Origin of the sequence: Kosakonia arachidis (assembly GCF_900116535.1) — a bacterium.
Lineage (GTDB): Bacteria > Pseudomonadota > Gammaproteobacteria > Enterobacterales > Enterobacteriaceae > Kosakonia > Kosakonia arachidis.
The window spans coordinates 115344-173014 of the sequence record NZ_FPAU01000003.1 but is presented as its reverse complement, the minus strand read 5'-3'; the positions used below and the strand labels follow the sequence as shown (position 1 = coordinate 173014).

Genomic DNA, 57671 nt, shown 5'->3' with positions numbered 1-57671 from the left:
CTTCGCCGACACCGCGCGCCGTATTGCAGCCCGACAGCAAAGCGCTGCTGATAAGCATAAGTGAAAGGATTTTGGTAAGGCGTTTCATCATTTCTGCCTCGAGATGTTCAACGGCGTAGCATGGTGCTACGCCGAAACTGCAGACATTACTTCACGCGAGATACATATTCGCCAGAGCGGGTATCCACTTTGATAACTTCACCGATCTGCACGAATAGCGGGACTTTAACCACTGCACCAGTGCTCAGGGTAGCCGGTTTGCCGCCAGTACCTGCGGTGTCGCCTTTCAGACCAGGATCGGTTTCAACGATTTCCAGCTCAACAAAGTTCGGCGGAGTGACGGAGATAGGCTGGCCGTTCCACAGAGTTACGATGCACTCAGCCTGATCCAGCAACCATTTTGCGTTATCGCCAATCGCTTTGGCATCAGCGGAAAGCTGTTCGAAAGTTTCATTGTTCATGAAGTGCCAGAACTCACCGTCGTTGTACAGGTAAGTCAGGTTCATATCGACAACGTCTGCACCTTCGGCAGAGTCAGTAGATTTGAAGGTTTTTTCTACGCGAGTACCGGTCAGCAGGCGACGCAGCTTAACGCGCGCAAATGCCTGGCCTTTACCTGGTTTAACGAATTCGCTGGCTTCAACCGCATAAGGTTCGCCGTCCAACATGATTTTAAGACCAGCACGAAAATCGTTGCTATAGTAAGTCGCCATAAGGCCCTCTGAAAATTGTTAACTGGTAGCTTAGCCACAAAATGGCGCATATTGTAACCCTAAATACCCCGTCCAGAGAAGATTGGTTAATGCAACTTGCCGATGTAATAACCGATCCGGACGAACTATTACGTCTTTTAAAGATAGACACGGATGAAAATTTAACTTCAGGTCGTGAAGCAAAACGCCTGTTTCCCCTACGCGTCCCGAGATCCTTTGCCGCGCGCATGCAGCCTGGCAATCCCAACGATCCGTTATTGCGCCAGGTGATCACCACACCGCAGGAATTTATCGCAGCGCCGGGTTTCACCACCGATCCGCTGGAAGAACAGAGTAGCGTGGTGCCTGGATTACTGCATAAATACAGTAATCGTGCCCTGCTGCTGGTGAAAGGCGGCTGCGCTGTGAACTGCCGCTACTGCTTTCGTCGCCACTTCCCCTACGCGGAAAATCAGGGCAACAAGCGTAACTGGCAAGGCGCACTGGACTATATTGCCGCGCATCCGGAGCTGGATGAAATTATCTTTTCCGGCGGCGATCCGCTGATGGCGAAAGATCATGAGCTGGACTGGCTGCTGGAACAGCTGGAAGCCATTCCACACATTAAACGCCTGCGTATCCACAGCCGCTTGCCGATTGTGATCCCGGCGCGCATCACTGATACGCTAGTCGCACGTTTCGCACGTTCATCTCTGCAAATTTTGCTGGTCAATCATATTAACCACGCCCAGGAGATCGGCGATGACTTCCGCGCGGCGATGGCCGCACTGCGGCAGGCGGGCGTCACTTTACTGAATCAAAGCGTGCTACTACGTGGCGTGAATGATAATGCGCAAACATTGGCGGAGTTGAGTAATGCGTTATTTGATGTGGGAGTGATGCCCTACTATCTGCATGTGCTGGATAAAGTTCAGGGCGCTGCGCACTTTATGGTGAGTGATGACGAAGCGCGTTTGATTATGCGCGAGCTTCTGACGCTGGTTTCCGGCTATATGGTGCCGAAACTTGCCCGCGAGATTGGCGGCGAACCCAGTAAGACGCCGCTGGATCTGCAATTACGCCAGCGCTAAGCCGTAAATAATGACGAGCCTTTGCAGGCTCGTCATTGCCGTTTAAAACGTCTCCCAACCGTCCTGTCCCGCAGTGGCAACAGCCTGTTTTGGTTGATGTATTTTCCCGATCGACTTTTTCACTTTCTCCAGTTGCTGCCCTGGCAAGCGGAACACATCAACCAGTTGTTGCAGTTTACTTGCTTGCTCTTCAAGGCTACCGGCGGCGGCGGAAGATTCCTGTACCAGCGCGGCGTTCTGCTGCGTGGTGGTATCCATTTCCGACATCGCCTGGGCAATCTGCGAAATGCCACGGTTTTGCTCATCGGACGCAGCGGCGATCTCCTGCATTAAATCTTTAACCTGCTGCACGGAGTGCACAATGCCGCTCATCGTTTCTCCCGCCAGATCGACCTGCCGGGAACCTTCCTCGATATAGTTCACCGACTCATGGATCAGGGTTTCAATCTCTTTAGCCGCCTGGGCGCTACGCTGCGCCAGATTCCGCACCTCGCCTGCTACCACAGCAAAACCACGTCCTTGCTCACCGGCTCTGGCTGCTTCAACAGCTGCGTTAAGCGCCAGAATGTTGGTTTGAAATGCAATACCATTAATCACAGAGGTGATTTCGGAAATGCGTTTCGAGCTTTCGATAATATCCTTCATGCGATTCACTGCAACACTTACAACCGTGCCGCCTTTTACCGCCGTATCTGACGCTGTCGTGGCTAACTGGCTGGCCTGATGCGCGTTCTGCGCGTTCTGTTTCACCGTCGAACTCAACTCTTCCATGCTTGCGGCCGTTTCCACTACAGCGGCCGATTGCTGTTCGGTACGAGCAGAAAGTTCATTATTGCCGAGGGCAATCTCATTAGCGGCGGTGTTCACCGAACTGGAGGCGCTGCGTACCATGGACAGTGATTCCGCGACCCGTCCCATCAGCAGGTTGAATGCCCCAACGGCCTGGCCAATCTCGTCCAGACGCCCCGTGGGTAATGCATGTCTGAGATCCAGTTTTTCGCTGATGCTGACCATCCCGTCTTTCATATCATTCAGACGACGCTTGATATTCAACACGGTGAATAAACCAAACAGTCCCAGAACAAGCGTCGACGCCAACGTGGCAATCAGAGATAGCGTCATTGCGCGAGAAATCAACGAACTATTATTACTGTTAGCCGTCGTCACCAACGAGGCGTTATAGGCAATTTGAGCGTCAAAATCATTGACCAATTGCGTGATAATACTCGAAACCAATCCCCCTGAATGCATGGCTTTAATGATACCATCACGATCGTTAGCATTTGATATTTTAAAATATTGATCCATCACTGTGCGGAATTTTTCTAAATCCGCTAACGTTTTATTCGATAAATCAAGATCATGTTGATCAGAAATAAGCTCCTTCAGGTAATGTTGATGCATGGCATATAATTCATCATATATTTTTAACGCTTTTTGTTGTACTTCATTCATACCCGCAGCGTCTTGCGTCAAACCATGTAGATAAAGCTGACTACGGATGCCGGTAACCTGCAGCATCTCTTTGTTCATGACGTCGAGGCTCGGCAAGATATTTGCCTGAAAATAATCCTGCGCGTTACCAATTTTCGATAGTGAAAAAACAGCGATTAAGTTTGTTCCAATTAAACTCAGGATTAATAACGAAAATGCAAGCAATAGCTTCTTTGTAATATTCATCGTCTCTCCGACCCTCTTCACACCTGCCAAAAGCACTCTAATTTTAAAATCCTTTTATTTTTGCGTCCTGCCAACACTATCGACAATAAAACCGCATACTTTAGTGATCGCGGTATCTTCTCCGCAAAGAAAATAGAAAATGTTTTTAACATTAAGAAAACTTAACATTCAGGATGGGTTGAAAAAGAGTTACGAAAAAGGGTCAGAGTAAGTGGGGTAAATAACGAATGAAGCGATTAATAGACTCCCACCAGAATGAGCGGGAGTCCCTGGAAACAACTTAGTTAGGGCATTTATAGACCTGCGCGTTCATTTCGCTGGCAGTTGGGACAAAACTGGATAAGAAACCCTGTGTCGGGCTGGAAACGTTATAAAGAACGTTGCCGCCCATCGCAGCCGCCTGGTTGCGCAATGCATTCGCCGCCGCGCGCATTGACCCCCCCTCGTCGCCATGCTGGCCAGAGAGCCAGTTGCTCTGCGAGCCGGTGGCGGTGCCAAGATACTGGCACTGTGCGCCCGGTTTATCTTCCACAAAGCGTACCCCTTGCCCTGCGGCGCTTAGTTCACTGCTGCTGCTGCAACCCGCTAACAGCAGCACACCGCCCATAATCCCAGCCAAACGTTTTACGTACATGTTATTCCCCATAATCAATGAGCTGGACGCATGCCGCCCGTCTGTAAACCTTATACTAAAAAGATGACTAAAAGAAAAACATCCTCAGCATAAGCCGCACAAATCGCGGAAAATAGTGCCAGCAAAAGCGATCGCAGATGGTAATACTGAAGAAATAACAACGCTGACAGGCTTTCTGCCTGACAACACTTCAACGCAGCTGCGCTGGTTGTGGTTTCCCTTTCGCGTACGGTGTTGCGCCTTTTGCTCATCGCCAGCGCTTATCGTCTTAAACAGAACCTGGAGGTGAATACAGCGTGTTGAGAGATGATACCTCAACCGATAATTAGCAATGGAAATAATATGTCAGATAACTAAAAAAAGAATAGCAAGCTCATCGTCTGAATCTGAAAACCATAACATGTTAACAACCTCGTACTGATAATAACATGATCACCCTCCCTGCCTGTTAAAATGATCACCAAAACCATTTAAAATACATTAGATATATAACCTGAAAGCACCGCAATAATTTATTAAACAGAATCACTAATAGAGCATTTATTAAAAAACATATTGCAATAACTATAATACATTGCAACAACAACTTTTAATTGATTTATTGATAAAGCGTAACCAACCCCATAATAAGCATCGTCATGTGAGGTACCACCATGATCTCTATGATTAATTACGAAATCCATTTCAGGTCCGTCGCTGGTATTATCAGGAATCAATAAGTTAAAACTAAAACGCTGACTCGCGTCAGCAGTAGATTATTGGCTTTTTAATTGGGTGCTAAGGGAAAACCTTAACGCACAATGATATTTTGAAAGCAACACGATAAATAGGGTCAAAATTCGTCAAACAATACATTAAATTAATATATCCCGCCGTTATTTAGAATAATATCTGACTTCGCATCAGGCATTCAAGCCATTAAGAAATGCCTTAGACAGGATTTTTACTTAGCACGGATTAGATATTGTTATCAATAAAGAATTTGCCGATAGAGTTTCATGCGCATTCATGGGAAAAGCAGGAAACAAAAAAGGAGCGGACAACGCCCGCTCCTTTTCGTTGAACTCGCGACAGGTCGCCCTGTTCGCGTGTCAGGCAGCAATTACATCATGCCGCCCATACCGCCCATGCCACCCATACCGCCAGCGGCACCTAAATCAGGCGCATCGCCTTTCGGCAGATCGGTTACCATGCACTCAGTAGTGATCATCAGGCCGGCAACGGACGCCGCGTACTGCAGAGCAGAACGGGTCACTTTGGTCGGATCCAGGATACCCATGTCGATCATGTTGCCGTACTCTTCGGTGGCTGCGTTGTAACCGTAGTTGCCGTCGCCAGCTTTAACGGTGTTCGCCACAACAGAAGGCTCTTCGCCGCAGTTCAGCACGATCTGACGCAGCGGTGATTCCATTGCGCGCAGCGCAACTTTAATACCGACGTTCTGATCTTCGTTCTGGCCTTTCAGCTCAGCAATTTTGCTTGCTACGCGGATCAGCGCAACGCCGCCGCCAGCAACCACGCCTTCTTCAACGGCAGCACGGGTCGCGTGCAACGCATCTTCAACGCGTGCTTTTTTCTCTTTCATTTCAACTTCAGTTGCTGCGCCCACTTTGATAACGGCAACGCCGCCAGCCAGTTTAGCTACACGCTCCTGCAGTTTTTCACGGTCGTAATCGGAAGTTGCTTCTTCGATCTGCTGACGAATCTGGGTTACACGACCCTGGATTGCAGCTTCTTCACCCACGCCATCAATAATGGTGGTGGTGTCTTTGTTGATCACAACACGTTTAGCCTGGCCCAGATCTTCCAGGGTGGCTTTTTCCAGTTCCATACCGATTTCTTCAGAAATCACGGTACCACCGGTCAGGGTTGCGATGTCCTGCAGCATAGCTTTACGACGATCGCCGAAGCCCGGTGCTTTAACAGCTGCAACTTTCACGATGCCGCGCATGGTGTTAACCACCAGCGTTGCCAGCGCTTCGCCCTCAACATCTTCAGCGATGATCACCAGCGGTTTGCCTGCTTTCGCAACGGCTTCCAGAACCGGCAGCATTTCGCGGATGTTGGAGACTTTTTTATCAGCCAGCAGAATGAACGGGCTTTCCAGTTCTACTGCGCCAGTTTCCGGCTTGTTAATGAAGTAAGGAGACAGGTAACCACGATCGAACTGCATACCTTCTACCACATCCAGTTCGTCCTGCAGGCCGGTACCGTCTTCAACGGTGATGACACCTTCTTTACCGACTTTATCCATCGCTTCCGCAATCAGTTTACCCACGGTTTCGTCGGAGTTTGCGGAGATAGTACCTACCTGAGCGATAGCTTTAGAGTCAGAACACGGTACGGACAGTGTTTTCAGCTCTTCAACCGCAGCAGCAACAGCTTTATCGATACCACGTTTCAGATCCATCGGGTTCATGCCCGCAGCAACGGCTTTCAGACCTTCAGTGATGATAGCCTGCGCCAGAACAGTTGCAGTGGTGGTACCGTCGCCCGCAGCGTCGTTCGCTTTGGAGGCGACTTCTTTCACCATCTGCGCCCCCATGTTTTCGAACTTGTCTTCCAGTTCGATTTCACGTGCTACGGAAACACCATCTTTGGTGATGGTCGGTGCACCGAAAGATTTATCCAGAACCACATTACGGCCTTTCGGACCGAGGGTAACTTTCACTGCATCTGCCAGAACATTCACGCCGCGCAGCATTTTTACACGGGCGTCGTTACCGAATTTTACGTCTTTAGCTGCCATTTTCTCTTTCCTTAAATTCGTTCAGGTTCGCGCGCGTTGTTACGCTTCAACAATTGCCAGGATGTCACTTTCGGACATGATCAGCACTTCTTCGTTGTCGATTTTTTCAGCTTTCACACCGTAACCATCGTTGAAAATCACGATATCGCCCACTTTCACGTCCAGTGGTTGAACGGTACCGTTTTCCAGGATGCGGCCCTTACCGACAGCGATGATTTCGCCACGAGTTGATTTACCTGCTGCAGAACCAGTCAGAACGATGCCGCCAGCAGATTTGGATTCAACTTCTTTACGTTTGACGATCACACGATCATGTAACGGACGAATACTCATTGATAGCTCTCCTTTGAGAAAGTCTTTATCAGTTATGGATAGCGCCGGGCCGCAAACGGTTCTCCGGCTGGTGACCAGAGAGATGGGGTTAGCTGTTTCTCCCTTCAAGGGGGAACAACAAAAAAATTTATGAAATCGCACTTAATCCCCTAAACCGGGAAGATTCCACTCTTGCTGGCAGGCGCTGACGCAGCCATAAGTAAAACCGATTGTGATAACATCTGCGCAACTGATAACCAACAGACAACGACAATGAGTGAATTAAAACAGGAGTTGGGGCTGGCGCAGGGCATTGGGTTGTTATCAACATCTTTGCTCGGCACCGGCGTATTCGCCGTACCCGCGCTGGCGGCGCTGGCCGCAGGCGACAGCAGCCTGTGGGCATGGCCGGTGCTCATTTTACTGGTGTTCCCGGTGGCGATTGTATTTGCCTTACTTGGCCGTCATTTCCCCAGCGCGGGCGGCGTCGCCCACTTTGTCGGTCTGGCGTTCGGCCCGCGACTTGAGCGTGTCACCGGCTGGTTATTTCTCTCGGTGATCCCGGTTGGGCTACCAGCAGCCCTGCATATTGCTGCGGGCTTCTGGCAAGGCATGTTTGGCTGGCAAGGGTCGCTATTACTTATGGCTGAGCTTGGCACGCTGATGCTGATTTGGTTTATTGGCACGCGCGGCGCAGGTTCCAGTGCTAATCTGCAGTCGCTTATCGCCGGGCTGATTGTGGCATTAATCGTCGCTATCTGGTGGCGTGGCGGCATTACCTTCCGCGACATTCCTTTCCCGCCGCTGCCGCAGGTGTCGATTTCCGCGATGTCGGCATCCCTGGCGGTAATGTTCTGGTGTTTTGTTGGTCTGGAGGCTTTCGCCCATCTGGCTTCGGAATTCAAAAACCCGGAACGGGATTTCCCGCGCGCACTGATGATTGGCCTGCTGCTGGCGGGTTCGGTCTACTGGGCCTGTACCGTGGTAGTGCTGCACTTTGATGTCTGGCACACGCTCAGCGCAGCGGCATCGCTCCCGGCGATCGTCGTTGAACTGTTCGGTAAACAGGCGCTGTGGATAGCTTGCATTATTGGCTATCTGGCCTGCTTCGCCAGTCTGAACATTTATATCCAGAGCTTCGCCCGGCTGGTGTGGTCGCAGGCGGCATACAAGCCCGAGAGCGCGCTGGCAAAACTCTCTAAACGCCAGTTGCCAGTGAATGCGCTCAACGCCGTGCTGTTCTGCTGCATGGTGTGCACCATAGCCATCTACGCGTTCAGCATTAATCTGGATACACTGATTATCTACGCCAACGGGATTTTCATCATGATCTACCTGCTGTGCATGCTGGCAGGTTGCCGCTTACTGAAGGGGCGTTATAAAGCGCTGGCGATGGTCGGCAGCGTACTATGCCTGTTACTGCTGGTAATCCCTGGCTGGAAGAGTTTGTATGCGGTGATCATGCTGGCCGCACTGTGGCTACTGCTGCCGAAGCGCCGCACCACAACGATCCGCTCCGTACAGCCGTAAAAAAGCCCGGCGGTCCGGGCATCAACATTAGTGGTCGTCTTTATTATCCAGCCGATTACGCTGATCGTCTTTGCGTTGATACTCGCCTTCAAATGTCTGGCCCGCGTCGCCTCCCGTCGAAAAGCCGCCGCCCGGCATCCGCGAAAAGCGCAGATGCGGCATAAGCTTCAGCGTCAGGTGTTTTTGCACCGGAGGCAGCAGCAGCAGCAGGCCGAGGAAGTCGGTAAAGAACCCCGGCAGCACCAGCAACAGACCCGAAATGATCAGCGATACGCTTTTAATCATCTCCGCCGCCGGGCTTTCACCCGCCGCCATTTTTTGCTGCATCAACATGAAATTCTTAAAGCCCTGGTTACGCACCAGCGACATACCAATCACTGAGGTAAAGAGCACCAGAATGAGCGTCATCAGGACGCCAAAAACATGAGCAACCTGAATAAAGATCGATATCTCAATGTAGACGTATAAGAAAAAAGCAATAAACGGTATCCAGCGCACTGGCTTCTCCTGTGAAAAAAACAGACGCCCTGTGGCGTCTGTCAGTAAGGGTTTGCGAATCGCATAGTCCTGAGATGGCGGCAGATTGAAAAAATTCAATTTCCACCACGATGTAAAGTTTTGTCTGTTACGAAGCGGTGACACATTTCACATATTATTAATAATGATGCATGCACAAGGATAATAAGTGATCGAGATTACGGCATTTACTTATCTCCAGCATATAATCTCGGGTATCCGGCCGATTAAGGGCATAATCGTCGGTCGAAAAAGACACATATCCACATAAATACTATGTGTTTGGTGTATTCATTCGTAGCTTGCAAAAGAAGGTTCACATGTTAAACAACATTCGTATCGAAGAAGATTTGTTGGGTACCAGGGAAGTGCCAGCGGATGCCTATTATGGTGTGCATACTCTGAGAGCGATTGAAAATTTTTATATCAGCAACAGCAAAATCAGCGACATCCCTGAATTTGTCCGTGGCATGGTAATGGTAAAAAAAGCGGCTGCCCTGGCGAATAAAGAGCTGCAAACCATTCCTAAAAATATCGCGAACGCTATCGTTGCCGCATGTGATGAGGTCCTGAACAATGGCAAATGCATGGATCAATTCCCAATAGACGTTTATCAGGGTGGCGCGGGTACGTCCGTCAACATGAACACCAACGAAGTGTTGGCCAACATTGGGCTTGAACTGATGGGCCATCAGAAAGGCGACTACCAGTTCCTCAACCCAAACGATCATGTCAACAAATGCCAGTCCACAAATGATGCCTACCCTACCGGGTTCCGCATCGCGGTGTATGCCTCCATCGTTAAGCTGATTGATGCCATCAAACAGCTCGGTGAAGGTTTTGAGAACAAAGCAGTGGAGTTCAAGGATATCCTGAAAATGGGCCGCACCCAGTTGCAGGATGCGGTGCCGATGACGCTCGGTCAGGAATTCCACGCCTTCAATGTGCTGCTGAATGAAGAGACCAAAAACCTGCTGCGCACCGCTGAACTGCTGCTGGAGGTGAACCTCGGCGCGACCGCAATCGGTACTCGCCTCAATACGCCAGATGGCTACCAGCACCTGGCGGTGCAGAAACTGGCGGAAGTGAGCAATTTGCCGGTCGTTCCGGCGGAAGATCTGATTGAAGCCACCTCGGACTGCGGCGCGTACGTGATGGTACATAGCTCGCTGAAACGTCTGGCGGTGAAACTCTCCAAAATTTGTAATGACCTGCGACTGCTCTCCTCCGGGCCGCGCGCCGGGCTGAATGAAATCAACCTGCCAGAGTTGCAGGCGGGTTCGTCGATCATGCCAGCCAAAGTCAACCCGGTGGTGCCGGAAGTGGTGAATCAGGTGTGCTTTAAAGTGATCGGCAACGATACCACCGTCACTATGGCCTCCGAAGCGGGCCAGTTGCAGTTGAACGTGATGGAGCCGGTGATTGGACAGGCAATGTTTGAGTCGATCCATATTCTCACCAACGCCTGCTACAACCTGCTGGAAAAATGCGTCAACGGCATCACGGCGAACAAAGCAGTGTGTGAAGGCTACGTCTATAACTCCATCGGCATCGTGACCTACCTAAACCCGTTTATCGGCCATCACAACGGCGATATCGTCGGCAAGGTTTGCGCCGAAACAGGGAAAAGCGTACGGGAAGTGGTGCTGGAGCGAGGACTACTGACGGAAGCGGAACTGGATGATATTTTCTCCGCCCAGAACCTGATGCACCCGGCTTATAAAGCGAAGCGCTACACCGATGAAAGTGAACAGTAATTCCGGTGGATAGACCAACAAAAGGCACGTCACTCGCGACGTGCCTTTTTTCTTATGGATAGTAACTAAAATATAACGATTCTATATCACTTAGTTAAACAAGGAAGCCAACTATGTTTGCAACAGAGCTTGTCCTCGTCTTATTAGCCATCTACCTGGGCGCCCGGCTTGGCAGTATCGGCATTGGGTTTGCAGGTGGCCTTGGCGTTCTTATCCTGACCCTGTTCTTTCAAATCCCGCCTGGCGCCATTCCCTTCGACGTCATCGAAATTATCATGGCCGTTATTGCCGCTATCGCCGCGATGCAGGTGGCGGGCGGCATGGATTATCTGGTGAGCCTGGCTGAACGCATGCTGCGTAGCCATCCGAAGTACATCACCTTTCTTGCGCCGCTGGTCACCTGGTTTATGACTATTCTTGCCGGAACCGGGCACACGGCATTCTCCACACTGCCGGTGATTACCGAAGTGGCGAAAGAGCAAGGCATTCGCCCGTCGCGTCCGTTGTCAATTGCCGTGGTCGCCTCACAAATCGCTATCACTGCCTCGCCGATTTCTGCCGCCGTGGTCTTTTTTGCCGGTATCCTTGAACCGCTGGGCGTCAGTTACCTGACACTGCTGGCGATCTGTATTCCTGTCACGCTGATTGCCGTGATGATCACCGCCGTGGTGTGTAATTTCCTCGGTTGTGAGCTAAAAGACGACCCGGTGTACCAGGAGCGTCTGGCGAAAGGTGAAGTGAGTCTGCGTGGCAGAAAGGTATTTGAACTGAAACCCCACGCTAAACGCTCGGTATTGCTGTTCCTGATTGGCATTGTGGCGGTGATGCTGTACGCGACTGCAATCAGCCCAACCGTAGGGCTGATTGCCCACCCGGTACTACCGCGTAACGAAGCGATTGTGGTGTTTATGCTGACCATCGCGACACTGATTTCTCTGACTTGCAAAATCGAGACCAGCGAAGTGCTGAACGCCAGTACCTTTAAATCGGGTATGAGCGCCTGTATCTGCGTGCTGGGCGTCGCCTGGCTGGGTGATACGTTTGTGAAGCACCATATTGAAGATATCCAGGTGGTTGCTGGCGACTTATTGCATAACTACCCGTGGCTGCTGGCAGTGGTACTGTTTTTCGCCGCGACACTGCTCTACTCACAGGCGGCAACCACCAAAGCGCTAATGCCTGCCGCGCTGCTACTGGGCGTTTCGCCGCTGACCGCCATTGCATCATTTGCGGCGGTCTCCGCGCTGTTTGTGCTGCCCACGTACCCCACGCTACTGGCGGCGGTAGAGATGGACGATACCGGCTCAACGCGTATCGGCAAGTTCGTGTTTAACCACCCGTTCCTCATTCCGGGCGTGATCGCCATTACGCTGTGCGTCATTCTCGGCTTCATCTTTGGCGGTATCCTGTTGTAAAAGTCCTTAAAATCGGGTCGCCCGGCGGCCCGATCCTTTTCCTTAGCGTGGTATAGTCGGTACTCTCTCTGCTACGAGGTTGACGATGAACACGCCTGATGCCGTTGTTGTACTCTGTACTGCCCCGGATGAAGCCACTGCCCAGGATCTGGCTGCCAAAGTGCTGGCCGATAAACTTGCCGCCTGTGTCACTATCCTGCCGGGTGCAACATCAATGTATTACTGGGAAGGTAAACTGGAGCAGGAGTACGAAGTCCAGCTACTGCTGAAAACTGACGTCGCGCATCTGGAGGATCTTTTCGCCTGCATTAAATCGAACCACCCGTACCAGACCCCTGAACTACTGGCTTTGCCCGTTACCCACGGAGATTACGATTACCTCTCATGGCTCAACGCATCCTTACACTGATCCTGCTGTTGTGCAGCACGTCCGTCTTTGCCGGATTATTCGACGCGCCTGGTCGTTCCAGTTTTGTCCCAGCCGATCAAGCGTTTGTTTTTGATTTTCAGCAACATCAGCATGACCTTACACTCAACTGGCAGGTGAAAGAGGGTTACTACCTTTACCGCCAACAGATTCACGTCACTCCGAATCAGGCCCGTATTGGCACACCGGCGTTGCCAGGCGGGGAGATGCATGAAGATGAGTTCTACGGCAAAAGTGAAATCTACCGCCAGCAACTCACGCTACCGATTGACGTTACGCAGGCGACAAAAGGCGCGACGCTGACAGTGACTTATCAGGGCTGTGCGGACGCGGGGTTCTGCTATCCGCCAGAAACCAAAGTCGTACCGCTGATGGAAGTTGCCGCCGCGCAATCCACCATGCCAGCCTCCGCCGGAAAGTCAGTTACAGCAAACAACACGCCTGTGGCCTCGCTGCCTTTTTCCGCGTTCTGGGCGCTGCTTATCGGTATTGGCATCGCGTTTACCCCTTGCGTACTGCCGATGTATCCGCTGATTTCCGGCATTGTTCTGGGCGGTAAACAGCGCCTGTCCACCACGCGCGCACTGCTGCTGGCGTTTATCTACGTACAGGGAATGGCGCTGACGTACACCGCACTGGGGCTGGTTGTTGCCGCTGCCGGGCTATCATTTCAGGCGGCATTACAGCATCCTTACGTGCTGATTGGGCTCTCTGTGCTCTTTAGCCTGCTGGCGCTGTCGATGTTCGGCCTGTTTACCCTGCAACTGCCGTCCGCACTGCAAACCCGCTTAACGCTGTGGAGTAACCGCCAGCAGGGAGGCTCGCCTGGCGGCGTGTTTGCCATGGGCGCAATCGCGGGGCTGATTTGCTCACCCTGCACCACCGCGCCACTGAGCGCTATTCTGCTCTATATCGCCCAGAGTGGTAATCTGTGGCTCGGCGGCGGCACACTTTATCTTTATGCGCTGGGAATGGGTTTACCCCTGATCCTGGTAACGGTGTTCGGTAACCGGTTGCTGCCAAAAAGCGGGCCGTGGATGGAGCAGGTCAAAATCGCCTTTGGTTTCGTCATCCTCGCCCTGCCCGCCTTCCTGCTGGAGCGCGTTCTTGGCGATACATGGGGATTGCGGCTGTGGTCGCTGCTGGGTCTGGCGTTTTTTGCCTGGGCGTTCATTACCAGCCTCCATGTGACACGCCCGGTAATACGTGTCGTGCAAATTGCTCTGCTCGGCGCTGCGCTGGTATGTGCTCGTCCCTTGCAGGACTGGGTATTTGACGCGCCCACCGTACAGGCGCACTCACCGCTGGCATTTACCCCGATCCAGACCGTTAATGATCTGAACAAGGCGCTGGCGCAGGCAAAAGGTCGGCCGGTAATGCTGGATCTTTATGCGGATTGGTGCGTAGCCTGTAAAGAGTTCGAGAGATACACCTTCAGTGACCCACAAGTGCAGGCGGCACTGAGAGGGAGCGTGTTATTACAGGCCAACGTGACGGCAAACAACGCGCAGGATGCCGCGCTGCTGCGCCAGTTGAATGTACTGGGTCTGCCGACAATCCTCTTTTTCGACGCGCAAGGCGTCGAGCAGCCCGCTGACCGGGTGACCGGTTTTATGGATGCAACAACCTTTGCCACGCATTTGCGTAATCGCACCCCATAAACAACACTGTTTGGGGCAGCTCGCTTCAGATAACGGAGGACAACAACGTGCAACGTGAAGACGTTTTGAGCCAGACATTGCAATTACTTGAGCTAAAAGGGATTGCTGAAACCACTCTTGAAATGGTTGCCGATCGTATCGACTATCCTTTTGATGAGTTGCGCCGTTTCTGGCCGGATAAAGAAGCCCTGCTCTATGACGCGCTGCGTTATCTGAGCCAGCAGGTTGATGCCTGGCGCAGACAGATGCTGCTGGATGAGACGCTGACTCATGAGCAGAAGCTGCTGGCACGCTACGCCGCGTTAACTGAATGCGTCAGCAACAACCGCTATCCCGGCTGTTTGTTTATCGCCGCGTGTACTTTCTTTCCCGATCCCGGACACCCAATCCATCAACTGGCGGCTCAGCAAAAGCGTGATGCCTACGACTATACACATCAGGTGCTGACGCAGTTGGAAGTTGACGATCCGACAATGGTGGCTAAGCAAATGGAGTTGGTACTGGAGGGTTGTCTGAGCCGGATGCTGGTTAATCGCAGCCAGGCAGATGTCGATACAGCGCAGCGGCTGGCGGAAGATATTCTGCGTTTCGCCTGTTGCCGCCAGGGCGGCGCGTTAACCTGATTTCGCTGCACAATTGCCCTTTTTGCCGCAAACTTGAGCAACCGGATAGCATTTTTAGAAATAAGGTTGACGCCTTAAGACGATTAGGGTTTAATGCGCCCCGTTGCCCGGATAGCTCAGTCGGTAGAGCAGGGGATTGAAAATCCCCGTGTCCTTGGTTCGATTCCGAGTCCGGGCACCACTATTCTAAAGAACCCGCCCACAAGGCGGGTTTTTGCTTTCTGAACCTGGCGAAATCAGCACCTCTACAATAGCTTAGCTCGACCAAACTCAAACAACTTCAGCCCACACTAACCTCCTTGCGAGGGTACAACTGAGGATATAGTCTGATCCGATAAAGTTTCTCCCCCTTTGCTTTCAGGAGCCCCTATCAATGGCGCTCACTGACGTCGGATGATAAACCTTATAACCTCACATCGACTCCCAAGGCATAGCGTTCACGAATAATACCCATCTCAACATTCTCCATGGTGCATTTTTCCTTTTTCGACATCCGGGCTTATAAGCCATCAACCCTACCGCGCCTGAAGTTCACCCCAGCCGGTCGGCAATCTCAGCAACTGCATATTTTCCAGAAAGATTAGATCGCCAGCAGCCGTCCGACGTGTTTATTCCGGTAACAGGCTAAATCGACGATAATTTTTTTCACCATTTTTACTCTGATGCAGTCTGTTTTATTGCAGCATAACGGGCTGTCAATTGTTTCAGATGCATCTCCAGTTGAGCCCTGGCCGCGGCAGGTAAAGGTACTCCAGCAGGGTTTTCTGACAATATACGCAGTTGTTCTTCAGCCGGTATGGATTGGTTAAATGACTGCATAGTGGAAAAAACTGCTGATTTCAGCTCACTGACCGTCATATATTTTCCCTTCTGCTCATCCAGCACGTTCAGCCTGTCACTCAGTTTCTGTAGCCTCATCATTCCCTGATACCAGCCATTCAGGCGTTCTGTCGGCAATGCAGCAGCATTAAGTTGTTGCTGCCAGTGTAATGCCATGGATTTAGCTTGCTCTGGCCACAGTACCCTGGCCTGCTCAATCAACTGACGACTGTAGACAATATTCCAGTCAGGAGGCAATTTATCCAGCCGGGCGAGCTGCTGCTGTGTTTGTGTGATGACAGCCTGTGGTAACGGAGCTTGCCGACGCAACATGTCCCGCTTTTCAGGCGCGAGAGGTACAGGCAGCGTGCCGGCACGGCAGTTAAGAATACGCTGCATGTTATCCAGTACCGACAGGATGACCTGATTTTCTTCACTGACCAGATTGAGGCTAAGGCCTCCGGTAAAATGACCGGTGAGCATTTCATACAATGAAGGCGTGTTATGTTCCTGGGGCATCAGTCGTCCTTAAGCGGTAGTAACGTCAGTTGATTGTTACCCGCTTCCAGAATGCGCGGCTTATCTGGATCGAGGTCTTTGCGTGGAATCACTTGTTTCCAGGTGTTGTTGACCATATCCGGGTGACGGAACAGACCCGCTCTCCATCCCCCACACTGAGTCAACACCTTCAGAATGCTGGCCGGACGGTGGCACAGATGGCAGGGTCAGGCCTTTCTCATACCCCTGCTGACTGTCGTAAAACTCCACCACGTCGATGTTCAGCCGCGTGTCGGTGGTAAAGCGGAACCAGATACCCACCTCACCCAGCAGGCGGGTAATAAAATGCAGGTCGTCCTCGCCGTACTGCATCACCTGTTCACGGCGCGGGTACTCTTTTGAAAGCGAGAACAGAAAATCCTGGCCGCGCATGTGGTGCCGCTCGCGCAAGATTTTTTCCACAATCTGTGGAACCGACAGGTCCTGGTAGATGGCGTTCTGGTGCGAACGGTCGAGCAGCGCCAGGCGTGGCCGGAGCGTCAGGGCGTAATGGGTTTCATCTTTTGAGGTGCCGAGTCGTTCAAAACCGCTGACTACCCCCTGAATCACGCGAACGGCCTGTTGCACCTTAATGCCGTAGCCCTGATCCACAGGTGCCTGTAACGTCAGGGAAGCGGCCTTCATCAGCATCATCTCTTTGCTGATGGCATGGTCATCGTCTTTCAGCCAGAGATAAACAGGAATTGCCATCGGATTTACTCCATTAATGTTGAGAAACGTCATCATCCTGCGATGACGCCGGGGTTTTGCCGGGTATCTGACAGGCATTCGCCTGCGGTACCAGACTGATTTCGACACGGCGGTTGAGCGCCCGGCCTTCCGGCGTGTCATTGGTTGCGATCGGGCGGTCTGCGCCATAACCCTGCACCGCAAAACAGCTTTCCGGTACGTCACCGGTGTCACGCATCCAGTCGCGTACCGCTTCGGCACGCCGCCGGGAGAGCGTCTGGTTCAGTTGCGGGTTGCCGGTGTTATCCGTGTGACCACTGACGACAATCAGCCAGCCCGGCTTCGCCTTAATGCCGACCAGGGAGTTGACCAGCATTCTGGTGGAGCCGGTTTTCAGTTCGTATTTGCCCGAATCGAACAGCGACATGCTGTCGAGACGCACAATTTTCGGTGCCGTTTTGGGTTTTTGTTGTGGTTCAGGTAACTGTGGCGGAGGCACATACGAGCGGATAGCATCCAGTACCGTAAGGCGCAGACGCTCACCCTGATACAGACCCAGACTCAACCAGGCCGGTACACCATTGCGCGCCCAGAAATTCAGTGATGCCACATCGTCACGCAGAGCAGCAACGGCGTCGGCTTTCAGTCCGTACTCATTCGTCGGGATACGGTCATAGCGGGCAATATCGAAGCTCACGCGATGCAGTAACTGGCGATTGTTCCAGCCGCTGCTGAGTAGCGCAGCAATGGTCGCCAAAGTGAAGATCCCGAGCGCACAACGGAAGGCTTTGTCACGCGGCGTCAGGCCTCGCCCTTCCGGTAGCAGTGGCAGGATAAAATCCGGAAACGGGGAAATAACCGTACTGTTCGTTCCAACGGGCTGCCAGCCAGTGACCTGCTGCATCGCAGTGTGACGAGAAAGCCACGCCGTCCAGGCCGAGGTGGCCAGGCTTCCGGCAAGGATCGGCCCCATTCCCCACAGCACCGCGGCAGGTGCGATGACCGGGACATCGGGGTTTTCGTCCATAAAGACAGCCTGGACATGCTGATGAAACCAGCTCATCAGGCTGTTCATCAGCACCTGTTGCTGCATCGCAGGCGTTCCGCCAGTGGTAACCCATGCAGCGATTGAACTCGGTGCTGAAGACTCCCGCCAGACTCTCACCCCTTCCCCCGGCATAGCCGCCTGCCAGAGCAGGTTATTCGTCATCGCGCTGCCAATCTGGCCATTCAGAACAAGCGGTACAGAATGTCCGGTTTCTTTACGCAACTGACTGATTTGCCAGCGCAGAGCCAGCAGGCGACTGGTAAGGCGTTCGCTGTCAGTCCGCTTCTGCGGGCAGACAGTGACCATCACCGACAGTTAACGGTTGTTCCGTTTTCATCGGCTTCCTGCTTACGTTACGATTTCGCTTTCGGCATCTGGGAAACCAGTGACAGGTTGACGTCCATGCCTTCCACCTGGAAATGCGGTACGGCGTACAGCTTCACGCGGAAGAAACCCGGGTTGTCTTCAATGTCTTCCACCACCACTTTGGCGTCACGCAGCGGATGAGACGCCTGCAACTCGTCGCCCGGATCGGTCATTTCCGTGACCAGACTGCGAACCCAGGTGTTGAGCTCAAGCTCCAGCAGACGACGGTCTTTGGTGGTGCCGATGTTTTCACGCTGAATCAGTTTCAGGTAATGGGCGATGCGCGACAGCAGGAAGATGTACGGCAGACGCGCGTTGATACGGCTGTTGGCTGTCGCATCGGCGGTGTCATACAGGGCCGGCTTCTGGGTGGAGTTGGCCGAGAAGAAGCAGGAGTAATCGCGGTTCTTGTAGTAAGAGAGCGGAATGAAGCCCAGATTCGCGAACTCAAATTCACGGGTTTCCGGGATCATCACCTCACTCGGGATTTTCACCTGATTGCCGGTACCCAGATCGTACAGATGAATAGGCAGGTCCTGCACGGCACCACCGGCCTGCGGACCACGGATTTGCACGCACCAGCCGTTATTGATAAAGCTGCGTACCATGTTGGCTGCGAACGCAAACGAGGCGTTGGTCCACAGGTATTTGTCGTGATCCGGGCCTTTCACTTCTTCGACGTAGTTGAAGCTGCGCACCGGCACGGTGTCCGGGCCATACGGCAGGCGGCCCAGTACACGCGGCATCACCAGACCGATATAGCGGGCATCATCCGTCTCGCGGAAGGATTTCCACTTGATGTACTCCGCACGGTCAAAGTAGTTACCGATATCCTTGATGGCCGCCACTTCCTCCATGCTGTCTTTCAGGAAGAATTTCGGGCCCGCAGAGCCGATAAACGGCATATGCGCTGCGGCGGAGACTTTCGAAATATTGCGCAGCAGCGTGACGTCCTGCGCAGACGCATCAAATTCGTAAGCGGAAATCAGCGCGGCAACCGGCTCGCCACCCGGGGTGTCATACTCGTCGATATAGGTATGTTTATACAGTCCGCTCTGGATGATTTCCGGGCTGTCTTCAAAGTCCTGACGCAGGTCTTCTTTGGACATATCCAGCAGTTCCACTTTCACGTTCTGGCGGAAATCGGTTTTGTCGACCAGCGATTTCACGCCGCACCACAGACTTTCCACTGCCTGAAAGGCCTCATGGTGCATGACAGCATCAAGCTGACGGCTGATCTGGTGATCCAGTTCCGCGATATGATGGTCAATCAGGTTTTTGTCGAGTTTTTCAACTTTTGAGCCCGATTTGGTCAGGCACTCGAGGAACACCTGCATCCCCGCCGTTAAACGTTCATCCGCAGTGGCATCCGACATCGCCTGTGCATCCTGCCAGATATCCAGCGCACTCAGCTCAGAGACCGGGCTCAGGTTGATTTTTTCAAACAGGGACGCATAAACCCCGCCCGCCGCAGGACGTTCAAGCACCACACTCTCGCCAGCGGTGGCATTCTCATTTTTTACCGACATCAGCATCTTCCTTATTAATCCGTTAAAACATCGTGTCCGTTATGGCTGTTTCGGGGCCAGGGCTGAGAGTTCGGCTCTGAGTTCTGCGCTTAAGGCCGGGTCGAGCAGGATTTTTTCCAGCGCCTGACGGAAAGCCTGGTTGTCCAGCAGGTTAGCCTTTAAATCACGCAGCAGATTGCGCATGGAAAGCATCGCCTTCAGCTGGGGGATCTGCCGGGAGACCTGTTCAGGGGTGAAATCCTTCATGCTCCGGAAAGTCAGACTGATGTTGTCTTCACTGCCGTCATCAGCCAGCGTGTTTTTAACGGTCAGATTGACTTTTGGGGAATATTCGGCAAGCACAGCGTCAAAATTATTTTTATTCAGATTAACTTTTTTTCGCTCAGATAAAGGCGCTGCCTCCTGGCCATGACTGAAATCACCCGCCACCAGTAATTTCAGGGGGAGCTCGGTTTTCTTGCTCGCCCCGCCGGTATGCAAATCCAGTTTTAAATTAATACGTGCTTTGGGTATTTCGGACTGAAAGGAAGAATTAGACATGGCTGTCCCTGTTCTATGGAGTGATAGAAACGGTCAATGCCAGTGAGAAATTAATAAGAAAGGCTTACCCTGCCAGAACAACATCCAGGTTAACATCTTCCCGCGAGAATCAAAATCCTGGGGTTAAAAGCGAGCGCATTCCATTCACCAGCATATTAACACTGTGTTTTTGAGTATTTATCTGAAATAAAAAATTTCGGATAAGACCCAATAGCCGGAGTGTAGGAACGTTCCCGAATGACTGGAAATAAAAATATGTAACAAAAATTTACAAAACAGGTCATTCTAAAATAAAAATCATCATTATGATTTATAAGAATTTTCTAACAAAAAACATAAGATACTGATGGATAAAGGCATTAGACAAGTGTTCGATTTAACTTAAGGCTAAAATTCGCACAGAACCTCATCGCCCGCGTGAAATATCTGATTTTTTATTTTTATAAAAAATGAGAGGCAGGACGTGACCGGGCATGTAAAAAACCGAAGATATATCCAGATTTTTATTATTTACTTAAACTTGGCTTATTTATTTTCACCAAAAAGGAAATGTAACGACTGGCCTTGACGCATATCTCACACCAGTGCCAGTGATATTAACCAGAAGAGCTTCATTGTCCCAGTCAGTCTCCGCCACTAACCACTGCAACGACTCATCAACATGTTTATGTCTGATGTTGCAGATCTGGCAGCATATGTGTACAACGAGCTGGCGTTCCCGGATGGTTTGTTAAAATATATCGCGATATATCCGAAGTGCCCTTTACTCACCGAACCTCATTCTGTGCCGGATTAAGATGCAAAATTGAATCAAAACGGAATAAAAATAAGTCACATCAAAAATATTATTTAATGAATTAAGTTAAATCATCGATTCCGGGCCCGCTGTTCATTAAGAATTGAGATCCTCAACGAGATGACAATGATCACCTGCATGATGAAGGTACTTTGCTACTTTGCTTAGCGCCTCATTGTTGAACACGGGACTTTAAATCCGAAGGACGTTTCACCATCCTCTGGATGGTGATCTCATTTAAGAGCCTATCCCATTAGGCTCTACGTTTATTTGACTTAGGGGATATTCTACGCTGCTTTCATTTTGAGATACGAGTGGCAATTTTCGAATTATTATAATAAATGCACATCCTGACTATCGTTTTATATCGCCTTGCTATTGTTGCAGATTTACTATACTCGACCCAATAAGTACGATTATTCGATGAAGATTCAGAAGGGTGTTTCTGCACCTCTGTTTCGTATTCATCCAGTGGAATTAAGGCAGGCAAGAGTGAAGAATTTGGTACATGCTTTTTTTCGAAAATGCCCTGGACTGGCGATACTTTGTTTCTGTTTTTTTCACTTACAGGCACAGGCCGTTGACCCGCTCTTGAATAGCCCGACGCATACAACTCAAACGGGAGAATTGCCCGATAAGCAGGCACGCGGAATGTTGGTGGCGGTCGAGCAGGCGACGATTTCGAGCGATCTTGCCGGGCGTATAACGGAAATGCCTTTCCGGGAAGGGGAGCCTTTCAAGAAAGGCGATCTGTTGGCGCGTTTTGACTGCGCTATCTATCAGGCCCAACTGGCCGCCTCTCAGGCCGCTATGCGGGTAGCCGATGCCGAACTCAATCAAAATCAGCAGCTTGCGCAAATGAAATCGGTCGGCAAATACGCCGTTTCCCTATCCGCCGCACGTCTGGCTCAGGCGCAGGCGGAAAGCCAGGTGTATCAGATTCAGGTGACCCACTGTCGCATACTGGCGCCGTTCGACGGTCAGGTCGTTAAGCGGCGCGCCCAAGCCTATGAAAGTGTCGCGGCGGGCGCACCTGTACTTGATATTGTGAGTAATCGTCATCTGGAGATTGATCTGCTGGTGCCATCTCGCTGGCTCTCAATGCTCAAACCGGGGCTGACCTTTACTTTTACGCCGGATGAAACAAACAAGCCGCTGCGCGCCACTGTATCCCGCCTGGGTGCGCGTATTGATGAAAGCAGCCAGACGCTGAGCCTGACAGGCGTTATCGACAGCAACGACAGTACCCTGATGGCCGGTATGAGCGGTACGGCGAACTTTCAGGAGCAACAGTGAACAATACGCCTCCCCTTCCCGGCGAACGTATCTTTGCCCAGTTTCTGGACATTGAACGTCAGGCTCGATCGGCGGAAACGCCCGAAGCACTGGCTTACTGCATCGTTAACGACAGCCAGCCGTTGTTCGGATTTCGTCATGCTGCGCTGGTGATCAACGGCACGGTACGGGCGGTTACCGGTGTCACACAACCAGCTCCCCACGCGCCGTTCGTGGCGTTTATTGAGCGGGCCGGTGCGCAGTTACAACGTCATTCGCAACATGCTCAATGTGCCGTTGTGCAGGCCGCGTTACTCGATCAGCAAAGCCGTAATGACTGGCTTGCGCTTTCTGCTCCTGAAGTGCTGTGGGCACCGCTAAAAGATCGCAAGGGTCGAGTGTTTGGTGGGATATGGTATGCGCGTGAGCAACCCTGGCAAAATGCTGAAACGTTGCTTGTTGAACAGCTGGCACATGCCTTTGGTCATGCCTGGTTGGCACTGGAACCACAACCCGTCTGGCGACGCCCGCGCTGGCGCTGGAAGCTGGCGATCCCCTGTATGCTTCTGGTCGGCTGTCTGTTTATTCCTGTCCACCAGTCGGTGCTGGCTCCGGCAGAAGTGATCCCACTGAATGGACGCGTTGTTGCCGCCCCGATTGATGGAGTGATTCAGGCTTTTGCGGTACAGCCTAACCAGAGCGTACACAAAGGTGATCTGCTGGTTCGTTTTGACGATACAACGCTGAAAGCGCAGGCGGATGTGGCAGAGCGCGCATTAAACGTGGCAGAAGCGGAATACCGCGCGAGTGCGCAACGGGCTTTTCAGGATACCGATTCCAAAGCACGACTGGATTTCCTTGCTGCACAGGTTGAGCAAAAGCGCGCTGAGCGTGATTATGCCAATGCTTTACTGAGTCGCACTGAAATTCATGCCGAACGGGATGGTATTGCTGTTTTTGCTGATGCCGAACGCTGGGTGGGTAAACCAGTCCGCACGGGCGAACGCTTGCTGGACCTGGCCGATCCTGCCTCAGTATCGCTACGTATCGAGCTTGATGTCGGCGATGCTATTCGTCTTAAGCCGGATGCGCCCATCACCCTCTTTCTCGATAGCGATCCGCTGACGCCGCATGGCGCATTGCTGGATCGTGTTGCTTACGAATCAGAACAAACGCCTGCAGGGAATCTGGCGTATCGACTTGATGCCCGTTTCACCGGAGAGCCGCCGCGCATTGGTTTACGTGGTACAGCTAAGATATCGGGCCAATACGTGCCCCTGGCGGTGTATCTGTTCCGGCGACCACTTGCTGTTTTACGCCAGTCGGTTGGTTTATGACAAACAAGGAAATAAACCGGCTCCTGCCCGCGCTACGGCGCGACCTGCAACTCGTGGAGTCAGCGAAAGGGCTGGACGGTGCGCCGCAATGGGTACTGGCCGACCCGGTGACCGGACGTTATTTCACGCTGACGCCCTCGGCAATACGTCTCTTGCGGCACTGGTCACTGCGCCATCCCCGATGGGTGCTGGAGGCAGCTAACCGTGAGCCGGGTCTGCCGTTGCAGGGCCGCGAGCTGGAGCAGTTATTGCGGTTTCTGCGTAATCACGATTTGATAGCCGCCAGTGACCCGGTGCAACGTCAAGGCTATGCCATTAAAGCCGCAGCGCGGCGGGTAAGTTTGTGGAAAACCCTCCTGCACCAGTATCTCTTTTTTCGCATTCCGCTATGGCGTCCGGATCCGGTGCTCAACCGTTGCTGGCCCTGTCTACAACGTTACGGCCTGCTACTCCTGCGGGTGGTATTACCGCTAATACTGCTGCTGGGGGGCTTTCTGGTTAGTCGTGACTGGGTGCGCTATACCCAGACGTTTCCGCATATGTTCAGTCTGCAAGGGATGGCGGCTTTCGGCATCGCGCTGGTCTTTGCCAAATTTATCCACGAACTGGGGCATGCTTTTATGGCTAAGCGTGCCGGTTGTCGGGTGCAGACTATGGGGGTGGCATTTATTGTGCTGTTCCCGTTGTTTTATACCGATGTCAGCGATGCCTGGAAACTGAAGGACAGGCGTGCCCGATTATTGATCAGCGCTGGCGGTATTCTGGCGGAACTGATGCTGGCCTGCGTTGCGTTACTGGCCTGGGCGCTGTTGCCCGATGGCCCGTTGCGTACGGCAATGTTCATGCTCTCCAGCGCCACCTGGGTCACGACACTGGTGGTCAACCTCAACCCGCTAATGCGTTTTGATGGTTATTTTTTACTGAGCGATTTCTGGCGGGTGGAAAATTTGCAGGATCGCGCCTATGCCTTATGCCGCTGGCATTTGCGTGAAATCTTATTTGATTACGGTCACCCGCCGCCACACACCTGGTCACCGGCTTTACAGCGCAAGCTTCTCCTGTGGGGCTATGCTTCGTGGATATGGCGCTTTTTCCTGTTTTTTGGCATTGCACTGCTGGTGTATCACTTTTTCATTAAGGTCATCGGCATCATGTTGATGTTGGTGGAAATTGGTTGGTTCATTGCTCTCCCAGTGTTGAAAGAAGCCTCTATCTGGTGGTCTATGCGTAAAAGTGCTCATCCTGCAAGGCTGCTGCGTTCGGGCCTGATCCTGCTGGCGTTCCTTGCTATCCTGCTGCTCCCGTGGCGTGGCAGTATCCGTGTTCCGGCGGTGCTGGAAGCGGAAAATGTCAGCGTGCTTTATGCCCCGAGCGCCGCCCAGGTGCGCGCGTTGCATGTTCGTGACGGTCAGCAGGTAAAGGCCGGTGACGTATTGCTGGAGCTGACTTCGTCGGATCTGGATTATCGCCTTGCCATTGAACGCCAGCAGATCAGTATCCTGCAACAACAGCGCCAGCGGGGTGCCGGACGCCAGGAAACTGCCAGCGAAACCCAGGTGCTTGACCGCCAACTGGCAGAATCGCTGGCCCGTTACCGCGGGCTGGATGCGCAGCGTCAGCGGTTATCGATCACCGCACCACAGGCAGGCCAGGTGCGAGACGTGGCGCGGGATATGACCGAAGGACGCTGGCTACCCACCGATTTACCCCTGCTGCGGGTGGTTGAGCAAGGCGCAGGCAAAGTGCAGGGCTATTTGCCCGAGGATACCCTCGCGCGCGCGAAAACCGGCATGACAGGGGAATTTATTGCTGACGATCCGTCCTACCCGCGGATTGCGGTCCGCTTAAACGATATTGCGCCCACCGGCACAGCCTGGTTACAACAAGAGATGCTGGCATCTGATCGCCATGGCCCCATCGCCGTACGTCGCGACCGCGACCACAACCCACAACCCATACAGGCGCAGTATCGCGTCCGCTTTGGGGTGCTGGAGGAGCAATTCCAGCCGCCGCAACAGCCGCTTCGGGGTAGCGTCATTCTGCAAGGGGAAAAAGAGTCAATCCTGGGTGCGGTATGGCGACGGATCGCGGCGCTTGGGATCCGCGAGAGCGGATTTTGATCGCGTCAGACAGACGAAACGGCTGCCTGACGACCACAACCAAAAAAGATTAAGAATATATTTTTGAATATATAAGACAAATCCCATTTGTCTGACTATGTTTTGATGGTGGTCGGGCATTCAAACACAACACCGCTCTGCCATTGCACACCCGTGACACCCCATCTTCTGGGGATAGATAGCATGATGACTATTATCCGATGGGCTTAGCTGTGTCGTGAAGCCGCTTTCTGGCAAGGAGAGATCTTTATGAAAAATGCTAAATATTTACTTACAAAAACAACCATTGCCGCTACCTTGGGGATCGTTTTTTCGCTGCCGCAGTCGGCTTTCGCCTGCAACGGGGCGGGTGACGAATTCATTGGCAGTGTTTGTTATATGGCTATCCGGTATTGCCCGGAAGGCTATTTACCTGCCGATGGCAGGACACTGAACGTCAATGGTTACCAGGCGCTTTATTCATTGATTGGCAATATTTACGGCGGGACAGCGCCAACGACCTTCTCGCTGCCTGACTTGCGGGGAAGGGCCGCGATAGGTACTGGTCCACTGAATGGTTCTATTCCGGTTTATAGTGCTGGGCAGAAAGTCGGGCAGGAAGGTTCAACGGTAATTGCGTCTACATCAGTCACGCTGGCTGCCCCTCAGGTACCACCGCATACTCACCCTGCCACCCTGACGTTGAACGGTACTGCCGGTACGACGCCAGTGGCCAGCGGTTCCGTTTCTTTGGCGCTTTCTGGCAGTATCACCAACCTGCCTTTTAGCGCCGTAGCCAGTCTTCCTGTCACCGGTATCGCCAAAATTGGTTCGTCTACCACAACCGGGCGTAGCGCTAACCTGACCGATAAAGCCTTGTTGACCACGGTTGTTGGGCCGGCCGCCCAGATCTACGCCCCTTCTGGCACCAACGATCGGCAGGTAGGGCCGGATGACGGCGTGACGGGTACCGCGAGTGGCCCGGTCAGTGGTACTGCTGGCGGCGGGCAACTGTCGGGAACGGCGTCTGGCAATGTCAGTCTGCCGTTAACCGCTGCCGTTTCGGTGGGGCCGAATGCGACGACTCCTGCTCCGGTCGTCATTCAGGTGCCAGTACCGTTGCCGGTGCGCGATCCATCGCTGCCCCTGACCGCCTGCATTGCAGTGACAGGGATTTATCCGGTCAATCCGGGCTGATTTACCTCGGCTGATGGGTAGTTTTTTGCTACCCATCACACGCCCTTGACAAAACAGAACTAAAAGCAGCACAAAATGCAAATATATCTATTCATTCACACAATTAAGACATAAATTGCATTTCAGAAACAAATTGAAATAATTACCCGCAACCTGGCGACACTGAACCCATGGCATGCGGAAATAATGACCGGAATGTTATTCATCTGCTGGGGTATCTCTATGTTATGGCGTGATCTGTTCAGTAACCATCGCGTTGCGCGTCAACAACGCAAGCCCTCTCCCCGTCCCGTTGAGATGATGCCTTCCGTCCCGCTGGGATATGCACTTGAGCCGAGAATGATGTTTGACGGTGCCATTGCCGCAACGGTGGATCAAACCGCTACTGCGCAAGAGACCACACCCACGGCTACCCCAGACACAGCAACAACACATACCAACGATAGCCATGCACAGAACAGCGACAGCCAAACTCAGGTAGCCCATCAGGACACCACCACCGATAACACGAAAGTCCCTGTAGCAGGCGATAGTGCGCAACCGCACAAAGAAGTGGCGTTTGTTGATACCTCAGTGGCGGATTACCAGACCTTGGTTGACCAGGTGCCTTCCGGAACGGAAGTGGTATTGCTGGATAGTAGCAAAGACGGACTGACCCAGATGGCAGAGTGGGCGCAAACCCATCACGGTTATGATGCGATTCATATCATCAGTCATGGCAGTGAAGGGCAGGTTTCGCTGGGGACGCTGACGTTAAATACAGCGACGGCAGCGTCACGCTCCGCTGATTTGGCGACGCTGGGTTCCGCGTTGACGGAAGATGGAGATCTATTGCTGTACGGATGTGATATCGGTGCCACGGGTAGCGGCGCGTTTCTGCAATTGCTGCATGATACAACAGGCGCTGACATTGCGGCTTCCAACGATAACACCGGTGCTGCTGCGCTAGGCGGCGACTGGGTACTCGAAACCTCAGTGGGCGATATTCAGGCCCATTCCTTGAGTGTATCCGATTACTCACACTTGCTCTCAACGGTAACATTTGTCGTAGATTCGCAAGAAGATAGCGATGCGAATAGTAATAACATGTTCGTGCGCACTATCGACGGGGCGAGTTTCACGTTTAAAGCCGGCTCAACGATCACAGGAACGAACGCGAGTTATCTCGATATTCAGGAAGATACATCCCCTAATTATCAGGCCTCCGGTGGTGGGATCGGCCCGGGGATTTATTCGCTATCCGACCGTAATGGCGGCAGTGGTATGGATTTCGAGATCTCGGTACAAAGTGGCTATACCTTTGATTTAACGGGATTCGAAACGCAGCTTCGAACCGGTAACCTGACGATTTATTATGTTAAAGATGGCGCTACCAGTTCTTTCTCTCTTACTCCTGGCGCGGATGCATTTCATACCTACAGTGGCGTAACCACGCTGAATGATGTGACGTCGGTGGTATTTACCTCGGAAGACTATGGCCTTTTTCAAAACATCATTATCACCGATGTTAAAACTGCTGCGCCAAAAGACACCACCTCCACGCTGACCGCAGGGGCTGCCAGCGAGGCGACCACGTTTTCTACCACGGCGACATCAGTGGGCAGCGCGGCGTCACTGATGGATTTCACGATTACGGATACCGGTGCATCGGACGGGGTCGCCACGACCGTCAGCGCGTTATACGCCAACGTCAGTGGAAGCGCGACATCATCAGAATTGAGCCAGATGACCTTCCTGCTCAGCGGGCCTGATGCCACTAACGTCGTCGGCACGTACGACAGCAGCACGGGCCGAGTCACCTTTTCCGGGCTTAATGTGTCGATTGCGGATGGCGGTAGCGAAACTTACACCATTAAGGCGTATTACAGCGATAACACCAGCAGTAACGACATTACCGATCACCACACGGTGGTAGTGTCTATCAATGCCAGTAACGTGACCACCGGGTCGGGAAGTTCCATCTTTGCGGGCGTCCAGAGCAACGTGACCAACGGTAGCGGTGCCAGCATTGATGTGGCAGCAACCCAATTGATTTATAGCCAATCGCCGTCCACCTCAGTGGTCAGTGGCATTAACTTCACCACCCAGCCGGTGCTGTACGCGGTTGACGCTCGAGGCAATATCGACACCGATTTTAATAGCTCGGTAACGCTAAGCGAAAATGGCAGCGGCTCGCTGACCGGCACCACTCAGGTGACCGCCTCAAACGGTATTGCTACCTTTAGCGGCGTGAAGTACACCTCGGCCAGCGATGCCGACGCTAACTTCGTGCTGACGGCGGCGTCCGCTAGCCTGGCCAGCGTCACATCTGCATCGATCAATCCGGATGTGGTAGCGACGCGATTGGTTTTCTCCACCCAGCCCGTGCCCACAACAATTCAGAACGGACAAAGCACCAGTTTTAGCACGGTACCTGTCGTTCAGGCGGTCGATGCGAATGGCATGGTGGATCAGGATTACACCACCAATATCGTGCTCTCGGTGACTGACCCTAACGACAGTGTTGTCGATGGTACGGTCAATAGCCTGACGGTCACCTCGGGCGATCATGATGCCAGCGCTACGACGGTAACATTAACGCCGTCTGGCGGTATCGCCACTTATAGCGGCCTCGTCATCATGTATACCAACAACGGCAGCAGCAACACATTGGCGTTACGGGCCACATCAGGCGGCCTGACGGCGATTAATAGTTCGTCGATAACCTCAACCATCAACACCGCCCCTGTATTCAGCAACCTGAACGGCGGAGCCACCTATACCGAAAATGGCAGCGCGGTGGTGATAGACAATGATGTCACGGTCGCAGATACCGAGCTGAATAACCAAGGCAACTATAACGGCGCGTCTATTTCAATCGCCCGTAACGGTGGGGCGAACAGTGTCGATACCTTCGGTAATAGCGGACTGCTGGGGACGCTGACTCAAGGGCAAAACTTCACCTATAACGGCACGGCGGTGGGCAGTGTCACAACAAATTCCTCCGGCACGCTGACGCTGGCGTTCAATAGCAATGCAACGTCGGCGATAGTGAATGCGGTACTGCAATCCCTGACCTATGCCAACAGTTCTGACGACCCACCGGCCAGTGTGACGCTCAACTGGACCTTTAATGACGGTTCGCTCAATAGCACGGGTACTAATCAGGCAGTGCTGAGTATCACACCGGTCAATGACGCACCGGTCATCAGCAATACGTCAGTGGGCAAAACCTTCAATGAGGACACTGCCCAGACCTTTAGCGCTGCCGATTTTGGTTTCAGTGATGTGGACAGTGGCGACACCCTGCAATCTATCACTATCGTTACGGCACCGACCGCCGGTGAGCTGTTTATTGACGCCAACAGTAACGGTGTTCGCGATAGCGGTGACACGTTGCTTGGAGATGGTGCGGTGGTCAGTGCGGCCAACATAGGCAAACTGACCTTCCGCCCGACCGCGAACGCGAACGGCACGGGTTATGCCTCCTTCACCTGGAAGGTCAGCGATGGCACAGTGTTGTCCGGCAATACTGGGACGATGACTCTTAACGTAACGCCGGTTAACGATGCGCCAGTGATTAGCAGCACGGCTGTCAGCAAGACCCTCAATGAAGACAGCGCCCAGACCTTTACTGCTGCCGATTTCGGCTTCAGCGATGTCGACAGCGGTGACACCCTGCAATCGATTACCATCGTTACCGGTCCGAGCGCCGGCGAGTTGTTTATTGACGCGAACAACGACGGAGTGCGTGGCGGCGGCGACACCCTACTGGGCAATGGATCGGTGGTCAGTGCGGCCGATATCGGCAAACTGACCTTCCGCCCGACGGCGAATGCCAACGGCATGGGGTACGCCGCCTTTACCTGGAAAGTCAGTGATGGCACGGCGTTGTCCGGCAATATCGGGGCGATGACCCTCAACGTAACACCGGTTAACGATGCGCCAACGTTATCCAGCGGCGTGACGCTACCCCTGACATCAACGACGGAAGATGTGACATCGTCTGCTACTACCGTATCGTCGTTGCTCAGCAATGCGGGCTATGGGGATGTGGACAGCGGGGCATCCGGCGGTATTGCGATTACGGCGATGGCAGGGAACGGGGGCTGGCAGTATTCCACGGATAGTGGCGCGAACTGGTTTTCTATCGGAACAGTATCAAGCTCATCGGCATTGCTATTGGGGGCGACGGCGCAGGTTCGCTATGTGCCGGACAGCGCCAATGGTGAAACCGCAACCCTGAGTTTCCGCGCGTGGGATCAAACCAGCGGTAGCGCGACGGCCGGGAGCAGCAAAGGCCTGGCGGATACCTCGACGACTGGCGGCAGCAGTGCGTTTTCCACCAATAGCGCACAGGCATCGTTGGTGGTCACCAGCGTGAATGACGCTCCTACCGTGGGAAGCCCGGTCAGTATCCAAAGCGCCACCAAAGACACAGCGTTCAGTTTCACCGTGCCTGGCGGTACCTTTGTCGATGTGGATAGTGGCGATACCTTGACGCTGAGCGCGACACAGTCGGATGGCTCGGCACTGCCCTCCTGGCTGAGTTTCAACCCGTCCACCCGTACCTTCTCCGGCACGCCAGCCAGAAGCGACGTCGGCACCCTGAGCATCCGGGTCACCGCAACGGACAGCAGCAGCGCCACGGTCAGCACGACGTTCGGCTTGACCGTTAATAACAGTAACCTGCCGCCAGTTGTTGCCACGCCCGTTACCGATCAGGTCGTTGCCCAAGGCGGCAGCTTCAATTTTACCGTGCCGACGGGCACGTTCACCGATCCGGACGTGGGCGAAATCCTGACACTGAGCGCCACGCTGGCCGACGGTTCAGCGCTGCCCAGTTGGCTGAGCTTTAACCCGGCCACCCGCACCTTCTCCGGTACACCCGCGAATGGCGACGTCGGCAATCTGTCTGTCCGGGTCACGGCAACCGACACCAGCAACGCCTCTGTCAGCACCACTTTCGGGCTGAGCATCACCAACATTAACGATGCGCCGGTGCTCTCCGGCACGCTGAATGCACAAACCGCGACACAAAACAGCAGTTTCAGTTTCACCGTCCCGGAAAACGTCTTCACCGATCCGGATGTGAGCGACACGCTGACGCTGAGCGCCACGCTGGCTGACGGTTCAGCGTTGCCCGGCTGGCTGAGCTTTAACCCGGTCACCCGCACCTTCTCCGGTACACCCGCGAATGGCGACGTCGGCAATCTGTCTGTCCGGGTCACGGCAACCGACACCAGCAACGCCTCTGTCAGCACCACTTTCGGGCTGAGCATCACCAACGTTAACGATGCGCCGGTGCTGTCCGGCACGCTGAATGCGCAAACCGCGACACAAAACAGCAGTTTCAGTTTTACCGTCCCGGAAAACGCCTTCACCGATCCGGATGTGGGCGACACGCTGACGCTGAGCGCCACGCTGGCCGACGGTTCAGCGTTGCCCGGCTGGCTGAGCTTTAACCCGGCCACCCGCACCTTCTCCGGTACACCCGGCACTGGCGATACTGGAGACTTATCCATCCGCATTACCGCTACCGACGGCAACAACGTATCAGTCAGTACGGCCTTTAATCTGACGATTGCGGCCAGCAGCACTAGCGGTGGCGACCCGGAATTCCGCATGAATCCCGGCGGCACCCAGCCGTCAGTGACGCCTCCTGCACCGGTGATCACTTTGGCCGCCAATGCGCCCGTAACGTTAGGCACGTTGTTCTCCCCGCCGTCGCTTGGCGCACTGAACACGGCTGGAACAGCAGATGTTGCGACGGTCACGTCGACGATTTTTCAGTCATCACAGCGGACAGCACCAGACAACAACATGCCGATCAGCCAGGTTGCGGGCACGTTTGCACAAGGTAGCACCTCCAGCAGCGCCAGCCTGTTCGAAAGCTCCCTTGGTTCGTTCCCCAGCTTTAACAGCGGTGGAGCACTGGGGGGAACGTCTTCACTGGCAGGGATGTTTTCGGGTGGCAGACTGCCTTCTCTGTCGCCGATGGTGGTGTTCTCTGGAGGGAGCTGGCGCAATATCAATTCCAGTGATGGCGCGGGCGCGCCCATCGCCGAATTGATGCACTTCGCTCCTGATCTGGAGTGGCAATTACACCGTATTGGGGACGAGGCGCAGCAGCGGCTGGTAGCCATGGAGCAGGCGTTGAAGGATGTCGGCCAAATCACAGACGACAAACAACGCACATAAACGCGCCTCTGGGTCAGGCGTGGATGACAATAACAACAAGAGTCAGCAGGGGTAGAATCGTGTTAAAGGGTCGGAAACTTTTCAGTCTGAGTCTCATCGTGGTGGCCATGAGCGGCTGCGCCGTCAACAGCCAGCCGTTTTCCAAAGCGGAAGGTGAGCAGCGTATTCAGCAGGACAAGATCGCCATGTTCAGCAAGCAAGAGCCGGTGACAGCACCGATAACGCTCTATGATGCTATGGCGAGGGCACTTAAATACAACCTGGAAGCCCGTCTTAAAGTGATGGAGCAGGCATTATCACAACAACAACTGGAGCTTGCACGCTATGACATGCTGCCGCAAATTGCCATGTCGGCAGGCTACGTTGGCCGCAGCAATATCAGTGCATCCAGCAGCCGAAGCATTGAAACCGGGCGACAATCGCTGGAGCCATCCACCTCGCTGGATCAGAACCGTGACGTTGCCGATCTGACTATGGTCTGGAACGTATTAGACTTTGGCGTCAGCTATGTCAGCGCCAAGCAACGCGCAGATCAACGTTGGATCGCCGATGAACGTAAACGCAAGGTTGTACATACCATTATTCAGGATGTACGTTCTGCCTACTGGCGGGCCGTAGCGGCGGAACGCCTGCTGGGCCGTATCGACAGCCTGATCGACCGGGTTAACCAGGCGCGTGAAGCCAGTGAGCATATGAGCGCACAGCAGGTGGGCGATCCTGTCGAAGTACTGAGTTATCGCCGCACCTTGATTGATGCCGTGCGTCAACTGGAGGAGCAACGTCGGGCGTTATCGCTGGCAAAAACCGAGCTGGCAACCTTAATGAACCTGCCACTGGATACCGCCTATACGTTGTCCTTGCCGGAAAAAGATGACATGTCCGTGCCGCAACTGAATGTCGATTTCGCCACCCTGGAACAGACCGCGCTGTTAAGTCGCCCGGAACTGAGGGAGCAGGACTATCAGGTGCGCATCCATACAGCCGAAACCCGTAAAACGTTGCTGCGCATGTTGCCAGGGCTGGAGGTCAGTGCCGGGGGACATTACGACAGCAACTCCTTTATGGTGAATCAGAGTTGGGCTGATGTGGGTGTCAAGGTCACCTGGAACCTGTTTAATCTGCTGTCCGGGCCAGCAGCTTATAAAACAGCAAAAGCCAATGAGAGCGTATCAGAAGTGCAGCGCCAGGCCATGTCTCTGGCAATTATGGCGCAACTGTATGTCGCCCGTGCGAATTTCAATGAAGCGCAGCGCCAGTACAAAACCAGCGAGGAGTTGAGCGATCTCGATGGTCAGATTGCCGGGCAGTTGAGAAACCGCTACAAGGCAAACAGTATCGGCGAGTTGCAACTGATTCAGGGGGAACTCAACGCGTTGAACGCCAATCTTCGCCAGGATCTTGCCTACGCGGAACTGCGCAATACCTATGGACAAATACTCTCAACTGTTGGGCTGGATTTGCTGCCTAAAACGCTGCCATCCGATCGTCTGACCGACATAAGCAACGCGTTACGTCAGTCAGAAAGCAACTGGCAACAGGGTAAAATCAGTGCCATGCAGTCGTTCTGAATCGCAGAATTTTCTGGCGTCTGAAAAATGGCGCCAGCCTTAACGCTAAAAAACCTCAGCAGAATTATTCGTCATCCAATGAACTGAGGACCTTGTTTGCTTCTGTTGTGAGTAAATATTAACCGAAAGTAATAAGTCAAAATGTCGGCTGACAGGTTTTTTTTTGTGACTTATACTGCTTGCAAGGTGATGGCGTTCCACCTTTCCCAACCGCCCCGTTCGGGGCTGATGACGCCTGATATGACTCTTGATTTTCAGGAGGTATGTCAGGCCGTCGATAAATCCTTCCGGCCTGTGTACTTCCCTTAACGGGGATACGCCTTTGATTAATGTTTTTGTCCATCTTAACCCTGACAGCAATGCTGTCTGTACCGCAGCCGTGACGGCGGGCTGGCTCAACCGATGTGGCCGTCCCTCCCGTGACTGGAGGGCCGGTGAAGCGACCCCTGAGACACGCTATATTTTTGAAGCTGCCGGGCTCCCCCTGCCACCCCTGCTCGATATTCCACTGAAAGCTGAACAAGTATGGCTGGCCGATTTTACCGAGCCGGTACAGGGGCCTGCTGACCTTCTTCAAAGTAATATCGTCGGGATTATCGACCATCACCGGCTGGGCGGTCTGGTCACGCAACTGCCGCCGGAAGCCAGGATTAAACCGGCAGGCAACAGCGCGACAGTACTCTGGCTACTGATGGATGCAGAAATGCGCCGCACGATACCCCCCATCTTGCTTCCTGGCGTGCTACTCAGCAACACAGTTATTCTGCGCTCACCCACCACGACGGAAGACGATATCCGTACAACCAGTGAGCTCTTTGCCCTGTCGGGAATAAAACACAGGGCGTTTGCATGTGTGCTCCTGACCGCCAAAACCGATATCACCGGACAGTCAGCAGAACAGCTTCTGTCCTGGCTGGAGCACTTCCTCAGTCAAAACCGGAGACAGACATGAAAATCTACACACATGCACTTGTTCTTGTTCAGGGGAAAGAAGACGGCGTGCCCCTCCTCGCACTGGCGACAACGCTATCCCACCTGCTGCAAATGAAGATCACACTTGCTCATATCTGCAATGACTATCGGGAGATGAATTACGTATCGGACAGCCTGATGGATGATGCCGTATCAAAAGATGTTGTTCAGGCAAAGGCGCTGCTCAGTGAGCTGACGTCTTCTGTGGCTGAGCACGTTGACGTAAGGGAGCTGGTCACTATGCGGCGCTTTGAGGATGTGGATAAGTGCATTGCCGACCTGGGCGTTGACCTTGTTATAGCAGGTCACCGTAACCGCTTTTTGGGAGTACTGACATCCCGTTCGGCAGAATACATCAACCACCTGAATGTAGACGTTCTGATTAAACACATTCACGACTGAACTACAGGAGAACTGTATGAATTTTCTACTCGAAAAAGTCACCGCTCGCGAAATTCTTGACTCCCGCGGTAATCCCACTGTTGAGGTGGACGCTTTTACTTCTGATGGGCAGATGGCGCGCGCGTCGGTACCTTCAGGGGCCAGTACTGGTTCAAGAGAGGCAACTGAGCGCCGTGATGGCGATACAGGGCGCTTCGGCGGGAAAGGCGTCCTTGATGCCATTAAGGCCGTGGAGACAGAAATCTGCGACACCATCCGGGGAACAGATATTCGCGATCAGCGGCGACTGGATAATCTGATGCGGGAACTGGATGGCACGGAGAACAAAAGCCGGCTCGGTGCCAATGCCATTCTGGGTGTTTCGCTGGCGGTAGCCAGACTGGCTGCTCAGGTCACTCGTCAGCCGCTTTACCGCTATCTCGGCGGACTCAATGCCAGTCTTCTGCCGGTTCCGTGCATGAATATTATTAACGGTGGCGTTCATGCCCGTGGTCAGGGTGCCGATTTTCAGGAATTCATGATAGCACCGCACGGTGCGTCAACGCTGGCAGAGGCTGTCCGTCAGGGCAGCGAAGTCTATCAGGCCCTGCGCCAGCTCCTTCTGTCCCGACACCTCTCCGCAGCTGTTGGTGATGAAGGGGGATTTGCTCCGACCGTCTCCTCAAACCGGGAGCCTCTGGAATTCATTGTTCAGGCAATTGAGAAAGCGGGTTACCGGCCGGGGGAAGATATCAGTATCTGTATGGACCCGGCATCCAGTGAATTTTACAGCGACGGGAAATATCATCTTCGCACCGAAAGCAGCGCCCTGAGCTCTGAAGAAATGACGGATTATTATGGTGAACTAATGAACCAGTTCCCCATTATTCTGCTTGAGGATGGGCTCGCCGAGGATGACTGGGACGGCTGGAAATACCTGCATAATAAACTTAGTGGCCGCGCCGAACTGGTCGGTGACGACCTGTTTGTGACGAATGTGAAGTATATCCGCCGGGGAATAGAAGAACACCTTGCCAGCGCGGCCCTCATCAAACTCAATCAGATTGGCACGTTGAGCGAGACGTTCGACGCGGTTTCACTGTGTCATGAAAACGGATGGGGGGCTTTTATTTCGCACCGCAGCGGTGAAACCATGGACACGTTTATCGCCGATATGACAGTGGCGCTACGGGCTGGACATCTGAAAACCGGTGCACCCTGCCGCGGCGAACGCATCGAAAAATACAATCAGCTTATGCGCATTGAGCAGGAGTTGGGCTGTGAAGCCCGTTATGCAGGTATTAAGGCATTTGTTCGCCGTGGTTGAAAAAAATCATAACGGCATTTTGAGTGTGTATGCCGGCCAGGTCCGGCATACATCCTGGTTCGAATTTATATTCACCTGAGGTGGGGAGTGTCGCATTGAGTCAGTTAGCAGCAGTTATTATTGGCGGGGCCGTGGGGTGTGTCATCCGCTGGTTTCTTGGGCTTAAGCTCAACAGTGTCTTTCCATCACTTCCGCCCGGAACACTGGTGGTTAATCTGCTTGGTGCTTTTATCATTGGTGCCGCAATGGCCTATTTTATGCGCAATCCTCAGTTGGATCCTGCCTGGAAACTGCTGATCGTTACCGGCCTGTGTGGCGGGATGACAACCTTTTCAACATTCTCTGTAGAAGTCTTCACATTATTACAGGTGGGGAATTACTTGTGGGCCCTCACTTCCGTACTGGTGCACGTGGTAGGGTCGCTGCTCATGACCGCGGCGGGTTTTTACCTGATAACATTACTTAGATGAAACTTACAGTGCAGTCCTCAAATTAAAGATTTGGCCAGGACTGCACTGAATAACCGATTTTGTATGAGGGAATGTGGAAATCGGTTATTCCTGTGTCATGATTTTTTGATGCACTACAAAACGTATCCTGAGAGCCCAGATAACCCATGCCGATTGGTCGCGAGTCTAAGGCATTATTCATTAATAGATCTTCATTTAATTTAGATGGAGCTAAAATATAAGCGAACCTGTAAGTAGATCACTTTAGCCCCATACACTCTTTAAGATTGCTGGTTTTTCAGCCATCAACCTGCATTTATCTGGCGTCAGGTTATTCAGGAATTAACGGAGCCGTTCGCTGTTATATTCAGTCAGCCAGCCTTCTGTAATTTCTTGTCCTCCATTCAGCGTCTTGAACAGGTAACAATCCAGAATTTCTGTACGGCACCTCCAGTTAAAACATTCGATAAACGCATTCTGTTTTGGTTTGCCAAGTTCTGAGGCAGAAAAAATTTATCCTGACTAATAGTGATAAATGATAACAATTAATCAGGAATCTCCCATATATGACCTGACGTTAAACTTCGATTACCCGGATTCCAATATTTTGTGCCATTTTTATGCACTCCGCTGTGTCCTCTCCGCCAGGAAAGGCCAGCAACACGTCAGGACGGCTGTCTTCAAGCATAAACAGGTTACGCCGGGTTTCCGCATATTTACCATGCAGTGCCCAGTTTGCCGGATAGCGGATAATGTGAATGTCTTTGTCTCGTGCCCAGGTTTCAATGGCACGGCCCAATGCATGGTGACCTCCATGGATAAGCACATCTATTGTCTGCGTACGGGTATATAAATCCAGTATACGAGTGAGGGTATGGATGTCGGCATAAAATCGACCGGAGCAGATTAAAACTCTCACTATTGTTTCCCTTAAATTTTTTGATTGAAAAGAAGGCCATACGCACCATGGCGGTTATTGTTTTTAAACAGCAGCGCGAGCACGGCACTAAACGCTGTAGGGAACCAGACCACCAGTTGCGGCATGCTTAGCCCTAATTTTTGTACATAATCAGTTAGTAGCGGCAGCAGCAGTAATGCCAGAGCAGATCCAGACAGGCGAATGATGAGGTTGCCAATCGGCAACCGACGAGCCACGCCTGAACCCGCGTTCAGAACCGGCGGTAGCGCACCGCCTATGTTTGCATCAAACACCAACACGATTGCCGTCGCAGGCATCATGGCGCCGGTGGTGGCGAGGGAAGCTATCAATAAAACAATCGCTACGCTGGAGTGGCAAAACAGTGTCAGGATCACTGCTACCAGTTGAGCAATAAGGGTATCTCCCTGCAGCCCCTGCATTACAGCATGGAAAACCGGTGTAACCTCAATGTCGGCCAACGTCCCGCCAAGCAGATGCAGGGCGAGCAGCATCAGCCCAAGCCCAATGAGCGCACAGCCCACACTCTCAAAGTTGGAATGATCGCGCAGCTTAAAGACCACAAATCCGATCAATAAAAGCAACGGAATAACGATTTCAGTGTTAAAACTCATCAACTGCACGACGAGCGTGGAGCCAATGTTAGCGCCTGGCATCACCGCGAGCGCGGGTGCCAGGCTGAGCGTTCCAGCGGTGGTAAACGATGTGGCCATCATGCTTACCGCGGTGCTGCTTTGCAGAATACCGGTACCGAGAGTAGTGCGGTGAAGCGGTTGGTGAGGTGGCGCACCATCCCGTTACGCAGCCGAGTGCCAAATCCGCGCTGCAGTGCAGTAGCGATCATATGGCTGCCCCAAAGCAGCAAAGCAGCAAAGCAGCAAAGCAGCAAAGCAGCAAAGCAATGGTGCCAGCAACAGATCAGTTCCGGACATGATTAATTCCCCCTCTTATGGACGGGCGCAGCCACACAACACAGTAGCCTGATCGAAAAACGATTCATGATGCGGGCGAAAATGAGGAATAATTTCGTGTGCCAATAGCGAATTTTCCCTCTGGCGTACCGTGCCAAAGCACGTACACGCAAGGCACGGGTTATTTTTAATCAGGAAAATAATGGGGGTTCGCTTTTCCATAATGCTTTCCAGCTCGAGTTACCTGTCAGAGCGGTGCCGCCGAAGCGGCACCGTATTACTGTGTTTACCGCGAAGTTAATACCACTGTTTGAAGCGACGGATGTAAATGGTCTTCATTGCCTGAGCCACGCAGCAGTAGGCGAGAAGGGTGCCTGCCAGCCATGGGAAGTACTGCCACGGCAGTGCCTGGAGCCCAACCAACGGCCCGAGCGGAGAGAACGGCACATAAATCCCAATTGCCATAATCAGGCCGGTCATCATCAATACAGGCCAGGCGGCGCTGCTCTGAATAAACGGTATTTTCTGGGTGCGCAACATATGAACCACCAGCGTCTGCGACAGCAGCCCTTCAATGAACCAGCCGGACTGGAATAGCGTCTGCATATGTTCGCTGTTGGCGCTGAACACAAACCACATCAGGGCGAACGTGGTCATGTCGAAAATGGACGATGTCGGGCCAATCCAGACCATAAAGCGTCCGATGTTTTTTGCATCCCACTTGCGAGGCTTGCTAAGGAACTCTTTATCCGTTTTGTCCCACGGCAGTGCGAGCTGGGAGATGTCGTACATCAGATTTTGCAACAGCAATTGAATCGCAAGCATGGGCAGAAACGGGATGAATGCGCTGGCAACCAGCACCGAGAATACGTTGCCGAAGTTAGAGCTGGCGGTCATATTCAGGTACTTCATGATGTTGCCAAAGGTCTCGCGGCCTTTAATTACGCCTTCTTCCAGTACCATCAGGCTCTTTTCAAGCAGGATGATGTCAGCGGACTCTTTGGCGATATCGGTGCCGCTGTCTACTGAGATGCCCACATCGGCATCGCGCAAGGCAGGAGCATCGTTAATACCGTCGCCGAGGAAGCCGACGGTATGGCCATTGGCCTGCAACGCTTTCAGCACACGTGATTTCTGCAGCGGCGTCAGCTTGGCAAACACGGTACGCCCTTCGACTAACTGCTGCAGGGACGCGTCACTCAATCGCTCAATCTGGGTGCCAAGAACCGGTTCACCCGGCTCCAGACCCACCTGGCGGCAAATGCGTGTGGTGACGATCTCGTTGTCGCCGGTCAGCACTTTTACCGCTACGCCAATATCCATAAGAGCGGCGATAGCCGGGCCTGCGCTCTCCTTCGGTGGATCAAGGAAGGTGAGGAAACCACGGATAATCAGGTCGTGCTCATCATCGGTGCGGTACTGCTTTTTAACCTCTCCGCCAGGTATGTCGCGAGTGGCCACAACAAGTACGCGGAAGCCGTCCTTGTTGTAATCGTTCGCCATCGTCAGCATCTCGTCACGCCGCTGATTATCCAGCGCCACAATCCTGCCGTTTTCTTCCATGTGTGTGGCGATACTCATCATCTCTTCTACTGCGCCTTTGCACACCAGCAGGTGGTTGTTTTGGCTGTCCTTCACCACAATTGAAAGGCGGCGGCGAACAAAATCGAACGGCATTTCATCGACTTTAGCGTAACCCTGAGGTTTGACGAAATCCGGTTCATTTTCAGAGAAGTAAATTACCGCCTGATCCATCAGGTTCTTGATGCCGCTTTGATGGTGGCTATTGAGCCAGGCCAGTGCCAGCACGGACTCGTTTTTCTGACCGTGCGTGTCGACATGATGTTCAAGGATGATTTTGTCCTGCGTCAGCGTACCGGTTTTGTCAGTACACAACACATCCATGGCCCCCAGGTTCTGGATAGCGTTAAGACGCTTTACCACCACTTTGTGTTTTGCCATGGCCACCGCGCCTTTTGCGAGGTTTGCACTGACGATCATTGGCAACATTTCCGGCGTCAGGCCGACGGCGACCGCCAGAGCAAACAGCAGGGCATCCCACCATTCGCCTTTCAGCACGCCGTTAATCAGGAATACTACCGGCACCATTACCAGCATAAAGCGGATCAGCAACCAGCTGACGCTGTTAACGCCGCGGTCAAACGCCGTTTTCGCCCGGGTACCGACAATGGCTTTTGCCAGCGAACCAAAATAGGTCCGTGGCCCGGTGGCGACCACCACAGCCTGCGCGGTGCCGCTGACCACGTTAGTCCCCATAAAGCATATATTAGGGATATCGAGCAGATTTTCGGTTTCGCTCGCCTCGTCGTGTGCGGACTTTTGCGCCACGTCGCCAAGGGTATCGTACTTCTCAATCGGCAGCGCTTCACCGGTCAGAACGGCCTGGCTGATAAACAGGTCGCGTGATTCAATCAAACGAATATCAGCCGGGATCATATCCCCAGCATAGAGCTGCACGATATCGCCCACGACCAGCTCACGCATCGGGATCTCACGCGGTGTACCTTTTTGCCCCGCGTGTTCGCGACGCACTACCGTTGCGGTTGTGCGCACCATTGCTTTCAGCGCTTCAGCAGACTTCGCCGAGCGGTACTCCTGCCAAAAGCGCACCAGGCCGCTGAGGGCCACCATGGTGCCGATGATGATAACGGTGGTTAGATCACCTTCCTCGCCGTGACTGGTTGGCAACCAGTAATCGGTAAAGAAGCTGATCCCTGCCAGAATACCCAGCACGTAGATAAACGGGTTATTGAGCGCCATCAGCAGTTGGATCAGCGCGTGAGGCGGTTTGTCGTGAGCGACTTCGTTCATGCCGTCCCGCTCCAGCCGGGCATTGGCTTGAGCTTCCTGCAGCCCTTCACGGGTGGTGTTGAGGTTGACCAGGATCTCAGCGACGCCATTTTTGGCTTCCTGGACGGCATGCATAGAATGCATGCTTTTTTTATTACGGTTCTTGGTTTGTACTGTCATGGTGGTGCTCCTGTCGCCGGACAGCAGCAAGCTTTTTTACGGTTAACACCGGATTAAGGGCGGCCCAAAATAGCTCGATGCCGTATAAGCGATCGGTTTTTAATTAATTTCGCACAGAGCTTCCCACTATTTATTTTTCTAAATAAACAGGCGAGAAATTTATTATTTTTTATCTGGACGTGATTATTTCTGCTGCTGTATCCGTTTGAATACATCAGGAAATAAACATGTCCCAATAGCTATGTAATTCAGCGTGACACTCGGGCACTGGCAGCGGCATAGCGCGCAGATACCCTGAGCAGCGTAACGGCTGAATCAGGCAATGAAAGGTCTACTTTGCGGGTCTTCGCTGTCAGAGAAGCTGCAACGACGCTCCAACTGACCGGTGACAGGGCTGACACGCCAGTTCGTGATGCGTTTTTTCAACACACTGATTTTCGAAGATAAAATTGACATTGATGTTTTTTTACGTGCAGAAACCACCCTATCGTGAGGCGTCCGGACACGGAGTGTTGATGTCACTGCTTTGACACCAGGAAAAAAGGTAGATTTGAAGTTCATAACACACCTCGGGACCGTGATACCCCTGGTCGAGGTGGCGCAACACAAGAGCCTCAGGCTCCGGAGAGACACACCAAAACGAAGAAGTGATCACAATCGATTTCATGTTTACTTACCCGAACAGCCACTGAGGCATTATTCGGGTAGCGACTAAATTCAGTATCCATTTGTCTCTTATGTCAGTTTAGGAAAGGCCTCAACTCAGGCATGAGAAATCTACTCATAGCCAATATTATTGTCAATCGACCAATGTAAATTAAATTCTTTCGTTTATACTCTGTATAGAAATATTAATTTTCAGGGATAACAATTGGTGATTTTAGGATATTAGTGAAATGGAATAGTTCCCAAAGGCAGTTTTTTGCTTTTGCGCGATGCAGTACAGCATTCGTGGCAAACGTGGTTAAGGTAAACACGATCAGCAGCAGATTTTTCACACTCTTCTCATGTTGCTTCTGGGGCGCTGGCATACACCCTTGCTTAAAAAGTAAAACGCGCGGTAGGGGTGGAGGCGGATATCTTCGCCGCTTATACTGCGAAAATCATCCATAATCCCCTGAATTCTATGACCACGCAAATTCTGACCCGCGACTGGCGATGGCCGCTCGCATTCGCCGTGCTGGCGGTAGCCGTAGCGGCTTTGTTCACCCTGCACGCCCACTGGGCGGCATTTCTGCAATGGTGTCTGGCGACGCAAATCACCCTGCACCGTTACCTGGTCATGTATCTGCTTCAGCTCAATAATCACCAATATAGCGGGGGAGTATGGCTGCTGGTCGGCGCGTTTTTTTACGGCGTACTGCATGCTGTCGGGCCAGGCCACGGCAAATTTATTGTGACAACCTATCTCAGCACGAATAACGAAAGCCAGATCGCCGCGCGCATTATCCCGGTGCTGGGCAGCCTGATGCAGGGCGTCAGCGCCATTCTATTTGTCTTTGTGCTGGCGATCGGGTTTAACCTCGCCTCCGGCGATCTCAGTGAAAGCCGCTGGTACGTGGAGAAGGTCAGCGCCGTAATGATCGGCGGCTTCGGCGCTTATGTGGCGTGGAATGCCGCGAAAAGCCTGCGGCCACGCAAACTAAAATTCAACGCCTTTTCCCCGCTACATCACCATGATGCCAATTGCGGCTGTGGCCATCATGGCGTCGGTGCCAGCATGCAAGGAGACTGGAAAACCCGCCTCGGCGTGATCCTCGCCATTGGCGCACGGCCATGCAGCGGGGCAATTATGATTTTACTGTTCTCGAACGCACTCGGTATCGTGAGTTGGGGGATTGCAGCGGTGATGACGATGGCGATTGGCACCGCACTGTCAATCCTTGGCTTATCGCTGGCAGTGCGCTATGCGCGCAACCGGACAGCCATCTTTTTTGGCGATGACGCAAGCCAGATGCGCTGGCTGGTGCCTGTGCTAAAAATTGCCGGTGGTATAGCGCTGATGCTGTTTTCCGTGGTGCTGTTCCTGACGGTGATCCCGGTCAGCGCGAACGGCGATTTTATTGCGGCAGGTTGTTGAGCAGCACCTGACTTCATGCTGTGCCCAAAAAAGACCCTTACGGGTCTTTTTTGCTGGCGGTCACGCTTACTCGTTAATTCGCGGGTGTTGATCCACAAGACGTGTGCGCTTCACCTGCAACTCGGCGATCTCCGCGTCGATATCTTCGATTTTCTGTTCGATATTGTCGTGGTGCTCACGCAGGATCTCTTTCGCTTCCTGAATATCCGATGCGGCGGGCGTCGCGCCTTTCAGCGGCCGATTCGCTGTCTCTTTCATCGTCAGGCCGGTAATCAAACCAATCACCGCTACAATCATCAGGTAGTAAGCAGGCATTAACAGATTTTCTGAGCTTTCTACCAGCCAGGCCGTCAGGGTCGGCGTCAGACCGGCAATCAGAATCGAGATGTTAAAGGCGCTCGCCAGTGCACTGTAACGAATATGCGTCGGGAACATGGCGGGCAGCGTAGAAGCCATTACGCCAGTAAAGCAGTTGAGGATCACCGCCAGCATCAGCAGGCCCGCAAAAATCAACCCAATCACATTGCTGTTAATGAGAATAAAACACGGAACGGCGAGAGCAAACAGCGCCACGCTGCCCAGCAGCACAAACGGGCGGCGGCCAAAGCGGTCACTCAGCAGCCCCATCACCGGCTGGACAAACAGCATACCCATCATGATAGCGATGATGATCAACACGCCGTGATCTTCCGAGTAGTGCAGGTTATGCGACAGGTAACTCGGCATATAGGTCAGCAGCATGTAGTAGGTGACATTGGTTGAAATCACCAGACCAATACAGGTCAACAGCGCGCGCCAGTGTTTGGTGGCGATCTCTTTGAACGAGACTTTCGGCCCTTCTTGCAGCCCCTGACGATCTCCCTGCTCCAGCTTATCGACATGCTGCTGGAACGCCGGGGTCTCTTCCAGCGCCTGGCGCAAATAGAGGCCGATAAGGCCGAGCGGCAACGCCAGGAAGAACGGAATACGCCAGCCCCAGTCAAGGAAGTTATCCTCGCCCACCACAGTGGAGAGCAGCACGACCACGCCCGCGCCAAACACAAAACCGGCAATCGAACCAAAGTCCAGCCAGCTGCCCATAAAACCACGTTTACGGTCCGGGGAGTATTCAGCAACAAAGATCGACGCGCCGGTATATTCGCCGCCAACGGAGAAGCCCTGTGCCATCTTACATAACAGCAGCAGAATCGGCGCCCAGATGCCTATCGTGGCGTAGGAGGGGATCAGACCGATACAGAAGGTACTGATCGACATGATAACAATGGTGATGGCGAGGATTTTCTGTCGCCCGTACTTATCACCCAACATACCGAAGAACAGACCACCCAGCGGGCGAATCAAGAACGGAACGGAGAATGTGCCGAGTGCAGCAATCATCTGTACGCTGGGGTTTGCGTCGGGGAAGAACACTTTACCAAGAGCGTAGGCGACAAAGCCGTAGACGCCGAAATCAAACCACTCCATCGCATTACCGAGTGAAGCGGCGGTAATCGCTTTGCGCAATTTCGCATCGTCAATGATGGTCACATCGCGCAATGTAATGGGTTTAACTTTTTTCCTTTTTAGCATGCATATTTTCCTCTTTCGCTTGCGCCCTGAACCACCCGACGCTTATCCCTGCCGGGCGTTTTTACAGCTTTTCAGCCTTGCTGTTCAAGCGTAGCAGGTTTACTTACACTGGCGGTTTTCCGCCGTACAACCGAACCTGTTGACGCCTGTTGGGCAGTGAATGACTTATTTACCCTAACAGGGTTTAAAAGTGTGATCAAATTCACACAGTTTTGTCCACTGGGATTCAGCCTCTCCTTTTCATCTCCTTCACACCCTTTTTCCACAGCACAACACTGCTTATATCCGCACTAACACCATGATTTATCAGTGCAGTGATTATTACTTTGCTAGTGTCCTCGCCGCGCTATTCAGTCACAACCTAATCACATCTCTAATAACAGAAATAGCACCACCAAATATTTATAAGGAATATAAGAACAATATAAATAAAATCTGATTTTAATATTATTAAATCAGTACTACATAGAAAGCATGATATGCACATAAAAAGCGGAACTACGAAATGTCTTACAAAGATTACCCGCCATTTTTAGCGCATTCTGTGAAAGTCGATGGTGAATAAAGCCGGTCAAATTCACCGGGAATAAATCCCAATAAAAAAAAGCCCTGACGGGGCTTTTTGTTGTTCACTATGTCCTGCAATTACCAGCCCGACCGGCCAGACAATTGCAGGACACACCGTTTACTCACCGAAGATCTCTTCCACCATTGCCGTGGCGATACGTAATGCCGAACAGAGACGCGGCATTCCGAGAGCTATTGTCTGCCAGCTCTGCGTGACCGACCAGCAAACAGGATGGCGTTCGGCATCGCACCAGTCGCCAAGCCAACCGAGTAAATCCTTATAATCCATCAGCCCCGGCGTGGAAGGTGTTGCCAGCCACTGATGATAAAAATGGCGGGTTGCCGGAGCGGCATTGATCCCCTGTGCCAGAAAATCGGCGGCCATGGTGCACAAATTGTCTTTCAGCATCTTCGCCACATCTTCATTACCCAGACGACAGGCATCGCCGAATGCCCCCCAGCGCAGCTCCTCCAGTGCCACATAACAGCGCCCGGCCATCGACCAACCGTTGTAGTTCCCGGCGCGCCAGTGGGCAAAAACCTGTTCGCTGTGATGCCCGGCCTGTACCGCCAGTCCACGCTGTGTCAGCGCTTTCTCTTTCCAGGCAGCACGCTGGCTGAAGTGACCCAACAACTCTTCATACTGTTTTGTGCTGCCGGGATTTACCGGACGCCGTTCCGCCTGCTGCAATGCGGTAAGCCGCTGGGTAATGCGCGTAAGCGCCAGATGTCCCGGGTCGAGCATGCTCGCCAGCTTCTCCACCAGCCCTAAACGTAGGGTATCGTTTTCATGTAATACGCCGGACATCGCCCACGGTCGCAGTTGAGTTTGCGCGATGATCTCCTGTGTCAGGCGTTCACGAAATAACTGCTGCTGAGGCACAATCGGCAACTGGCGCCCAGTGTCTGCACCCTGTACCAGATCAACGATAAATTTTGGATGAATGCACTCCAGCACCCGTCCGGGGCCATCCAGTAGTTGATTTTTCATGGCTGCTCTGCTGCGAATAAGGTTTGTATATCATCGCGTAACAGCCGGGCATCTTCATGGATCCAGTTAGCCGTCCTGATGCACTGTTGTAGATGCTGACGCAACATCTGCACTGATGATTCGTTTTGCTGACGTATCGCCAGGCTGCTACGCAAACTTTCCTGTAATCCCGCAAGACTTAACGAGAATTCGGCGAAAAATGTCGCCATTCCTGCCGTAACAGAAACATCGACCTGCGCTGCCAAAGCTTTACGAATTTGTTCACAAAAATGAGCCACATGGCCGATCAACTTTTCATGCAACGCAGCAATATCAATCACGTAGCGGGTGGAGGTATCGACATCATCATCCCCCCCCCAACCGGGGCTATTTAACCAGCGCGACACCGTTTCCCGCATACTGCCAGAACGCGATGTCTGCCCGGTAGGTGTATTTTCCGGCGCTATCACGTTGGTGAACAGGGAACGGGTATTAAAGCTGAGCGCACTGGACTGGAAGGCAGGAAAACTGATACGTGCCCGGAAACCAGCATGGTTAAGCTCTTCTTTGATACGCGTTTCAATCGGGCGCATGGCATCGTTCAGCGAACGCGTCAGCGTGTTTTCCAGCTCATCAAAACGCAGTACCAGTTCACGGCTGATGCGCTCCTGCGCCGCCAGCAGAATGGTTTCACAGGCCGAACGGATCTTACTGAGGGCAATTTGCGCCTGGCCTTCGTTTTCCAGCACCAGTTGACCGGGGTTATAACGGTCATCAAGGCGCAAATCAGCCTTACCGTCGCCAAGCGTCTCCATCATCTGCCCATCATGGAACCAGGCATCAATGGCCTCAACAATTTCGAACTGCTGGCCGTGGATAAATATCTCCGCCGCCGCCAGTGCCTCTTCGACTTCATGTTCGATCTCGTCGCTGACGGACGCCTGGCTGGTGCGCAGCAGCGTCATATCTTCTTCCAGCCGCGTAATATTCTGCTCCAGTTTCTCGTAAGCCACCGTCAGCCCCTGATAGCGAAAATCGAGATATTCGCGCGCGCTCTGGGTGTAATTCAATAGCTTATGTGATGCAGAACGCAGCGCGTACAGCGAAGCATTGGCATGCGCGGCGTGCAGTAACTTACGGATCGGTTTCTCGAACAGCGAATCTTCCCACAGCAGCTCTGCCGCGTGATGAATATGCTCAATATCATCCAGATCGGCGGTGCGCCAGCGTCGGCCCAGCGCCGCTTCAGCAAAATCCTGTACCCAGCGCTGCTCCTGCGGATCCGGCAAATGACCGCGATGTTTTAACTCATGACGCGCACGGTTAGCCAGATATCCCCACATGGAAGAGACCGGGAAGATCTGCGTCGGGTTGATATTCCCTTTCATTAGCGTTCCGGAAATCAGCGCCCGCACCTGATCTTCGTCATCGCTGTTCCGATCCTTCTGATCGAATTTATTCACTAACGCATACAACGGCACCGAACGCCCCACCGCTGAAATCGCGCGGCGGACTTCTTCATCGGAGATAGATTTGAGCTGTGTGTAATCCATTACCGCCAGCACGGCAGAAGCGCGCGCCAATTGGTCATTGAGCATTTTTTGCAGATGTGGCTGCCCGGCTTCATTTGGCCCAGGGGTATCCAGCAACGTAAGTTGACCGAGTTGATTATCCAGCCCGGCCAGATGCACAAACTCCACTTCAATCACCGGGATATGTTCAATCGTCGCGTAGGCAGAGAAGGGAAAATCCACATCCAGCGCTTTCGACAGGCGCACCAGGTCGTTGAGGCTTTTTAAGCACTGGAAAATAGGTTGTGCACCGAGATAGTGCTTATCAAATGCATCGCCTTGCGCAATACGATCCAACAGCGCAGCCATGTCTTTATCGATTTCAAGCTGCTGCGCCAGCTTTGCCCGGTCATAATTGAACAGCCGGATTTGCAATTGTTGCGCAAGCGCGTCAATCGGACCGACATGAGAGAAATGCAGGATCGGCTCTTTCTGACCCGGCGTATGACGAATAAGCGTTGGTAACGCCGTCATCGGACGGTTGCGGTTGGGTAATACCTCCGTACCCACAATCGCATTAATCGTAGTGGATTTGCCGGCTTTCATGGTACCGACGATCGCCAGCACCATCTCCAGTCGGGTGATTTTCCGTAATTCGTTATGCAGCGTAGCCTGTTGCGCCTCTACGCCGCGAGCGCTGAAATGCAAAGGCAGAACATTGGCATTATCTACCTTACCGACCAGGTTCGTCTCATCAAACGTCGCTGCCGGCATTTTTTTCAGTGCCTGGAGATTATGCAATGAAAGTTGCAACAACCTTTCGGCTTCCTGGCTTAATTCAAAAATTGTTTGTGTGTGCATGAAAAAGCCTTTCCTTAACGCAAATTTTCTTACTTTTAATTAGCCGGAATGTTTTATTAGTGAAGTTTCGGCTTTTATAATTACGTGTGGAAAATATCTCCGAAAAGATAAGTACCTGATGAAATTCAGGAAAAGATAATTTTTCTCTCAAAAAATGGCAGCGTCACACCTCCGGCTTTTAAAGACCAGAGAGTCGGAGCGTAGCTCATTTTCAGGAACAAACAGGATATATCGTCATTATTTACCCACCCGATTTGAGAGGAAATTATCTGTCGCAGAGACAGACGTAGTAGGCATGACAGTTTAGTTATCTAATGGCACCGTATACTACACGCCACAATATCTGAATTACGAAATGGTGGCAATTTCCGCCATAAAATATTCTAAATATTATCTCAGGAAGTTTGCTTCCGGCCTTTCTGCGATAAGCATTACTTAAGCGAATGACAGGTTATGTCAGCGCTCACGCTTTTTTTAACCTGACGACTGAAAAACAATAACAACGGCAATTATGCGGTTTTGCTGTATAATCGTCGCCTTTCAGGCATTGTGCCTTTTGTGCTGGCCACAGCCAGCGTTGTATGTTTTTAGAGGAAATCCCTATGCAACTCCCCCACTGTCCAAAATGTAATTCCGAATACACTTATGAAGATAATGGCATGTTCATTTGCCCGGAATGCGCTCACGAGTGGAACAATGCTGAACCGGCACACGACGCCGACGAATTAATCGTCAAGGATGCCAATGGCAATCTGCTGGCCGACGGCGATAGCGTAACAGTAATTAAAGATTTGAAAGTAAAAGGCAGTTCTTCAATGTTGAAGATCGGCACTAAGGTTAAAAATATTCGTCTGGTTGAAGGCGATCATAATATCGATTGTAAAATAGACGGCTTCGGTCCGATGAAACTGAAATCAGAATTCGTTAAAAAGAACTGATGATTCGGCGGGAAGTTCACACTTCCCGCCTGGCTTTCTTTCACTTTCCCCCACGATTCTCAATGGCAGATTTCGTTACCAGTGGTAATGATTATGCCGCGCAGTCCCTACATCTTTTTTTCAGACCAGAGCAACGATGCTATTCAGTTGTACCAGCAGGCATTACTGGCTGAATTAATCTATAAAATCACCTTCGGCGAAATGCCTAAACCCCGGAAGCGAATGATGACGGTTGTGCCGCCGAAGGCCACATCATGATGCCCTGGCAGGAAACCTTCTGGTCGCACGGTTTTGGCATGATGACAGATAAATTCGGCATCCCGTGGAGGGTTAATGTCGCCACATCGCCGCAAACCTGATTCACAGCATATTCCCCAGCAAGAACCGTCAACGGCTTTTTTTGCCCGTTGCAGATCACTCTTCATCTCTCAGCAACGATTGCATAACCCAAATGAAACATTAGTCCGCCAGCATGGACTCACGCTGTGATGACTGCCATAAGGCAGCCGTTTTTTATCCGTGAGGTTCAGATGACCATGCACTTATCCAGACATCCGACCAGCTACCCCACGCGCTATCAAGAGATTGCCGCAAGGCTGGAGCAGGAGTTGCGAAATAACTATCGCTGCGGCGACTGGTTGCCAGCAGAACAGCAACTGGCCGCACGTTTTGAGGTGAATCGCCACACGTTACGCCGCGCCATCGATCAACTGGTAGAGAAGGGCTGGGTGCAACGCCGCCAGGGCATCGGCGTACTGGTGCTGACGCGCCCGTTTGATTACCCACTCAATGCCCAAGCGCGCTTTAGCCAGAACCTGCTCGATCAGGGCAGTCATCCCACCAGCGAACGCCTGCTGGCGGTTCTGCGCCCGGCTTCCGAGCATATCGCCGATGCGTTAGGCATCAGCGAAGGCGACAACGTGGTGCATTTGCGCACTCGCCGCCGGGTGAATGGCGTGGCCCTCTGTCTTATTGATCACTACTTCGCCGATCTCACGCTGTGGCCGCTGCTGCAACAGTTTGACCACGGTTCGCTCCATGACTTTTTGCGTGAACGTGCGGGGATCAGCCTGAAACGTACCCAGACACGCATCAGCGCACGTCGTGCGCAGGTCAAAGAGAGCCGCTGGCTGGAGATTCCCAATATGGCGCCTCTGCTCTGCGTGCGCACCCTTAACCATCGCGAAGGCGACGTCAACGCGACGGAGTACTCCGTCAGCCTGACCCGCGCCGACATGATCGAATTCACCATGGAGCACTGAGATGCACTTTGATACGCCTACTCGTCAACGCTGGATGGCAGCGCTTGCCCAGTCCACCCCGGAGATGCTGCGGGCGCGGATGCGTACGTTGGGCCTGACGCCCGACTATGAGCATGTCCGCGAGCCGCAAACCGGGTTGGTACAGGTGCAGGCGCGTATGGGCGGCACCGGCGATCGCTTCTTCCCCGGCGACACTACGCTGACCCGCGCCGTCGTGCGCTTGAGCAGCGGTCAGCTCGGCTTTAGCTGGGTGCTCGGGCGCGACAAAGGCCATGCCGAACGTTGCGCCGTGTGCGACGCGTTATTGCAGGAGCCAACCCATTTCCAGACGCTGATGGAAACCCTGATAACCCCGCTGGAAGCGGACCGCGCCGCGCGCATTGCTGCGCGTCTGGCCGAAGTCAACGCCAGCCGGGTCGACTTTTTCACCCTGGTTCGCGGAGATAATGCATGACCTTACAACCCGCTTTCGCATCGGCGGTTCACGATGCTCAATACTGTTTTCGCCGTCTGTTAAAAGCCATGAGCGAGCCGGGCGTCATCGTCTCGTTACCGCATCTGAAACATGGCTGGCCGCCGCTTAACCCGGCATCCACCAGCGTATTACTGACGCTGGCCGATAATGACACGCCGATCTGGTTCTCTGCTGCGGTTGATAATGATCTGGTGCGCCAGAACCTGCGTTTTCATACCAATGCGCCGCTGGTAGACCAGCCGCAGCAGTCGCTTTTTGCCGTCGCCGATCACACCCTGAGTGCCGAACAGCTCAGCGCCCTGCCCTGCGGCACGGATATCAGCCCAGAAACCAGCGCCACCTTGATTTTACAACTGCCGTCACTGAGCGGCGGCCGCATGCTACGCCTGACCGGCCCTGGCATTCTGGAGGAGCGAATGATTGCGCCGCTGCTGCCGGAGTGCATCACCGACGAATTTACCGACCGTCCGCACTCGTTCCCCACAGGTATCGATGTGATCCTGACCTGTGGCGAACGCGCGCTGGCGATACCACGAACCACACTGGTGGAGGTGTTCTGATGTACGTTGCTGTCAAAGGGGGCGAAAAGGCAATAGCCGCAGCCCACGCGCTACAAGAACATAAGCGTCGCGGCGACAGCGAGCTTGCAGAGCTGAGCGTTGCGCAAATTGCTGAACAGATGCATCTGGCCGTTGATCGCGTGATGACTGAAGGTGGTATTGCCGATCGGGAACTGGCAGCGCTGGCGCTGAAACAGGCAAGCGGCGATAACGTCGAAGCCATCTTTCTGCTGCGCGCCTACCGCACAACGCTGCCGCGCCTGGCCGTCAGCGAACCCATTGACAGCACAAAGATGCGTTTAGAGCGCCGGATTTCGGCAGTGTACAAAGATATCCCCGGCGGTCAGTTACTTGGCCCGACTTACGATTACACCCACCGTTTACTCGATTTTGCGCTGCTGGCTGAAGGCGAAACGACGTCATTGCCGAAACGCGAAGCGCCGCCGGAAACCACGCCGCACGTATTTGCACTCCTGGAAAAAGAGGGGCTGGCAAAAGCTGAACAGGAGAGCGGCGTCACGCCAGACGATATCACCCGCCAGCCACCGGTTTACCCCTGCTCCCGCTCTGCGCGCCTGCAGCAACTGGCGCGCGGCGACGAAGGCTATCTGTTGGCCCTTGCCTACTCCACCCAGCGCGGTTACGGGCGTAATCACCCCTTCGCCGGGGAGATCCGCAGCGGTTATATCGACGTGGAAATAGTGCCCGAAGAACTGGGTTTTGCGGTGAACGTCGGCGAATTGCTGATCACCGAATGTGAAATGGTCAACGGCTTTATCGCCCCGGGAGAGGAGGCGCCGCACTTTACCCGTGGCTACGGGCTGGTGTTCGGCATGGGCGAACGCAAAGCGATGGCAATGGCGCTGATGGATCGCGCCCTGCAAGCCGCAGACTACGGCGAAATGATTAAAAGCCCGGCGCAGGATGAAGAGTTTGTTCTGGCGCACGCCGATAACGTCGAGGCGGCGGGCTTTGTCTCACACCTCAAACTTCCCCACTACGTCGATTTCCAGGCTGAACTGGACTTGCTCAGACAGCTGCAACAGGAGAGCTCCCGTGGCTAACGCGCTGACCGGTTACAACTTTGCCTTTCTTGATGAGCAAACCAAACGCATGATCCGCCGGGCGCTGCTGAAAGCAGTTGCTATTCCAGGTTACCAGGTACCCTTTGGCGGGCGCGAAATGCCGATGCCCTACGGCTGGGGCACTGGCGGTATTCAGTTAACCGCCAGCGTCATTGGCGAAGACGATGTACTGAAAGTGATCGATCAGGGCGCAGATGACACCACCAACGCCGTCTCGATCCGCCAGTTCTTCACCCGCGTAACAGGCGTGGAAACCACCGAGCGCACCGCCGATGCGACGCTGATTCAGACTCGCCACCGCATTCCTGAAACGCCGCTGGCTGAAGATCAGATCCTGATTTACCAGGTACCGATCCCGGAGCCGCTGCGCTTTATTGAACCGCGCGAAACCGAAACCCGCACCATGCACGCGCTGGAAGAGTATGGCGTGATGCAGGTGAAGCTGTATGAAGACATCGCGCGCTTCGGCAACTTCACTACCCGCTACGCCTGGCCGGTGAAAGTGAATGGCCGCTATGTGATGGACCCGTCGCCAATCCCGGCGTTTGATAACCCGAAAATGCACTTCATGCCAGCACTGCAACTGTTCGGTGCCGGGCGTGAAAAACGCATTTACGCCGTTCCGCCGTATACCCAGGTTGAGAGCCTCGACTTTGAGGATTACCCGTTTGCGCCGCAAAAGTGGGATCAGCCGTGCGCCATCTGCGGTTCCATCCACAGTTATCTGGATGAAGTGGTGCTGGATGATACTGGCACACGCATGTTCGTCTGTTCCGATACCGACTACTGCCGCCAACAGAGCGAGGTTTTACGCAAATGACCCAACCGCTGCTTTCGGTGAATCAACTCTCCCATCTCTATGCGCCAGGCAAAGGGTTTCAGGACGTCTCGTTCGATCTATGGCCAGGTGAGGTGCTGGGCATTGTCGGCGAATCCGGTTCTGGTAAAACCACCCTGCTGAATGCCATTTCAGCGCGACTGGTGCCACAGCAGGGGCAGGTTATCTATAACGACCGCGATCTGTACGCCATCAGCGAAGCCGAGCGTCGCCGCCTGCTGCGAACCGAATGGGGTGTGGTACACCAGCATCCGCTGGATGGTCTGCGCCGCCAGGTTTCCGCCGGGGGCAATATCGGCGAACGGCTGATGGCGACCGGCGCGAGACATTACGGTGCTATCCGCACCTGCGCGCAACAATGGCTGACGGATGTCGAGATCCCACCGTCACGCATTGACGATTTGCCCACCACCTTTTCCGGCGGGATGCAGCAGCGACTACAAATCGCTCGCAACCTCGTAACGCGGCCAAAACTGGTGTTTATGGATGAACCCACCGGCGGGCTGGATGTGTCGGTACAGGCGCGTTTGCTGGATCTACTGCGCAACCTGGTGGTGGAGATGAACCTTGCGGTGGTGATGGTCACCCATGATTTGGGCGTCGCGCGCCTGCTGGCAAACCGTCTGCTGGTAATGAAACAGGGCCTGGTGGTGGAAAGTGGATTAACGGATCGCGTACTCGACGATCCCCATCACCCCTATACCCAGTTGCTGGTTTCCTCGGTATTGCAAAATTAAGGAGTCTGCGATGTCTGTTTTGCGTGTGGAAAATGTCAGCAAAACCTTTGTCCTGCACCATCAGAACGGCGTGCGTCTGCCGGTGCTGCGCGACACCTCGCTGGAGGTGAACGCCGGGGAATGCGTGGTGCTGCACGGCCACTCCGGCAGTGGAAAATCGACGCTGCTGCGCTCGCTGTATGCCAACTATTTGCCGGACGCCGGGCATATTCATGTCAAACATGGCGATGAATGGGTCGATTTAGTGCAGGCCTCGGCGCGAAAAGTACTGGACGTGCGCCGTCATACCATCGGCTGGGTCAGCCAGTTTTTACGCGTCATTCCACGCGTCAGTGCGCTGGATGTGGTGATGCAGCCGCTGCTGGAGCTGGGACTTTCTCGCGATGTCTGTATCGGCAAAGCCAGCCAGTTGCTGACGCGGCTTAATGTGCCGGAACGCTTATGGCACCTTGCGCCGGCAACGTTTTCCGGCGGCGAGCAGCAACGCGTCAACATCGCCCGCGGCTTTATTGTTGACTACCCGATTCTTCTGCTTGATGAACCGACCGCCTCGCTGGATGCGAAAAACAGCGCCGCCGTCGTTGAACTGATCGCGCAGGCCAAAGCGCGCGGTGCAGCGATTGTCGGCATCTTCCATGACGAGGCCGTGCGTGAAAATGTCGCCGACCGTCTGTTTCCGATGGGAATCTCCGCATGATTATCAACAATGTAAAACTTATCCTTGAAGACGAAGTGGTCGACGGTTCACTGGAAGTGCGTGACGGCGTGATCCGTACCTTCGCCGAAACCCAAAGCCGCCAGCCCGGTGCCCATGATGGCGATGGCGGCTGGTTGCTGCCGGGTCTTATCGAACTGCATACGGACAACCTCGACAAATTCTTCACCCCACGCCCGAAAGTGGATTGGCCCGCCCATTCCGCGATGAGCAGCCACGACGCGCTGATGGTCGCCAACGGCATCACCACGGTGCTGGATGCGGTCGCCATTGGCGATGTGCGCGACGGCGGCGATCGGCTGGAGAATCTGGAGAAGATGATCAACGCGGTAGAAGATTCGCAAAAACGCGGGCTGAACCGAGCAGAACATCGCCTGCATTTACGCTGCGAACTGCCACATCACACCACACTGCCGCTGTTTGAAAAGCTGGTCGGCCGCGAACCGGTAACACTGGTATCGCTGATG

The 57671-nt window shown here is 53.2% G+C and carries 43 protein-coding genes, 1 tRNA gene, 6 pseudogenes and 1 riboswitch (2 of these 51 cut by a window edge); of the genes and pseudogenes, 29 read left to right on the top strand and 21 right to left on the bottom strand.

Annotated features, from left to right (window positions below):
- Positions 1 to 88, bottom strand: the 5' portion of a protein-coding gene (locus BM427_RS12350) for an entericidin A/B family lipoprotein (RefSeq protein WP_035886951.1). The gene continues 44 nt to the left of window position 1, outside the view; the window shows 88 of its 132 coding nt (coding positions 1-88); the start codon lies at positions 86 to 88; the stop codon falls past the left edge of the window.
- 58 nt (positions 89 to 146) lie between these two features.
- Positions 147 to 713, bottom strand: coding sequence for an elongation factor P (gene efp, locus BM427_RS12345; RefSeq protein WP_007372714.1), 567 nt, complete (start codon positions 711 to 713; stop codon positions 147 to 149).
- A 41-nt stretch (positions 714 to 754) separates the two neighbouring features.
- Here efp and epmB point away from each other — a divergent pair, with 41 nt between their 5' ends.
- The gene (gene epmB / locus BM427_RS12340; RefSeq protein WP_090121966.1) at positions 755 to 1783 is read left to right on the top strand and encodes an EF-P beta-lysylation protein EpmB; all 1029 of its coding nucleotides are present in this window, start codon (positions 755 to 757) and stop codon (positions 1781 to 1783) included.
- Between the two features lie 42 nt (positions 1784 to 1825).
- Here epmB and BM427_RS12335 read toward each other — a convergent pair whose 3' ends face one another.
- The 4 genes from BM427_RS12335 to BM427_RS12320 all read right to left on the bottom strand — a co-directional run bounded on the left by BM427_RS12335 (position 1826) and on the right by BM427_RS12320 (position 7179).
- The gene (locus BM427_RS12335; RefSeq protein ID WP_425280047.1) at positions 1826 to 3334 is read right to left on the bottom strand and encodes a methyl-accepting chemotaxis protein; all 1509 of its coding nucleotides are present in this window, start codon (positions 3332 to 3334) and stop codon (positions 1826 to 1828) included.
- A 409-nt stretch (positions 3335 to 3743) separates the two neighbouring features.
- A complete protein-coding gene (locus tag BM427_RS12330; protein WP_167518540.1) occupies positions 3744 to 4097 on the bottom strand; it encodes a DUF4156 domain-containing protein in 354 nt (117 codons plus the stop codon).
- A 1102-nt stretch (positions 4098 to 5199) separates the two neighbouring features.
- Positions 5200 to 6846 (bottom strand): chaperonin GroEL, encoded by a 1647-nt coding sequence (groL, locus tag BM427_RS12325; RefSeq protein WP_090121962.1) that lies wholly within the window; start codon positions 6844 to 6846, stop codon positions 5200 to 5202.
- A 39-nt stretch (positions 6847 to 6885) separates the two neighbouring features.
- Positions 6886 to 7179: a co-chaperone GroES gene (locus tag BM427_RS12320; RefSeq protein WP_007372708.1), complete on the bottom strand. Its 294-nt coding sequence runs from the start codon at positions 7177 to 7179 to the stop codon at positions 6886 to 6888.
- A 252-nt stretch (positions 7180 to 7431) separates the two neighbouring features.
- Here BM427_RS12320 and yjeH point away from each other — a divergent pair, with 252 nt between their 5' ends.
- Entirely contained in the window at positions 7432 to 8688 is a 1257-nt protein-coding gene (yjeH, locus tag BM427_RS12315) for an L-methionine/branched-chain amino acid transporter (RefSeq protein WP_090121961.1), read from the top strand.
- Positions 8689 to 8715: 27 nt separating this feature from the next.
- Here yjeH and BM427_RS12310 read toward each other — a convergent pair whose 3' ends face one another.
- A complete protein-coding gene (locus tag BM427_RS12310; RefSeq protein ID WP_175539136.1) occupies positions 8716 to 9186 on the bottom strand; it encodes an FxsA family protein in 471 nt (156 codons plus the stop codon).
- Between the two features lie 338 nt (positions 9187 to 9524).
- Between BM427_RS12310 and aspA the strand changes: the two genes are divergently transcribed.
- From aspA to BM427_RS12280, 6 genes are all read left to right on the top strand, one after another.
- On the top strand, positions 9525 to 10961 hold the full coding sequence (gene aspA / locus BM427_RS12305; RefSeq protein ID WP_090121960.1) for an aspartate ammonia-lyase: 1437 nt from the start codon (positions 9525 to 9527) through the stop codon (positions 10959 to 10961).
- Positions 10962 to 11074: 113 nt separating this feature from the next.
- Complete coding sequence (locus tag BM427_RS12300) at positions 11075 to 12376, top strand: anaerobic C4-dicarboxylate transporter (protein WP_090121958.1); 1302 nt, start codon at positions 11075 to 11077, stop codon at positions 12374 to 12376.
- A gap of 85 nt (positions 12377 to 12461) precedes the next feature.
- The gene (gene cutA / locus BM427_RS12295; RefSeq protein WP_090121957.1) at positions 12462 to 12785 is read left to right on the top strand and encodes a divalent cation tolerance protein CutA; all 324 of its coding nucleotides are present in this window, start codon (positions 12462 to 12464) and stop codon (positions 12783 to 12785) included.
- The gene (locus BM427_RS12290) at positions 12761 to 14464 is read left to right on the top strand and encodes a protein-disulfide reductase DsbD (protein ID WP_090121955.1); all 1704 of its coding nucleotides are present in this window, start codon (positions 12761 to 12763) and stop codon (positions 14462 to 14464) included. Before cutA ends, BM427_RS12290 begins: the two co-directional genes overlap by 25 nt.
- A gap of 47 nt (positions 14465 to 14511) precedes the next feature.
- Positions 14512 to 15087 carry a transcriptional regulator gene (locus BM427_RS12285; RefSeq protein WP_090121953.1) on the top strand — a complete coding sequence of 192 codons (576 nt, stop codon included), beginning with the start codon at positions 14512 to 14514 and terminating at the stop codon, positions 15085 to 15087.
- Between the two features lie 105 nt (positions 15088 to 15192).
- Positions 15193 to 15268 (top strand) — tRNA-Phe (locus BM427_RS12280).
- Positions 15269 to 15741: 473 nt separating this feature from the next.
- Here BM427_RS12280 and BM427_RS12275 read toward each other — a convergent pair.
- From BM427_RS12275 to tssB, 6 genes and pseudogenes are all read right to left on the bottom strand, one after another.
- Positions 15742 to 16272, bottom strand: a pseudogene (locus BM427_RS12275) (VasL domain-containing protein); the annotation flags it as partial.
- Positions 16273 to 16424: 152 nt separating this feature from the next.
- A pseudogene (locus BM427_RS26015) lies at positions 16425 to 16562 on the bottom strand (type VI secretion system lipoprotein TssJ); the annotation flags it as partial.
- A 1-nt stretch (position 16563) separates the two neighbouring features.
- Positions 16564 to 17154: pseudogene (vgrG, locus tag BM427_RS12265) on the bottom strand (type VI secretion system tip protein VgrG); the annotation flags it as partial.
- 13 nt (positions 17155 to 17167) lie between these two features.
- Positions 17168 to 18496, bottom strand: a pseudogene (locus BM427_RS12260) (OmpA family protein); the annotation flags it as partial.
- Between the two features lie 38 nt (positions 18497 to 18534).
- Positions 18535 to 20082, bottom strand: coding sequence for a type VI secretion system contractile sheath large subunit (gene tssC / locus BM427_RS12255; protein ID WP_090121951.1), 1548 nt, complete (start codon positions 20080 to 20082; stop codon positions 18535 to 18537).
- 33 nt (positions 20083 to 20115) lie between these two features.
- Complete coding sequence (gene tssB, locus BM427_RS12250; protein ID WP_090121949.1) at positions 20116 to 20616, bottom strand: type VI secretion system contractile sheath small subunit; 501 nt, start codon at positions 20614 to 20616, stop codon at positions 20116 to 20118.
- A 1288-nt stretch (positions 20617 to 21904) separates the two neighbouring features.
- On the opposite strand from tssB, the gene BM427_RS12245 reads away from it, so the two are divergent.
- The 10 genes from BM427_RS12245 (at position 21905) to crcB (ending at position 38218) form a co-directional block, all read left to right on the top strand.
- Positions 21905 to 22708 (top strand): efflux RND transporter periplasmic adaptor subunit, encoded by an 804-nt coding sequence (locus tag BM427_RS12245; RefSeq protein WP_244316526.1) that lies wholly within the window; start codon positions 21905 to 21907, stop codon positions 22706 to 22708.
- The gene (locus tag BM427_RS12240) at positions 22705 to 24024 is read left to right on the top strand and encodes an efflux RND transporter periplasmic adaptor subunit (protein ID WP_090121947.1); all 1320 of its coding nucleotides are present in this window, start codon (positions 22705 to 22707) and stop codon (positions 24022 to 24024) included. Before BM427_RS12245 ends, BM427_RS12240 begins: the two co-directional genes overlap by 4 nt.
- A complete protein-coding gene (locus tag BM427_RS12235) occupies positions 24021 to 26144 on the top strand; it encodes a site-2 protease family protein (RefSeq protein ID WP_090121945.1) in 2124 nt (707 codons plus the stop codon). Before BM427_RS12240 ends, BM427_RS12235 begins: the two co-directional genes overlap by 4 nt.
- A 249-nt stretch (positions 26145 to 26393) precedes the next feature.
- A complete protein-coding gene (locus BM427_RS12230) occupies positions 26394 to 27320 on the top strand; it encodes a tail fiber protein (protein ID WP_090121944.1) in 927 nt (308 codons plus the stop codon).
- Positions 27321 to 27542: 222 nt separating this feature from the next.
- The gene (locus tag BM427_RS12225; protein ID WP_090122732.1) at positions 27543 to 33500 is read left to right on the top strand and encodes a putative Ig domain-containing protein; all 5958 of its coding nucleotides are present in this window, start codon (positions 27543 to 27545) and stop codon (positions 33498 to 33500) included.
- A gap of 59 nt (positions 33501 to 33559) precedes the next feature.
- Complete coding sequence (locus BM427_RS12220; RefSeq protein WP_090121942.1) at positions 33560 to 35068, top strand: TolC family protein; 1509 nt, start codon at positions 33560 to 33562, stop codon at positions 35066 to 35068.
- A gap of 176 nt (positions 35069 to 35244) precedes the next feature.
- Positions 35245 to 35313, top strand: a riboswitch (Fluoride riboswitch).
- Positions 35314 to 35390: 77 nt separating this feature from the next.
- Positions 35391 to 36020, top strand: a complete 630-nt coding sequence (locus BM427_RS12215; RefSeq protein ID WP_244316527.1) for a DHH family phosphoesterase — start codon at positions 35391 to 35393, stop codon at positions 36018 to 36020.
- The gene (locus tag BM427_RS12210; protein WP_090121941.1) at positions 36017 to 36442 is read left to right on the top strand and encodes a universal stress protein; all 426 of its coding nucleotides are present in this window, start codon (positions 36017 to 36019) and stop codon (positions 36440 to 36442) included. The genes BM427_RS12215 and BM427_RS12210 overlap by 4 nt, the downstream gene beginning before the upstream one ends.
- A 16-nt stretch (positions 36443 to 36458) precedes the next feature.
- Positions 36459 to 37748 carry a phosphopyruvate hydratase gene (gene eno / locus BM427_RS12205; RefSeq protein WP_090121939.1) on the top strand — a complete coding sequence of 430 codons (1290 nt, stop codon included), beginning with the start codon at positions 36459 to 36461 and terminating at the stop codon, positions 37746 to 37748.
- 95 nt (positions 37749 to 37843) lie between these two features.
- Positions 37844 to 38218, top strand: a complete 375-nt coding sequence (gene crcB, locus BM427_RS12200) for a fluoride efflux transporter CrcB (protein ID WP_090121938.1) — start codon at positions 37844 to 37846, stop codon at positions 38216 to 38218.
- A gap of 243 nt (positions 38219 to 38461) precedes the next feature.
- Here the strand turns inward: crcB and BM427_RS25745 are convergent.
- From BM427_RS25745 to BM427_RS12170, 5 genes and pseudogenes are all read right to left on the bottom strand, one after another.
- A pseudogene (locus tag BM427_RS25745) lies at positions 38462 to 38692 on the bottom strand (integrase core domain-containing protein); the annotation flags it as partial.
- Positions 38693 to 38774: 82 nt separating this feature from the next.
- Positions 38775 to 39116, bottom strand: a complete 342-nt coding sequence (locus BM427_RS12190; protein ID WP_090121936.1) for a DUF2493 domain-containing protein — start codon at positions 39114 to 39116, stop codon at positions 38775 to 38777.
- Positions 39117 to 39127: 11 nt separating this feature from the next.
- The gene (locus BM427_RS12185) at positions 39128 to 39874 is read right to left on the bottom strand and encodes a Na/Pi symporter (protein WP_244316627.1); all 747 of its coding nucleotides are present in this window, start codon (positions 39872 to 39874) and stop codon (positions 39128 to 39130) included.
- 468 nt (positions 39875 to 40342) lie between these two features.
- Complete coding sequence (gene mgtA / locus BM427_RS12175) at positions 40343 to 43036, bottom strand: magnesium-translocating P-type ATPase (RefSeq protein ID WP_090121935.1); 2694 nt, start codon at positions 43034 to 43036, stop codon at positions 40343 to 40345.
- A 315-nt stretch (positions 43037 to 43351) separates the two neighbouring features.
- The gene (locus BM427_RS12170) at positions 43352 to 43597 is read right to left on the bottom strand and encodes a hypothetical protein (protein ID WP_090121933.1); all 246 of its coding nucleotides are present in this window, start codon (positions 43595 to 43597) and stop codon (positions 43352 to 43354) included.
- A gap of 565 nt (positions 43598 to 44162) precedes the next feature.
- Between BM427_RS12170 and BM427_RS12160 the strand changes: the two genes are divergently transcribed.
- Positions 44163 to 45116, top strand: a complete 954-nt coding sequence (locus tag BM427_RS12160) for a nickel/cobalt transporter (RefSeq protein WP_090122727.1) — start codon at positions 44163 to 44165, stop codon at positions 45114 to 45116.
- A gap of 66 nt (positions 45117 to 45182) precedes the next feature.
- Here BM427_RS12160 and proP read toward each other — a convergent pair whose 3' ends face one another.
- The 3 genes from proP to crfC form a co-directional block, all read right to left on the bottom strand.
- On the bottom strand, positions 45183 to 46685 hold the full coding sequence (proP, locus tag BM427_RS12155; protein WP_090121930.1) for a glycine betaine/L-proline transporter ProP: 1503 nt from the start codon (positions 46683 to 46685) through the stop codon (positions 45183 to 45185).
- Positions 46686 to 47370: 685 nt separating this feature from the next.
- The gene (locus BM427_RS12150; protein WP_090121928.1) at positions 47371 to 48243 is read right to left on the bottom strand and encodes a diguanylate cyclase regulator RdcB family protein; all 873 of its coding nucleotides are present in this window, start codon (positions 48241 to 48243) and stop codon (positions 47371 to 47373) included.
- A complete protein-coding gene (gene crfC / locus BM427_RS12145; protein ID WP_090121927.1) occupies positions 48240 to 50594 on the bottom strand; it encodes a clamp-binding protein CrfC in 2355 nt (784 codons plus the stop codon). Before crfC ends, BM427_RS12150 begins: the two co-directional genes overlap by 4 nt.
- A gap of 602 nt (positions 50595 to 51196) precedes the next feature.
- On the opposite strand from crfC, the gene BM427_RS12140 reads away from it, so the two are divergent.
- From BM427_RS12140 to phnM, 10 genes and pseudogenes are all read left to right on the top strand, one after another.
- The gene (locus BM427_RS12140) at positions 51197 to 51532 is read left to right on the top strand and encodes a zinc ribbon domain-containing protein YjdM (RefSeq protein ID WP_007372530.1); all 336 of its coding nucleotides are present in this window, start codon (positions 51197 to 51199) and stop codon (positions 51530 to 51532) included.
- A gap of 93 nt (positions 51533 to 51625) precedes the next feature.
- Positions 51626 to 51891, top strand: a pseudogene (locus BM427_RS12135) (VOC family protein).
- Positions 51892 to 52068: 177 nt separating this feature from the next.
- Positions 52069 to 52794 carry a phosphonate metabolism transcriptional regulator PhnF gene (gene phnF, locus BM427_RS12130; RefSeq protein WP_090122726.1) on the top strand — a complete coding sequence of 242 codons (726 nt, stop codon included), beginning with the start codon at positions 52069 to 52071 and terminating at the stop codon, positions 52792 to 52794.
- A gap of 1 nt (position 52795) precedes the next feature.
- On the top strand, positions 52796 to 53248 hold the full coding sequence (gene phnG, locus BM427_RS12125; protein WP_090121925.1) for a phosphonate C-P lyase system protein PhnG: 453 nt from the start codon (positions 52796 to 52798) through the stop codon (positions 53246 to 53248).
- Positions 53245 to 53829, top strand: coding sequence for a phosphonate C-P lyase system protein PhnH (gene phnH, locus BM427_RS12120; RefSeq protein WP_090121924.1), 585 nt, complete (start codon positions 53245 to 53247; stop codon positions 53827 to 53829). The genes phnG and phnH overlap by 4 nt, the downstream gene beginning before the upstream one ends.
- Positions 53829 to 54893: a carbon-phosphorus lyase complex subunit gene (locus BM427_RS12115; protein WP_090121922.1), complete on the top strand. Its 1065-nt coding sequence runs from the start codon at positions 53829 to 53831 to the stop codon at positions 54891 to 54893. The genes phnH and BM427_RS12115 overlap by 1 nt, the downstream gene beginning before the upstream one ends.
- Positions 54886 to 55734, top strand: coding sequence for an alpha-D-ribose 1-methylphosphonate 5-phosphate C-P-lyase PhnJ (locus BM427_RS12110; protein ID WP_090121921.1), 849 nt, complete (start codon positions 54886 to 54888; stop codon positions 55732 to 55734). The genes BM427_RS12115 and BM427_RS12110 overlap by 8 nt, the downstream gene beginning before the upstream one ends.
- A complete protein-coding gene (gene phnK, locus BM427_RS12105; RefSeq protein WP_090121920.1) occupies positions 55731 to 56489 on the top strand; it encodes a phosphonate C-P lyase system protein PhnK in 759 nt (252 codons plus the stop codon). The genes BM427_RS12110 and phnK overlap by 4 nt, the downstream gene beginning before the upstream one ends.
- 10 nt (positions 56490 to 56499) lie before the next feature.
- On the top strand, positions 56500 to 57186 hold the full coding sequence (gene phnL / locus BM427_RS12100; protein ID WP_090121918.1) for a phosphonate C-P lyase system protein PhnL: 687 nt from the start codon (positions 56500 to 56502) through the stop codon (positions 57184 to 57186).
- On the top strand, positions 57183 to 57671 hold the start of the coding sequence (phnM, locus tag BM427_RS12095) for an alpha-D-ribose 1-methylphosphonate 5-triphosphate diphosphatase (protein ID WP_090121917.1). It continues 648 nt past the right edge of the window; only the first 489 of its 1137 coding nucleotides appear in the window; it begins with the start codon at positions 57183 to 57185; its stop codon lies off the right edge, out of view. Before phnL ends, phnM begins: the two co-directional genes overlap by 4 nt.

Bases quoted from the DNA above. Each gene is read 5' to 3' on its own strand.
- efp (WP_007372714.1), bottom strand. From the start codon at position 713: ATGGCGACTTACTATAGCAACGATTTTCGTGCTGGTCTTAAAATCATG.
- epmB (WP_090121966.1), top strand. From the start codon at position 755: ATGGCGCATATTGTAACCCTAAATACCCCGTCCAGAGAAGATTGGTTA.
- BM427_RS12330 (WP_167518540.1), bottom strand. From the start codon at position 4,097: ATGTACGTAAAACGTTTGGCTGGGATTATGGGCGGTGTGCTGCTGTTA.
- groL (WP_090121962.1), bottom strand. From the start codon at position 6,846: ATGGCAGCTAAAGACGTAAAATTCGGTAACGACGCCCGTGTAAAAATG.
- BM427_RS12320 (WP_007372708.1), bottom strand. From the start codon at position 7,179: ATGAGTATTCGTCCGTTACATGATCGTGTGATCGTCAAACGTAAAGAA.
- yjeH (WP_090121961.1), top strand. From the start codon at position 7,432: ATGAGTGAATTAAAACAGGAGTTGGGGCTGGCGCAGGGCATTGGGTTG.
- aspA (WP_090121960.1), top strand. From the start codon at position 9,525: ATGTTAAACAACATTCGTATCGAAGAAGATTTGTTGGGTACCAGGGAA.
- BM427_RS12300 (WP_090121958.1), top strand. From the start codon at position 11,075: ATGTTTGCAACAGAGCTTGTCCTCGTCTTATTAGCCATCTACCTGGGC.
- cutA (WP_090121957.1), top strand. From the start codon at position 12,462: ATGAACACGCCTGATGCCGTTGTTGTACTCTGTACTGCCCCGGATGAA.
- BM427_RS12290 (WP_090121955.1), top strand. From the start codon at position 12,761: ATGGCTCAACGCATCCTTACACTGATCCTGCTGTTGTGCAGCACGTCC.
- tssC (WP_090121951.1), bottom strand. From the start codon at position 20,082: ATGCTGATGTCGGTAAAAAATGAGAATGCCACCGCTGGCGAGAGTGTG.
- tssB (WP_090121949.1), bottom strand. From the start codon at position 20,616: ATGTCTAATTCTTCCTTTCAGTCCGAAATACCCAAAGCACGTATTAAT.
- BM427_RS12235 (WP_090121945.1), top strand. From the start codon at position 24,021: ATGACAAACAAGGAAATAAACCGGCTCCTGCCCGCGCTACGGCGCGAC.
- BM427_RS12230 (WP_090121944.1), top strand. From the start codon at position 26,394: ATGAAAAATGCTAAATATTTACTTACAAAAACAACCATTGCCGCTACC.
- BM427_RS12225 (WP_090122732.1), top strand. From the start codon at position 27,543: ATGTTATGGCGTGATCTGTTCAGTAACCATCGCGTTGCGCGTCAACAA.
- BM427_RS12210 (WP_090121941.1), top strand. From the start codon at position 36,017: ATGAAAATCTACACACATGCACTTGTTCTTGTTCAGGGGAAAGAAGAC.
- eno (WP_090121939.1), top strand. From the start codon at position 36,459: ATGAATTTTCTACTCGAAAAAGTCACCGCTCGCGAAATTCTTGACTCC.
- mgtA (WP_090121935.1), bottom strand. From the start codon at position 43,036: ATGACAGTACAAACCAAGAACCGTAATAAAAAAAGCATGCATTCTATG.
- BM427_RS12170 (WP_090121933.1), bottom strand. From the start codon at position 43,597: ATGAACTTCAAATCTACCTTTTTTCCTGGTGTCAAAGCAGTGACATCA.
- BM427_RS12160 (WP_090122727.1), top strand. From the start codon at position 44,163: ATGACCACGCAAATTCTGACCCGCGACTGGCGATGGCCGCTCGCATTC.
- proP (WP_090121930.1), bottom strand. From the start codon at position 46,685: ATGCTAAAAAGGAAAAAAGTTAAACCCATTACATTGCGCGATGTGACC.
- BM427_RS12150 (WP_090121928.1), bottom strand. From the start codon at position 48,243: ATGAAAAATCAACTACTGGATGGCCCCGGACGGGTGCTGGAGTGCATT.
- crfC (WP_090121927.1), bottom strand. From the start codon at position 50,594: ATGCACACACAAACAATTTTTGAATTAAGCCAGGAAGCCGAAAGGTTG.
- BM427_RS12140 (WP_007372530.1), top strand. From the start codon at position 51,197: ATGCAACTCCCCCACTGTCCAAAATGTAATTCCGAATACACTTATGAA.
- phnF (WP_090122726.1), top strand. From the start codon at position 52,069: ATGCACTTATCCAGACATCCGACCAGCTACCCCACGCGCTATCAAGAG.
- phnG (WP_090121925.1), top strand. From the start codon at position 52,796: ATGCACTTTGATACGCCTACTCGTCAACGCTGGATGGCAGCGCTTGCC.
- phnH (WP_090121924.1), top strand. From the start codon at position 53,245: ATGACCTTACAACCCGCTTTCGCATCGGCGGTTCACGATGCTCAATAC.
- BM427_RS12115 (WP_090121922.1), top strand. From the start codon at position 53,829: ATGTACGTTGCTGTCAAAGGGGGCGAAAAGGCAATAGCCGCAGCCCAC.
- phnK (WP_090121920.1), top strand. From the start codon at position 55,731: ATGACCCAACCGCTGCTTTCGGTGAATCAACTCTCCCATCTCTATGCG.
- phnL (WP_090121918.1), top strand. From the start codon at position 56,500: ATGTCTGTTTTGCGTGTGGAAAATGTCAGCAAAACCTTTGTCCTGCAC.